At 64.1% G+C, this 47,224-nt stretch carries 39 protein-coding genes and 2 pseudogenes (1 of these 41 running past the window's edge); 14 read left to right on the top strand and 27 right to left on the bottom strand.

Annotation, left to right across the window (positions count from 1 at the left end; genetic code table 11):
• From G3N58_RS11720 to G3N58_RS11680, 9 genes and pseudogenes are all read right to left on the bottom strand, one after another.
• A pseudogene (locus G3N58_RS11720) lies at positions 1–451 on the bottom strand (hypothetical protein); the annotation flags it as partial.
• Positions 444–1,640, bottom strand: coding sequence for a sugar ABC transporter (locus G3N58_RS11715; protein ID WP_241017075.1), 1,197 nt, complete (start codon positions 1,638–1,640; stop codon positions 444–446). The pseudogene G3N58_RS11720 and the gene G3N58_RS11715, both read right to left, overlap by 8 nt.
• Positions 1,594–2,310 (bottom strand): ATPase, encoded by a 717-nt coding sequence (locus G3N58_RS11710; RefSeq protein ID WP_205999224.1) that lies wholly within the window; start codon positions 2,308–2,310, stop codon positions 1,594–1,596. Before G3N58_RS11710 ends, G3N58_RS11715 begins: the two co-directional genes overlap by 47 nt.
• Positions 2,311–2,317: 7 nt before the next feature.
• Positions 2,318–3,718, bottom strand: a complete 1,401-nt coding sequence (locus tag G3N58_RS11705) for a sugar ABC transporter permease (RefSeq protein WP_205999223.1) — start codon at positions 3,716–3,718, stop codon at positions 2,318–2,320.
• A 9-nt stretch (positions 3,719–3,727) separates the two neighbouring features.
• On the bottom strand, positions 3,728–4,783 hold the full coding sequence (locus G3N58_RS11700; RefSeq protein WP_167283083.1) for a polysaccharide biosynthesis/export family protein: 1,056 nt from the start codon (positions 4,781–4,783) through the stop codon (positions 3,728–3,730).
• An 80-nt stretch (positions 4,784–4,863) separates the two neighbouring features.
• Complete coding sequence (locus G3N58_RS11695) at positions 4,864–7,509, bottom strand: glycosyltransferase (protein ID WP_241017074.1); 2,646 nt, start codon at positions 7,507–7,509, stop codon at positions 4,864–4,866.
• 104 nt (positions 7,510–7,613) lie between these two features.
• Positions 7,614–10,097, bottom strand: a complete 2,484-nt coding sequence (locus G3N58_RS11690; RefSeq protein ID WP_167283086.1) for a tetratricopeptide repeat protein — start codon at positions 10,095–10,097, stop codon at positions 7,614–7,616.
• 32 nt (positions 10,098–10,129) lie between these two features.
• Entirely contained in the window at positions 10,130–11,392 is a 1,263-nt protein-coding gene (locus G3N58_RS11685) for a nucleotide sugar dehydrogenase (RefSeq protein WP_167043983.1), read from the bottom strand.
• 172 nt (positions 11,393–11,564) lie between these two features.
• Positions 11,565–12,803 carry an EAL domain-containing protein gene (locus tag G3N58_RS11680; protein ID WP_205999222.1) on the bottom strand — a complete coding sequence of 413 codons (1,239 nt, stop codon included), beginning with the start codon at positions 12,801–12,803 and terminating at the stop codon, positions 11,565–11,567.
• A gap of 263 nt (positions 12,804–13,066) precedes the next feature.
• Between G3N58_RS11680 and G3N58_RS11675 the strand changes: the two genes are divergently transcribed.
• A complete protein-coding gene (locus G3N58_RS11675; RefSeq protein WP_167283089.1) occupies positions 13,067–13,639 on the top strand; it encodes a recombinase family protein in 573 nt (190 codons plus the stop codon).
• A 104-nt stretch (positions 13,640–13,743) separates the two neighbouring features.
• Here the strand turns inward: G3N58_RS11675 and G3N58_RS11670 are convergent, their stop codons facing one another.
• Both G3N58_RS11670 and G3N58_RS11665 read right to left on the bottom strand, forming a co-directional pair.
• Entirely contained in the window at positions 13,744–14,319 is a 576-nt protein-coding gene (locus G3N58_RS11670; protein ID WP_167043818.1) for a recombinase family protein, read from the bottom strand.
• Between the two features lie 941 nt (positions 14,320–15,260).
• Positions 15,261–15,695 (bottom strand): VOC family protein, encoded by a 435-nt coding sequence (locus G3N58_RS11665; protein ID WP_167043815.1) that lies wholly within the window; start codon positions 15,693–15,695, stop codon positions 15,261–15,263.
• Between the two features lie 153 nt (positions 15,696–15,848).
• On the opposite strand from G3N58_RS11665, the gene G3N58_RS11660 reads away from it, so the two are divergent.
• From G3N58_RS11660 to G3N58_RS11650, 3 genes are all read left to right on the top strand, one after another.
• Positions 15,849–16,748, top strand: a complete 900-nt coding sequence (locus tag G3N58_RS11660) for a LysR family transcriptional regulator (protein ID WP_167043812.1) — start codon at positions 15,849–15,851, stop codon at positions 16,746–16,748.
• 185 nt (positions 16,749–16,933) lie between these two features.
• The gene (locus tag G3N58_RS11655; RefSeq protein WP_167043807.1) at positions 16,934–17,572 is read left to right on the top strand and encodes a LysE family translocator; all 639 of its coding nucleotides are present in this window, start codon (positions 16,934–16,936) and stop codon (positions 17,570–17,572) included.
• A gap of 98 nt (positions 17,573–17,670) precedes the next feature.
• Complete coding sequence (locus G3N58_RS11650; protein WP_240162733.1) at positions 17,671–18,075, top strand: hypothetical protein; 405 nt, start codon at positions 17,671–17,673, stop codon at positions 18,073–18,075.
• A 35-nt stretch (positions 18,076–18,110) separates the two neighbouring features.
• Here G3N58_RS11650 and G3N58_RS11645 read toward each other — a convergent pair whose 3' ends face one another.
• The 9 genes from G3N58_RS11645 to G3N58_RS11605 all read right to left on the bottom strand — a co-directional run bounded on the left by G3N58_RS11645 (position 18,111) and on the right by G3N58_RS11605 (position 30,896).
• Positions 18,111–19,148, bottom strand: coding sequence for an aminotransferase class I/II-fold pyridoxal phosphate-dependent enzyme (locus G3N58_RS11645; RefSeq protein ID WP_205999221.1), 1,038 nt, complete (start codon positions 19,146–19,148; stop codon positions 18,111–18,113).
• 224 nt (positions 19,149–19,372) lie between these two features.
• Entirely contained in the window at positions 19,373–21,088 is a 1,716-nt protein-coding gene (locus tag G3N58_RS11640; protein ID WP_205192986.1) for a SulP family inorganic anion transporter, read from the bottom strand.
• A gap of 474 nt (positions 21,089–21,562) precedes the next feature.
• Positions 21,563–22,600: a substrate-binding domain-containing protein gene (locus G3N58_RS11635; RefSeq protein WP_167043974.1), complete on the bottom strand. Its 1,038-nt coding sequence runs from the start codon at positions 22,598–22,600 to the stop codon at positions 21,563–21,565.
• Between the two features lie 576 nt (positions 22,601–23,176).
• The gene (locus tag G3N58_RS11630; RefSeq protein WP_167283096.1) at positions 23,177–23,587 is read right to left on the bottom strand and encodes a BON domain-containing protein; all 411 of its coding nucleotides are present in this window, start codon (positions 23,585–23,587) and stop codon (positions 23,177–23,179) included.
• A 195-nt stretch (positions 23,588–23,782) separates the two neighbouring features.
• Complete coding sequence (locus G3N58_RS11625; RefSeq protein ID WP_167283097.1) at positions 23,783–25,270, bottom strand: MFS transporter; 1,488 nt, start codon at positions 25,268–25,270, stop codon at positions 23,783–23,785.
• Between the two features lie 160 nt (positions 25,271–25,430).
• Positions 25,431–27,422, bottom strand: a complete 1,992-nt coding sequence (locus tag G3N58_RS11620; RefSeq protein WP_205999220.1) for an aconitase family protein — start codon at positions 27,420–27,422, stop codon at positions 25,431–25,433.
• Between the two features lie 106 nt (positions 27,423–27,528).
• Positions 27,529–28,896: a DUF308 domain-containing protein gene (locus G3N58_RS11615; RefSeq protein WP_205999226.1), complete on the bottom strand. Its 1,368-nt coding sequence runs from the start codon at positions 28,894–28,896 to the stop codon at positions 27,529–27,531.
• Between the two features lie 195 nt (positions 28,897–29,091).
• Complete coding sequence (locus G3N58_RS11610) at positions 29,092–30,054, bottom strand: LysR family transcriptional regulator (RefSeq protein WP_241017073.1); 963 nt, start codon at positions 30,052–30,054, stop codon at positions 29,092–29,094.
• Positions 30,055–30,143: 89 nt separating this feature from the next.
• The gene (locus G3N58_RS11605; protein ID WP_205999219.1) at positions 30,144–30,896 is read right to left on the bottom strand and encodes a 2OG-Fe(II) oxygenase; all 753 of its coding nucleotides are present in this window, start codon (positions 30,894–30,896) and stop codon (positions 30,144–30,146) included.
• Between the two features lie 180 nt (positions 30,897–31,076).
• Between G3N58_RS11605 and G3N58_RS11600 the strand changes: the two genes are divergently transcribed.
• A complete protein-coding gene (locus G3N58_RS11600) occupies positions 31,077–31,733 on the top strand; it encodes a DsbA family oxidoreductase (protein WP_205999218.1) in 657 nt (218 codons plus the stop codon).
• Here G3N58_RS11600 and G3N58_RS11595 read toward each other — a convergent pair.
• A complete protein-coding gene (locus G3N58_RS11595; protein ID WP_205999217.1) occupies positions 31,636–33,081 on the bottom strand; it encodes an MFS transporter in 1,446 nt (481 codons plus the stop codon). The genes G3N58_RS11600 and G3N58_RS11595 overlap by 98 nt on opposite strands.
• Positions 33,082–33,217: 136 nt before the next feature.
• Between G3N58_RS11595 and G3N58_RS11590 the strand changes: the two genes are divergently transcribed.
• Complete coding sequence (locus G3N58_RS11590) at positions 33,218–33,943, top strand: winged helix-turn-helix domain-containing protein (protein ID WP_205999216.1); 726 nt, start codon at positions 33,218–33,220, stop codon at positions 33,941–33,943.
• Positions 33,944–34,020: 77 nt separating this feature from the next.
• Here the strand turns inward: G3N58_RS11590 and G3N58_RS11585 are convergent, their stop codons facing one another.
• Complete coding sequence (locus tag G3N58_RS11585) at positions 34,021–34,341, bottom strand: pyrimidine/purine nucleoside phosphorylase (RefSeq protein ID WP_167043781.1); 321 nt, start codon at positions 34,339–34,341, stop codon at positions 34,021–34,023.
• Positions 34,342–35,107: 766 nt separating this feature from the next.
• Between G3N58_RS11585 and G3N58_RS11580 the strand changes: the two genes are divergently transcribed.
• Positions 35,108–35,899: an MHYT domain-containing protein gene (locus tag G3N58_RS11580; protein ID WP_167283111.1), complete on the top strand. Its 792-nt coding sequence runs from the start codon at positions 35,108–35,110 to the stop codon at positions 35,897–35,899.
• 24 nt (positions 35,900–35,923) lie between these two features.
• Here the strand turns inward: G3N58_RS11580 and G3N58_RS11575 are convergent, their stop codons facing one another.
• Together G3N58_RS11575 and G3N58_RS11570 are read right to left on the bottom strand one after the other, a co-directional pair.
• Complete coding sequence (locus G3N58_RS11575; protein ID WP_167043779.1) at positions 35,924–36,283, bottom strand: protocatechuate 3,4-dioxygenase; 360 nt, start codon at positions 36,281–36,283, stop codon at positions 35,924–35,926.
• Positions 36,280–37,125 carry a gallate dioxygenase gene (locus G3N58_RS11570; RefSeq protein ID WP_167283112.1) on the bottom strand — a complete coding sequence of 282 codons (846 nt, stop codon included), beginning with the start codon at positions 37,123–37,125 and terminating at the stop codon, positions 36,280–36,282. Before G3N58_RS11570 ends, G3N58_RS11575 begins: the two co-directional genes overlap by 4 nt.
• A gap of 404 nt (positions 37,126–37,529) precedes the next feature.
• On the opposite strand from G3N58_RS11570, the pseudogene G3N58_RS11565 reads away from it, so the two are divergent.
• Positions 37,530–37,679: pseudogene (locus G3N58_RS11565) on the top strand (GntR family transcriptional regulator); the annotation flags it as partial.
• Between the two features lie 16 nt (positions 37,680–37,695).
• Complete coding sequence (locus G3N58_RS11560) at positions 37,696–39,003, top strand: LysR family transcriptional regulator (RefSeq protein WP_167283116.1); 1,308 nt, start codon at positions 37,696–37,698, stop codon at positions 39,001–39,003.
• A gap of 11 nt (positions 39,004–39,014) precedes the next feature.
• Here the strand turns inward: G3N58_RS11560 and G3N58_RS11555 are convergent, their stop codons facing one another.
• On the bottom strand, positions 39,015–39,152 hold the full coding sequence (locus G3N58_RS11555) for a hypothetical protein (RefSeq protein ID WP_205999215.1): 138 nt from the start codon (positions 39,150–39,152) through the stop codon (positions 39,015–39,017).
• Between the two features lie 214 nt (positions 39,153–39,366).
• On the opposite strand from G3N58_RS11555, the gene G3N58_RS11550 reads away from it, so the two are divergent.
• Positions 39,367–39,954, top strand: coding sequence for a molybdopterin-dependent oxidoreductase (locus tag G3N58_RS11550; RefSeq protein WP_205999214.1), 588 nt, complete (start codon positions 39,367–39,369; stop codon positions 39,952–39,954).
• A 40-nt stretch (positions 39,955–39,994) separates the two neighbouring features.
• On the opposite strand, the gene G3N58_RS11545 is transcribed toward G3N58_RS11550, so the two are convergent.
• Both G3N58_RS11545 and G3N58_RS11540 read right to left on the bottom strand, forming a co-directional pair.
• Positions 39,995–42,145, bottom strand: coding sequence for a tetratricopeptide repeat protein (locus tag G3N58_RS11545; RefSeq protein WP_205999213.1), 2,151 nt, complete (start codon positions 42,143–42,145; stop codon positions 39,995–39,997).
• Complete coding sequence (locus G3N58_RS11540) at positions 42,142–42,342, bottom strand: hypothetical protein (protein WP_167043769.1); 201 nt, start codon at positions 42,340–42,342, stop codon at positions 42,142–42,144. Before G3N58_RS11540 ends, G3N58_RS11545 begins: the two co-directional genes overlap by 4 nt.
• On the opposite strand from G3N58_RS11540, the gene G3N58_RS11535 reads away from it, so the two are divergent.
• The 4 genes from G3N58_RS11535 to G3N58_RS11520 all read left to right on the top strand — a co-directional run.
• Entirely contained in the window at positions 42,341–42,748 is a 408-nt protein-coding gene (locus G3N58_RS11535) for a DUF2946 domain-containing protein (RefSeq protein WP_167043768.1), read from the top strand. The genes G3N58_RS11540 and G3N58_RS11535 overlap by 2 nt on opposite strands.
• An 82-nt stretch (positions 42,749–42,830) precedes the next feature.
• The gene (locus tag G3N58_RS11530; protein WP_205999212.1) at positions 42,831–45,302 is read left to right on the top strand and encodes a TonB-dependent receptor; all 2,472 of its coding nucleotides are present in this window, start codon (positions 42,831–42,833) and stop codon (positions 45,300–45,302) included.
• Positions 45,303–45,346: 44 nt separating this feature from the next.
• Entirely contained in the window at positions 45,347–46,888 is a 1,542-nt protein-coding gene (locus G3N58_RS11525; RefSeq protein WP_205999211.1) for a PepSY domain-containing protein, read from the top strand.
• Positions 46,889–46,979: 91 nt separating this feature from the next.
• On the top strand, positions 46,980–47,224 hold the beginning of the coding sequence (locus G3N58_RS11520) for a DeoR/GlpR family DNA-binding transcription regulator (protein WP_167043764.1). Its footprint extends 550 nt past the window's final position; only the first 245 of its 795 coding nucleotides appear in the window; it begins with the start codon at positions 46,980–46,982; its stop codon lies beyond the right edge, outside the window.

Below are 47,224 nucleotides of genomic sequence, written 5' to 3'. Positions count from 1 at the left end.
CGCTCCAGCGCTTGAGCCGCGCGAGCACGCTCGCGTAGCTGCGCCGGTCGTCGCCGCTCTCGGGATAGGCACGCACCAGCAGGTCGAACACCTGGGCCGCCTCGGCCAGCGCCCCGGACTTGACGAGCGGCGCGACCACGAGGCGGCGCACGTCGGCGCGGCCCTGGGCTTCGCGAATCCGCTGCGCGTCGAGGCCGCCGATTCCGGCCGCGAAGCCGCGCGAGCGGATCAGCGCGATCGCCTTCAGCAGGCCGGCATGAGCGTCGAGCTGGCCGCCGCCGCGCTCGATCTCGTCGAGCTGCGCCAGCCCCGGCTCCCACGCTTCCGTGCGGATCGCCCGCTTCGCGGCTTCGAGCGGCGCCAGCGTGCCGGCGCGTGCGGAACGCTCGCCGCGTTCATCGCGTTCATCGCGTTCGCCATGCCCGGCGCGTGTGGTCACCGGCTCAGCCATGCCTGAACTCCCGGTACAGCGCCTCGGCGGCACGCACGGCAAACGCGAAGACGAACCCCACGGCCAGCGCCTCGATCAGCAGCACGCCGGTGTTCGGGCTGCCGGGCCGCACTTCAGGCAACGGGCGCGCAATCACGCTGAGGTAGCGTTGCAGCCGCAGCGTGTCGGTAAAGGCCTGCTGATAGTTCTGCCGTGCCGAGGCGAGATTCTGGTCCGCGAAAGTCTGCGCGTTCAGCAGCGCCTGATAGGACTTCAGCCGGCTCGCGTCGGTGTTGCCCTTGCCGCTCATGCGCGCATGCACCTCGTCGAGCTGCTTGCGCAGCGCGCTCACCTGCATCTGCGCGGGCTTCAGCATCGGATGCTCGGGGTTGTTCAGCGCGCGGATCTTGTCGAGATTGATCTTCGCGGTGTTGAGTTCGGCCTCCAGCTGCGCGGAGAGATTCAGCAGCATGCCGGCTTCCGCCTCGGGGTCGATATTGCCGTTGCGCACGCGCCAGTCGGTCAGCGTGCCGCGCGCCCCGATCGCCTCCTTCTCCGCGCGCGTCACGGCCTCCTTGCTGACCTTGAGCGTATCGGTCACGCCCTTTTCGTCCATGTTGTTGACGAACTGCTGAGCCAGCCCGATCAGCGCGTCCGACAGCGTGCGCGCATCCTCGGGCGAGAAGGCGCTCACGCGCAGCACGTCGATCTGCTCGATCATGTTGTACGAGACGTCGACCGCGCCGAGATAGGCGCGGTACAGCGCGTCCTCGCCGGCCTCGGGCGACAGCCGGTTCAGCGGGTCGAGGCCGGTGTACACGAGATACCGGCGCAGCCCGATCCGGTTGTCGAGCTGGCGCATGGCGTCGCGCGAGCGGATGAAGTCGGCCACGGCCCAGCCGTCGACGAAGCCGCCCACCACGCTGCCGCCGCTGCCGCTCGACAGCAGGCCCGCGGTGCCCTGCGCGGCCGGCTGGGACGCGCTCGAACGCACCGAGAAGCGCGCTTCGGCGCGATAGCGCGGCGCGGCGAAGACGAGCGCGTAAAGCGCCGTCAGCACGACCGGCACGAGCACGAGGCCGAGTGTCACGAGCCGCTGGCGGCGGCGCTGCCGCAACGCCTGCTCGCGCACCCTGGCGCGCTGCGCGAGCGGCAGTTCCTCGCTAGACGCCGAACTGGTCTCCGACGCCGACGCCGATGTCGACCACATTGTCTCCGCCTGACTCGCTGCGGGATCTCCGGGGCGGGAACCGGCGGATGCATTCTCCGAGGTCGTCGTTGATCCGAAGGCCGTATTGCTCATAGACCAAACCTTTGGTGCAGTAATCCATCATTTGCTGATGACGGTAGGTTGATAGAAGCAGCGTGCGCCCGACCAGCCGTTCTTCGAACAGCGCGAGCCACAGGTTCGTGAAGCGGCAGTCCTCGAACGGAATTGCACCTTCGACGACATACACGTCGAAGTCCGGCGCGAGCGCGAGCGCAAAGGAAAATTCCTGACGCACATAGAGCGGCCAATGCTCCATCGGCCGCGCCAGATACTCGGGGCTCGTCAGCAGGTCCGACACCAGCTCGACGCAGGGCGTGGGCGCAAGCCCATAGAGCGCGCAGACGAACTCGATCATGCGCAGGCCGGTCGCCTTGCCGCGCACGAAGCCCTGCCGCCCGAGCGGCCACGACACGATCCCCTGGTGAGCGACGAAGCCCTCGCGCGGCGGCCGCAGCCCCGCGATCACGTCGACGATCGCGCGATGGAATTCCGGCCGCCGCGAGAGCAGCGCATAGCGCCCCTGCGGAATCAGCAGGTCGACCTGCTGCAGCAGCGGCTGCCGCGCACCGAAAATTCGCGGCACGTCCGTCACACCGTTCATCAGGATCATGGCGCGCTCACATCGGTTGAACATGGGTTCGCGCGAGCCGCTCCATGCCCGCGCCGAGCACGCCGAGAAAAACCAGCGCGGTGACGAAATACGCGAAGCTCGCGTCATGCGACGAATAGCTGTCGAAGTACGCCGATCTGAGCAGTTGCATCCCATGCGCGAACGGCGACCATAAGAAATACTTGCGGTATTGCTCCGGCAACTGCTCGGAGACGAAAAAGACCGACGAGAATACTTCCAGGCCGCGCTCGATCACGGGCGCAAAGCGCAAGAAGAAGTGCCAGCGGATAGCAATGCTGCCGAAGATCAGCCCCATCGAGACGCCCGCGCCGCCCATCATCACGACATAGGCGATCGCACCCGACCAGCGCACGGGCAGCGTAATGAGGCCCAGGCTGTGGCCGACGCCGATCAGCACGGCATACACGCCGAGATAGATGCCGATGAAGAGCCCGCCCTGCACCAGCGCCACCGCGAGCGGCGTGACCGACTCCAGGTTGATGAGCCCGCGCGCCGCGACATAGCTCGTGCTCGTGCGAAACACCGCCTGCCGGAACATGATCCACGTCGTCGCGCCCAGCAGCGAGAACGTCGGCACGTCCATGCCGAGCACGTAGTGCGTGCCCATCAGGAAGTACAGCGACGAGATCAGGCTCAGCAGCACGGCGGGACCGACCACGGACCACAGCAGCGCGATGCGGCTTTCGCTCTGCAGGATATGCAGTTGGAGCCGCAGCAGCGGCCCGATGCTCGCCAGCCGCGATTGCAGCGTGCCCGGCTGCGCGCCGTGCTGCCGCGCATGAATGCCGGCGATCCGCTCGCGCAGCAGCGCAACTTCGTGCGCCTCGTGCGGCTTCAGCGCGATCTCGAAGGCCACGTCCTCGCGCGACGCGAGACGACGTGCTTCGCGCGTCTCCTGCTGTTTGCGCTGCTGCCCGCGCCGGTTGAATCCGTCGACCAGGCGCGCGTCGTCGGCGTCGAGCGTGGCCGGTGCATAGCCTGCCGTCAACACGTCGATGCCCGCGCGAATATCGGTTTCCAGCAGACGCACGACCATGCGCAACTGGCGCCGGCGCAATTCCGCGCGCTCGGGCGGCATGCCGTCGCGCGCGAGTTCCGCCTCGAGTTCGCTCTCGAGCGCCGCGTAGATGCGCCGCCGCCCGGCCACGCTCTCGTGCGGAGCGCTGGCGAGCGCATCGAGTACGCCGCTCAGCACGCCGCCCGCGGAGTCCGCCGCGCGCAAGCCGTGCGCCGCGTGGGTCGCTGCGCTGTCTGCTGCGTTGTGCGCCGTGCTGGTCACCGCATCGGTGACGGTATTCGCCGCCGCCTCCGCATTGCCGGCCTCGTCGCCGGCATGCCGCGCCGTCCGGCGCTCGCGCCAGTTCTTGATGCGATCCTGGTTGCTCATGTCCGGCCTTCACTGCGACAGGCTGGACACGGAACGCGCGGTGCCGAGCGTCGCGCTGAAGGCGGAGAGAACCTTCTGAACCTGGGTGAACGGTGCGTCCGAGATATAGATCGCGTCGCCGTCGTGTACCGCGAACTTGCCGGCGAGCACCATCTGCTCGGGCTTCGTGAAATCGAACTGATAGACCACCGGCCGCGTGTCGGCGGTGCCGGCATCGTCCGGGCGGATGCGCAGCAGGAAGACCGCCTTCGGATTGGCGAGCGAATCGTTCAGGCCGCGCGAATCGCCGAGCGCGTCGAGCACCGTGTAATTGCGCTTGCTGAGCTTGAGCCGCGATTGCGCACCCGCCGCGCCGAGCACCGTCAGATTCTCGACGACGTCATGCACGACCACGGAGTCGCCGGCACGCAAGGCGATATCTTCCGCGCTGTTGCGATAGACGTCGGACAGCCGCACGGACACGCTCTCGCCATTGCGCCGCAGCGTCACCGCGAGCTGCTCGGGGTTCATCTGGTCGGGCGCGGCCTTGCTCAACAGTCCGCTCAGGCGCTGCATGCCCGGCCCGATCGGATACACGCCGGGCTTCTTGAGGTCGCCCTCGATCGCCACGGTCTGCCCGCGCCGTTCCGTGCGCCGCACGTTGACATCGAGCCCGACCGTCACGCGGCTCAGGCGCCGCTCGATCGCGTCGCGCAGCCCGGCCGGCGTCAGGCCTTGCGCATGCACACGGCCCACTTGCGGAACGTAGATCGTGCCGGCTTCGTCGATGACCATCTCGCCGAGGTCCGTCATGCCGCCGGTGCCGCTCAGGCCGCTCGCGCCACCCGAGCCGTTGCCGAACACGCCCACGCCGTCCTGCCCCCACAGCGAAATGTCGACGCCGTCGCCTGGCGCGAGTTTTTCGTAATCGACCGGCTGCGCCTGCTGGAATGCGTCCGGAAAGCTCGCGCTGCCCGCCGCGCGCGAGGCGAGCGCGAGCGCCGGCGTCACGCCGACCAGTTCGATGTCGTTGTGATCGCGCGAAGCCTGCACTTCGCTGAGCAGCGGCCCGCTGCGCGGGATCACGCATCCCTGCAAAACGCCGCAGAGACAGAAAGCCAGAGCCATGACCAGACGGTCAGGAAAACCAACAAGCCCGTACCGCATCAATTCATCACCAGATTGTCGAGTTGTTCCACCTGCAAGGGGCTTTCCTCCACCGGCGCGGCGCGCCGGCACAGGCTCATGAACGTGGCGAGCATCGCCTCCACCGAAAAGAGTTCGGCGGCCCGCTGCCGCGCCCGCTCCCGCACGGTGGCATCCGCCTGCGCGCTGAGCACGAGGTGTTCGATCTTCTCGCACGCATCGTTCAGGTCGGGGTTCTCCGCGCAGCCGAGCAGATGCCCGGTCACGCCGTCGATAAAGCACTCGCCCGCGCCGCCGGCCGGCGTCGACACCACGCAGATGCCGAGCAGTTGCGCTTCGATCAGCACGTTCGGCAAACCTTCGTGGCGCGACAGCATCACCTTGACGTCCATCTTCGAATACCAGAACCCCACGTGCGACGAGAGTCCGACGAGCAGCAGGCGGCCCGCGATGCCGAGCTCGGTGGCGAGCGCCTGCGCCTCGTCGCTGAAACGGCCATCGCCGACGATAACGAAGCGCGCCAGCGGACGCCGCTTCAGATAGCGGTGCGCGAGCTTGATCCACAACAGCGGCCGCTTGTCCGGTTCGAGGCGGAACACGCCGCCGATCGTTTCGCTCGCGTCCGCCGTGCGCTCGACGAACGCCGTCCACTTCTGCTCGTCCTGCTCCGAGGCAAGCGCGTTCATTTCGGGCACGCCGTTATAGAGGATGCGAAACCGTTCGAGCGGTAGCCCGAGCCACTGGGCGTACTCGCGCGCGCCGGTCATGCTGTTGCTGACGAAGTGAATGCCCGGCACCTCGGCGATGGCGCGATAGAACGCTGCGTACTCCGGACGATTGCGTTCCTGGCGGATATTCGGCGGCAGTCCGCGAAACACGAGGTGGATCGTCGGCACGCCGGCCAGCAGCGCGGCCAGCGCGCCGAACAGACAGGTGCCGTCCTGCCAGAGGCTCACAACGTCGAACCTGCGTTCGCGCAGATACGGCGCGAGACGCGTGACGCCGTAGTGCACCTGGGGCGGCAGATTGCCGAGCAGGCGCAGCAGGTCCGCGTCGTGAATGTCCTGATGCGCAGCCGACACGGCCGGCATCGCGTTGATTTCGGAGACCTTGACATCGGCCTCGCGCAGCATGCCCAGAAAGAAGTCGAGACGCTGCGGCCGGTCGACGCGCGCCGGGTCCGAGTGCTGCTTGACCAGCACTTCGATCGCGCTGACGTCGTGGCCTGTGGCGTGGTCCGCAGCGCTGTCGCGTGCACCGGCGGCCTCGGCCACGAGACGCCGCAAATGCACGGCGAGCCGCGTCAGTTGCCGTTCCGCGCCGCCGGGCCCGAGGCTGCCCGTGACGAGCGCGACCGAGGCGGGCTTTCCGCGCGGCGGCGGCGCTACGTCGCGATGGCGAAAACGCAGGATGGCCTGACGCATCGCGACGATCTTGATGTCCTGTCCGGCCAGATCGGCGGCGGATTCGAAGCGGCGGTAGAACGTGTAGTCGTCGACGATCTTCGCGACGAGCTGGCCGCCCTTGCTGTCGGGCGAGAGTTCGTGCGCGACGGGCTCGATGACCTCGATCGCATCGGCCACCATGCTGCGCTTGACGAGGCGCTTCGCGAACGCCACCCGCAGATGGCGCCGGTCGTGTTCCGCGATGAGGCGCCGGAAGATCGCATCCGACGCATCGTGTGCCTTGATGTCGGCGAGAAATTCGGCGCGGGCCAGCGCCTTGCGCGTGTCCTGCGCCTGCTCGGGAAAATGGCGATCCGCGACCGCCATGGCCTCGTCGAAGCGGCGCTCCTTCAGAAGACGCGTCGCGTAGTGCCGCGCCACCATCAGATCGTCGGGGCAGTCGCGCAGCAGATCGGCCCATTGTTCGAGCAGGCCGGTGCTGAGCCCGGTCCGCTCCCGCATCTGCAGCAGCACGATACGCACGGTCCGGTCGTCGGGGGCCTGCGCGGCCAGCCGCTCCGCCTCGCCCAGGTGCTTGCGCGCGTTCTGCAACGTCGTACAGGCCGCGAGCAGGCGTGTGAGTTCTTCGTGCAGCGAAGGCAGGTCCTGCGGTTGTGCATTTGCTTCTGCGTTTGCTTCTGCATTTGCTTCGGACTGCGGTTGTTGCTGTTGCGGCGGTGGTACGGCGGCGTCGGGCGTGGCCGGGGTGTTCGGCGTGGCCGCCTTGGGCCGCGCTACCGCTTTGGGCTTCGCTGCCTTGGGTTGTGCTGCGACCTCGGGCTTTGCCGCTGCCTCGTCGTGTGCTGTAGCCTGAGGCTCTGCTGCTGCCTCGGGTTGTACCTCAGCCGTGTGCTCTCCCACCACCGCGGGTTGTGCTGCGACCCTGGGCTTTGCCGCTGCCTCGGGTTGTACCTCAGCCGTGTGCTCCCCTACTACCTCCAGTTGTGCCGAAGCCTTCTTGATCTCTGCTGCCGCGCTCGGTTCCACCACGGCCTTCGGCTTCGCCACCGCCCTGGATTTCGCCACAGCCTTGGGCTTCGCCGCCGTGCCGGATTTCGCCTCGGCCGCGGGCCTTGCGGCCGCACGCGGCTTTGCCGGCGAAGCGGTCTGCCGGCCGGCCTCGTGCGCCGTGCCCGCGTCGCCTGCCGGTCGGCCTCGTTTGGGCCGAGCCTGCACGGCGAGCGTGCTCTCGTTCGCTGCTGTTTTTCCTGCTTTAGCCATTACCGGAACCCAGCCATTTATTCCTGGAAATACCTCAACCCCATTCGCGACCGCTCGCCATGCGCCGGGACCCGCGTCCCGGCGCATGGCGCATCAGCGGCCCGTCAGGCGGCCTTCTTGCGCTTGGCGCGATCGATGAATATCCGGCACTTCTGGATATTTCCGTCGATCAGTTCCGGCGATGCGGAGCGCGAGCGCAACGCCTGCCAGTACTTGAGCGCCTGCTCGAAACGATGCGTGCGCATGGCGCCCGTCGCCGCCGCCTTCAAGCCGACCGGGTCTTCGGGCGCGAGGCGCAGGATCGTCTCGCCCAGCGTGAGCCGGTCGGCGTCGTGCGCGGCATCGAGCGACTTCACCTTCACGTGCAGCCCCGCGAGCACGCGCTTCTTCTCCTGCGAGACTTCCTTGTTGTCCGGATCGAGCTGCTGCAGACGTTCGAGGAGTGCCCAGGCGCGTTCGTAATCGCCCGCGCGATGCGCTTCCCGTGCAAGCCGGATAACGCGGCTGCGCAGGCCGAGAATCTGGCGCTTCGCCTCGATGCGCGCGGCAGGATCGCTCGACGCCGAGTTCAGCACCCGCGCATAGGCATCGATCGCCTCGCCGTAGTAGCCGCTGCGCACCGCCATGCGAGCCAGCTTGATCCACGTGCTCTCGGTGATATCGTCGAGCCCGGACGCATCGCGCAGATAGACCAACGCGGTGTCGATGTCGTCGAGCGCTTCGGCCACGCGAATGCGGAAGCTCGCCAGCTCGGGGAATGTCGTGAGCGTCTGACTCGCGATCGCGAGCACGCCGGCCGCGCGTTCGTAATCGCGAGCGATCAGCGCCGCGCGCACGTCCTGACGCATCTGGCGTTCGAGCTGCCGTCTCGCGCGAATCAGCGCATTGCTGTTCGCATTGAGCTGCGCGTGCGCCTGAAGCCGGTCCGCCGCCTTCAGCATGTCGCCCGAGGCGAGCGCCGCGTTGCCCTCGTCAAGCCAGGCCGCCGCAGCGCGCGCGATCCATTCGGCCGTCTCCTTGCGGTTGCTGCGCGTGAGCCCCTGGGTCGCGGCAAGCAGCGCGGCCGGCGTCGCGCAGCCGCGCTCGATCGTGCGTTGCGCGAGGGCCAGGATCTCGGCCTCGTCCATCTCCACGGGCTCGCGCGCCAGTTCCAGCAGCGCCGCGCGATCCGGCGCCGTCAGCGCACGCTCCCAGAGCGCCACGAAGCTCGGCGCGTGAGCCGGCAGCGCGTCGCGCACTTCGCCTGCCCACTGCACGACGCCCTCGGCATCGCCCGAGGTTTCGAGCAGACGCAGCACGGCCGTCGCGGCGGCGGCTGCGTCGGCGCTATCGGTCGACAGACGGAACAGGCGCTTCCAGTTAGCCAGCGCCGTGGCCGTATCGCCGAGCTTGCCGGCCGATTCCGCGCAGATGCGCAGGATCGCGGGCGCTTCGTGCTCGTCGGCGAGCAGCGCCGCGGCGAGCCGGGCAGCCTGCTCGTAGCGCCCGGTCTCGAAGTAGCACTGGGTGAGCAGCAGGTTGGTCTTTTCGTCGAATTCCGGCTCCGCGCCGAACGATTCGAACTGCGCGGCCGCGCCCTCGAAGTCGCCCAGGTCGTATTGCACTCGGCCCAACAACAGACGGTGCTGACGGCTGCTTTCGCCATGGCGCAGAATCCCGCGCAGCCGCTGCGACACTTCGAGCACGCGCCCGGCGTTCCAGGCGGCTTCGAGACTTTCCGCGGTGTCCTCGTGCTGGACCGCATCGGTCTTCGGCGGCGCCTGAACGTCCGACGTATCGACGCGCGGCACGACGAACTCCGTGTACCAGGCCTCGCACAGCTGGTCCGAGAACAGATCGGTGTAGTGTGTCAGATCGAGCCCGCCGTTTTCCATTGCGTTGGCCTGGCCCAGCTTGCGCATCAGCGGAGTCGGGTCGTAGCACGGCACGTTCATGCGTTTCGCGATCGCGCGCACGGTGTTAATCAGCTCGCGCCGCTGCTCGACGGGCATGTTGTCGGGCGTATCGGCATTGACGTGCGTGACGAAGGCCAGATGGTCCTTGCCGACCATCGTCGCGATCTGCTCCATTTCCGCCGAAATTTCGGCATCCTTCAGGTCGTGCCGCTGAATGCGCGCGAGCAGATCGCGATCCTGCGCCGACAGACGCTGGAACGCGAAATCCTGGTCGAGCCATGCGCGCCGCTCGGCCATCCGGCTCGGCACGGCCATCGACCAGAACTGGCGGGTGCGTTTCTTGTCGGCGAAGAAATCGCCGAAATGCCGCACCATGTAGTTCATCTGGATCGGATGGCCGTCGACGCTCAGCAGCTTGCGCGAAGAAATCTCGACCAGATAAAGATCGGCGCCGGGCGACGGCTTCCCTTCGAAGCTCCCGGACGAACCGGGCCGAAACGTCAGCGTGCGCACGTCGGCCGGAATGTCCTTCTGGCCGAACATGAACTGCAATTGCTGAAGCGCTTCGGAACTCGTATGGACGAATCCGTAGTTGCGGGCCAGCACCGGACGGATCGGATAACGGCCCGCGCCCCGGCGCAGCGGCGTGTGAATACGGCAGGTACCAACAGGCGCTATGTTGAAAAGAGTCATGATGATCGTTCAGATATCGTCTGTACTGCCGCTCAAAGCGCCCAGTAGGTCAGCTTGTTTTTCATGATCCGCTCGCCGTCGAGAGACGACTTCAGATCGCAGACGATCCCGCCGTCGGCAATCATCCCGGGCAGATCGCTCTCGATCGTATCGACGATCTCGCGGTGCGGCACGGCGAACACGAGCACGTCCAGCGCGTTGAGTTCCTCGCGCGACGAGAGCTTGATGCCGTACTCTTCGTGCACCTGCTCCGCATCGGCCATCGGGTCGTAGACGATCGGCGACATGCCGTAGCGCGTGAGCGCTTCGTAAAGATCGACGACCTTCGAGTTGCGGATGTCGGGCACGTTCTCCTTGAACGTGATGCCGAGAATGCCGACGCGGGTCGACGCCTTGAGACGATGGCGGCTCGCGATCACCTGAACGAGACGGCCGGCGACGTAGTCGGCCATGCCGTCGTTGATGCGGCGCCCCGCCAGGATCACTTCGGGGTGGTAGCCGAGTTCCTGCGCCTTCGAGGTCAGATAGTACGGATCGACGCCGATGCAATGACCGCCGACGAGGCCCGGCGTAAAGCGCAGGAAGTTCCACTTGGTGCCCGCGGCTTCCAGCACCTCGGACGAACGGATGCCGACCAGATCGCAGATCTTCGAGACTTCGTTCATGAGCGCGATATTGATGTCGCGCTGCGTGTTCTCGATGACCTTGGCCGCTTCGGCCACCTTGATCGACGACGCGCGGAACACGCCCGCATCGATGATTTTTTCGTAGACGGCGGCGATCTCGTCGAGCGCCTGCTGGTCCTGGCCCGAGACGATCTTGACGATCTTTTCGAGCGGATGCTCGCGGTCGCCCGGGTTGATCCGCTCGGGGCTGTAGCCGAGCTTGAAGTCGATGCCGCAGCGCAGGCCCGAACTCTTTTCGAGTGCCGGCCCGCAGATGTCCTCGGTCGCGCCCGGATGGACGGTCGATTCGAACACCACGATGCTGCCCGGTTGCAGAACCGGACCGATCAGCCGGCACGCGCTTTCCAGCAGCGAAAAGTCGGGGCTGCATTTTTCGTCGACGGGCGTCGGCACCGCGACCACGAAGAAGTTGGTCCCCGCCAGGTCCTCGACCTTGTCGGTAAAGCGCATCGTCGAGTCGCGCAGCACGTGCGGCTCGATTTCGCCGGTCCAGTCCTCGCCGTCGCGCAGGTTTTCGACCCGCCGCGCGTCGACATCGAATCCGGTCACTTCAAAGTGGCGTGCGAGCGCCACTGCCACGGGCAGACCGACATAGCCCAAGCCACACACCGCAATCTTCGTCGTCACACAATTCCCCTTATTAAACGTCGCGTATCGCCGGCCCGCGAACCCCTATACGGTTCGCGGACACGAACGCTTCGACCCAGACAAAATGAGCCCGGGGACCAGCCGCAAGGCCGGACCCGGGATGAACGATTCCCGGCCAAACCGGAACCTCGGTTTAGTTAGGACAATTGATATTCAAAATTTCAGGAACCTGATCCTTGAAACACGGCCCCTGGATATGCGTCGCCCCGACGAACTCCGCAATCTCCACGTCCGCTGCATCCTCGGCGCCGGTAATCACGACGTCGGCGCCGGTGCCGCGCGCCAAGGCAACGAGGTTGCGCAGAAAGTCGGCGGCCCAGTCGCTCACCCGCGCCTCGCGCAGGCAGCCCGCGCCGATCTTGACGATGTCGGCGCCGAGCGACGCCAGCGCCTCGACACTGCTGCTGCCGCCGCCCACGTTATCGAGCGCGACCTGGCAGCCCAGCGCCTGAAGCCTGCGCACGAATGCGCCGACGGTCACGAGATCGGTCGCCGGCGGCACATCCGACAGCTCGATGACGAGCCGCTGCGCGACGGCTCGCTGCTCGCTTAGCTGCGCAATGATGAGCGTCCACCAGGCATCGAGCGAAGCGCTGTGCGACGTCACGTTGCAGCCAAACGAGAGACCCGGGTTCGCGTGCAACGCGCACAGGGTCGCCTCGACGGCCCAGCGATCCAGCCTGCGCACGAGGCCGAGCCGCGCGAGCGGCGCCACCATCCCGGCAACCTGCTGGCGAACGCCGTGGCACGTCCAGAAAGGCACCACCTTGTAGTACCGCACGATCCCCGCGCTGCCCAGATGGCGGACCGATTCCGCATCGAAGACCAGACGGTCGAGATGCTTCGCCGAAAACAGATTCTCGGCCGCCTTCATGTCGACGAGAAAACGCTCGCGCCAGTGCTCTTCCTCGCGGCCCGGCCGAGCGGCATGCGCACCGGCGCCGGGAGCCGCGGCATCGAATGCGCCTTCCGCCTGCTCGACGACCGACAGGGATAGCGTGACGAATACCGCGTCGCCGGCGATCTTGACCGGTTGGTCGGCGAGATCGCAAAGAATGCGGTCGAGCAGCAAGCCGATCTGCGCCAGGTCCGACGCAGCCGGCGGCAGACCGCCAAGCGGCGAATCGAAGACGAACAGGATCACGTCACCGCTCAGCACCGCAATGCCCGATACCGAACGGCACAGCTCGCGTGCCCGCTCGAGAACGACATGCCGTACCGCAAGTGCGGGCCGCGAACCCCATGCGCGCTCGATCTCGCGCAGGTTCGTCAGCGACGCGGCAATGCACAGCGTTCCCGCCCGGCCGGACTGCTCAGGCAAATCGGCCAGTGGCCGAACCGGCTGCGAGAACAAAGGCTGCCCGGACATCATGCCGCCGCGCCTTTATTACAGGCGACGCCATAACGGGGAGAAAAGGACAAAAGGGGTCCTTTGTGTCACGATCCAGCATAGTCGATCGCCGCTAAAAAACCATCGGGTTAATCATGAACTTGCTGCGTGAATTTACGAGGAATTTGCCAGGACGAAAGGGACCCGTTATGTCCAGCCTTTGTCGTCATTAGTCAGCAGAAAATGCTGATCAGGTAATTCGTATTCACAAGTAAAAAACAAACTAAATCTCGGAGTAAAGTGTCATGAAAATCGGGTATGCACGCGTATCGACGGATGAGCAGAATCTGGATCTACAGACTCGTGCTTTGAAGGCGGCGGGTTGCCAAATGCTTTTTGAAGATCAGGGTGTTTCGGGCGCCAGCTTTTTGCGCCCCGGACTCAGTTCGATGCTGGAACAATTGCGTGCGGGAGATATTCTCGTCGTATGGAGACTGGACAGGCTCGGCCGGTCGCTGCGGCGGCTCCTGGAACTGATCGAAAGCCTCAGTGCCAGGGGAATACAGTTTCAGTCACTCACGGAAGCCATCGACACGACGTCGTGCAGCGGCATGCTGATCTTTCACATGCTCGCCGCGCTCGCCCAGTTCGAGCGCTCGCTGATCGGCGAGCGCACGCGCGCCGGCATGCGCGCGGCGCGCGACCGGGGCTCCCGGCTGGGCCGGCGTCCGGTTCTGACGCCGGAGCAGAAGACCGAGGCGATTGAGCTGCTCGAGAGTTGCTCCATCAGCGACGTCGCGGCGAAATTCAACGTTCATCCGCGCACGATCCGCCGCGCGCGGCAGCAGTCGGAGCAAACCGCGCGCCTCCTGAAGTAGAACCTGGCAGGCTAGAACTGCCCGGTATCGGAACGAGATATGCGCAAACGAGGCCCGCGCGGGGGGGCGCGCCTCGCCACGGACCCGGCGCCGGGCTGCCCGGGTCAGCAAACGGTCTTCTCGACACTGAGTCCGTGGCGGCGCAGGCTGCGCAGCAACGTCTTGGGATGAATCTCGAACTTCTGGGCAACGAACAGGGTTGAGTGCTCGGACAGCAGTTGATGCGCCTGGACACACTCGGCCTCGGTCATCGCGTGACGCCTGCCGACATGCTGGCCACGCGCCTTGGCCGCGCGCATGCCGGCGCGCGTGCGCTCGCCGATCAGCGAGCGCTCGAACTGGGCGAGCGCCGCCATGATATGAAACAGCAAGGTGCCGCCGGCGGACGTCGTATCGATGCACTCCGTGATCGACACGAACTGGATCTTCCTCTTCCCCAAGGTTTCGACAAGCTCGATCAGCTTCTTGATCGAACGGCCGAGCCGGTCCAGCCTCCAGACCACGAGGGTATCGCCCGCCTTGAGCACATCCAGCACCTCGTCGAGCCCGGGCCGGGAAAAGGTGCTGCCGGACACGCCATGATCGGTGAATACTTTTACGCATCCCACCGCCCGCAGCGCCTCGAGTTGCAAATCGAGATTTTGGTCATCAGTAGAAACCCTCGCGTAGCCGATTTTCATTCTCTCTACTTATCTACTTATCCAGCAAATCCGACGTCTCCACGGACGGCTTATTCAGATCTATTCATCACCATTCAAAGGACATGCGCGCCGGTTCATCCCACATATCGAGACGATCGGTCATTTTTTCGAACGAACCTTGGACACAGCCGGACCTCGCCCGGAATCAGGCACAAGGAAACCCGGAGCTTCGCCTGGGGACGCGAGGTGCGGCCACGCTGCGCGTGGCGTACGGTGCCGGCGAAAAGGATGGCCGGCACGTCTGTTTTACCCGAAATGCCAGCTCGTCGGCTTGAGCCGCAAAAATCGAAATAGAGGAAAGCGATTTACTCGATTACTTCCCTGCACGCAATAATGGCGATATTTTTTGCGATTCGACTCAAATACGCAAATCATCGCCTGGAACGAATACATCCATTAGCGCCATTTCACGTCATCCACGCAATCGGACAGATCATTCATTTCCGGAATTCAGAATGAAGATTAGGTCCGTTTTATCTCAAAATTTAAATATATACTTAACATACCATTAATTAATATTTTCAATTCTTTAAAATAGCTTTATTAGTGTAACGAAATATTACTTTCTCATTATTTCCTCTACGTAGCAATTCCCCCTATCTGGTTAATCTGGCGGAAAAATAACGTCTTGTGGCGTTTCCGTACAGGCAATAGGGAAGTTACGCTTGGATACAATTACGCCTCAGGCTTATCGAGTGCGTAATTCCAAAATCCATTCGGATTGCGCACATTCCGCCGCAAACCGACGCCGCCGCACGATATGCGGCAGCACCGCCGCGTGAGGCTCTTCCCGTTCGTTCTCGCCTGCACGAAACGTCGCGAAACAGTACGAAACGTCGCGCGAAAAGCCCTCCGCCACAAACGAAAACGCCGGCCCGAAGGCCGGCGTTCCTGCGTCAACGCAACCGGTTACCCGGCGCCTACCGCGCGAACAGCGACGACATGTCGGCGAACGCCTTGAATTCGAGTGCATTGCCCGACGGGTCGAGGAAGAACATCGTGGCCTGCTCGCCGACCTCGCCCTTGAAGCGCACGTGCGGCTCGATGATGAATTCGATGCCGGCCTTCTGCAGCTTGTCCGCGGCGGCCTGCCACTGCTCCATCGACAGCACCGCGCCGAAATGCCGCACCGGCACCGCGTCGCCGTCGACCGCGCTCGTGTGGCGATGGCCGATTTCGTCCGGCGCGAGGTGGGCGACGATCTGGTGGCCGTAGAAATTGAAATCGACCCATGCGTCCGAACTGCGTCCTTCCGGACAACCGAGCAGTTCGCCGTAAAACTCGCGCGCGGCGGCGAGGCTATGCACAGGAAACGCCAGATGGAACGGCGGCAAGACGGTTTCGGCAACGCTCATGATGGAAAACTCGCTGGCTTGAAGTGAAGTGGGGTTGAGGTACGGCTCGCGTCCCGCGCGAGCCCGTCACGCGAGGCCAAGTTTAACCATGAATAAAAATGCTGAGAAACGATATATATTTGACCTGACCAACACGAAAATCGATCAATCGACATGCTGAGCGAACTGAAGACCTTCATCGCCGTGAGCCAGTACGGCACGTTTTCCGGCGCGGGCGCGCGCATCGGCCTCACGCAATCGGCCGTGAGCGCGCAGATGCAGCGGCTCGAACAGGAACTGGGCTTCCCGCTGTTCGACCGCACCGGCCGCTCCGCGACGCTCAACGAGGCCGGCCGCGAAACGCTCGCGCTCGCCGGAGACATCATGACGCTCTACGCGCGGCTCGCCGAACGCGGCGCGGGCGCGGCGGAAAGCGGCATGCTGCGGGTCGGCGCGATCGCGTCCGCGCAGGTGTCGCTGCTCGCCGACGCGCTCGCGCGCTTTCGCGACGACCGCCCCGGCTGGCGCATTCGCGTGGTGCCCGGCGTATCGCTCGGCCTGCTCGGCCAGGTGGATTCCGGCGAACTCGATCTGGCCGTCATCATCAAGCCGCCGTTCGCGCTGCCCTCGGAACTCGAATGGCGCACGCTCGTCGCCGAGCGGTTCGTGCTGCTCGTGCCGAAAAAGCTCGCGCGCGGCGCACGCTCGTGGCGCGAGCTGCTACGCAGCGAGCCGTTTATCCGCTACGACCGCGCCTCGTTCGGCGGGCGGCTCGTCGACCGTTTTCTGCGTCGCGCGCGTCTGACCGTGCGCGACGCGATCGAACTCGACGAATTGCAGGCGATCGTGCAACTGGTCGCGCGCGGCATGGGCGTCGCGCTGATTCCCGATACGGCCGGGCTCGGCAAATGGCCCGCGAGCGTCGTCGCGCTCGAACTCGGCGATCAGACGTTCCAGCGCGAGATCGGTCTCGTGCAGCGTCCGCGGCATAGCCGGCAAGCGGTAGCGGATGCGCTGGCGGAGTGTATTGCCGAAGCGGCGGGGGCGGCGGGAGCGGCCGGGACGCGTGGCTGAGCGGCCGCACAATACGCACAAATACGCACGGCCAGCACGGCCGCCGTGCATCGCGCACGCGGCGCGCCGATTGTCCTGCCATGCGAGCGGGCAACTGTATCTGTGAGTTTCGTGCAGCGGCGCGCAGAATCGTTGCCGACACCGAATCAGGTGAAGTACCCCATCCGCCCTCGTCTCCCGCCGCCATGATCGCCAGCCCCCTGCTCACCGCCGATGTCCTGATCGCCTACAGCGCCTATTTCGTCGGCACCGCGAGCCCCGGGCCGAGCAATCTCGCGATCATGTCGCTCGCCATGAGCACGGGCCGCCGCGCCGCGCTGACGTTCGCGCTCGGTGTGATATCGGGCTCGTTCTCGTGGGCGTTGCTCGCGTCGCTCGGCTTGTCGGCGGTGCTGGCCGCTTACTCGCAATGCCTCGTCGCGATCCGGATCGCGGGCGGACTGTATCTGCTGTGGCTCGGCTTCAAATCGGCGCGCTCGGCGCTCGGCGCGGGCAAACCGCTCGCGGGCGGCGCGCGGGCCGACGAGCCGCTCGGGCGACTCTATCTGCGCGGTCTGCTGCTGCATCTCACGAATCCGAAAGCGGTGCTCGTGTGGCTCTCGATCGTCTCGCTCGCGATGTCGCCGGTACACGGCGCGGCGCACGTGCTGCCGGTCGTGCTCGGCTGCATGGCGATCGGCACGACGGTGTTCGCGAGCTACGCGGTGCTGTTTTCCACGGCGTCGGCACGGCGCATCTACCTGGCGATCCGGCGCTGGCTCGACGGCTCGCTCGCGATCATGTTCGGCATCGCGGGGCTTAAGCTGCTGACGTCGAAAAACTAGCCCACGCTTCGGCGTGCGCCGCCGCTCTGCGATACTGGCGCCATTGCGATACGAAGGGCACGCAGCATGGCCCACGACAAGGCACGCGGACAGGCACGATGAACGGCAACCACAAAGACAGTGGTAAAGGCAAAGGCAGCGGCGGCGGCAACGAAACCAGCCCCGCGACCGCACGCTCGCCGCTGCAAAAGCGGCTCTATGCGAGCGGCGCGGCGATCCTGCTCGCCGGCCTGATCGCGGCAGCGTTCATTCATGCGAGCGCGCCGCCGCCCGATAGCGCGGTCGCGATGTACAGCGCCGTCGATCCACGTTACCAGATCGAATTGCAGCAGATCGGCGGCAATGCGGCGGTGCTGATGGCGCAGTTGCATCAATGGTTCGACAGCCTGTGGCACGGCGCGAGGCTCGCCTATACGGTCGCGGGGCTCGGCATCGCGCTCGCGGGCCTGTGCTTTTTCATCGGCTATTTTTTCGCGGACGACGCCGGCGCACCACCGCGGTAGATGCCGCGCCGCGCCCGGCATCCAAGGATCAGCGCTCAGCTCGACGCCAGCCGGCTCAGGAACGCATCGACCTGACGCTCTTCGGTAGCCCACGACGTGACGATCCGCACCACCGAATGACCGTCATGCGCCGCGCCCCACACGTAGAACGCGAAGTCGCGCTTCAAGGCGGCAATGACCGGATCGGGCAGGATCGCGAATATCTGGTTCGTCACCGTTTCCGCCTGGAGCGCGTGACCGTTCGCCACGATCCCCGAGGCGAGTTTCTTCGCCATCGCATTCGCGTGCCGCGCGTTGGCGAAGAACAGATCGTGGTTGCCGAACAGTTCCTGAAACTGGATGCCCAAGACCCGGCCCTTCGCGAGCATGGCGCCCCGCTGCTTGACGTGGAACGCGAAGTCTTCTTTCAAGGCCGGATTGCATACGACGATCGCTTCGCCAAGCAGCGTGCCGACCTTGGTCCCGCCGATCCAGAAGATGTCGGCGAGCGCGGCGATATCGGCCAGCGTCGCGTCGTTGCGGTCCGAGGCCAGCGCCGCCGCGAGGCGCGCGCCATCGAGAAACAGCAGGAGGCCGCGCTGTTTCGCGAGGGCCGAGATTGCCCGCAATTCCGCCAGCGTGTAGAGCGTGCCCGTTTCGGTCGCGTTCGACAGATAGATCATGCGCGGCTTCGCCATGTGCGGGAAATGCGCATTGCCGGCGAGCGCGGCCTCGATATGCTCCGGCGTGAGCTTCCCGTCGACGCCGGGAACCGTGATGAGCTTGTGGCCCGTCGCCTCGATCGCGCCGGCCTCCCGCCCGACGATATGCCCCGAGTTCGCCGCGATGACGGCTTCGTGCGGACGCAGGCAGGCGGCAATCGACACGAGGTTCGCCAGCGTGCCGCTCGCGACGTAGTGGATCGCGCCGTCGAAGCCGTCGCCGAGGCGAGCCTTGATGCGTGCGGTGGCTTCGGCACAGTACGCATCCTCGCCGTATGCGGCCTGCTGGACGTAGTTCGATTCGCTCAGCGCGCGCAGTATGTCGGGATGCGCGCCTTCGCTGTAGTCGTCGAGAAAACTGAAAGTAGTCATTCGGTGCGTCTGCATTGAGTGGGGGCCGCCCGCAATGGGTACGCGGCCGGAATGGGCTTACCGGGTGCGCCGCCGGCGGTATGAAGGCTTGGCCGCCGGTGGCGCGGTGAGGCGGCCATTATCGCAGCTTCGTCTTCAGGCACGGCTTCGCGCCCATGCGCCCGGCGAGGTCCGTGGCACGACATCCGCTTCATTGCGCTTCATGAACGAGCCCCAGGCATCCGTCAAGGCGCGCCCTTTATCTGCTCATGCGGATTTACCACGCCGGCCATCAGCAGCGCCTCGTGCAAGGTGCCGAAAATGCAGCGCTCCTCGACGATCGGCGTGATCCCATGCCGGTCCATGTCGGCACGCAGATAGCGGTTCACGCGCGCGAAGATCACGTCGATGCCGCTGCGCTTGAGCGACGCACACAACTCGCCCACCGAACGCGCTGCCGAATAGTCGAGATCGGTGATCGCGCTCGCATCGACGACGAACCAGCGCACCGCGCTCGGCGCATGCCCGATCAGGCCGCTGACGTCCTCGACGAAAAAGTGGTCGTTCGCGTAGAACAGATCGGCGCCGAAGCGATAGACGATCAGGCCCGGCGCGGTCTCGCTGCCGGGCACAGCCGGCACCGGCACCCATAGCCCGTCGCCGTTGGGCGCGAGCATCATCGTGTGCGGACGGTAGCTATGGCGCACGTGACGCAGCAGCGACAAGGCGACCGCGACCAGAATGCCGTGCTCGACGCCGATCAGCACGACGGCCGCCGCCGTGAACACCGCGAGCGCGAATTCGCCGGGACTCTCGCGGCGAATCGCGGACAGCGCCGACAGATTGACGAGCCCGACCGCGATCGTAAACACGATGCTCGCGAGAATGCAGTGCGGCAGATATTGCAGATAGCGGCTGAAAAACAGCAGCACCACCACGACCACGGCCGCGAAGACGAGCTGCGCGAACTGGCTGCGCGTGCCCGCGCGATCGGCCATCGCGGTCTGCGTCGGACTGCCGTTGACGACGAACGCGCCCGAGAACGCCGCCACCGCATTGGCGGCCGCGATGCCGAGCAGGTCGGCGTTGGTGTCGACGGTTTCGTGATAACGCTCGGCGAACACGCGGCTCGCGGCGGCGCTCTGCGCGACGATCATCACGAAGCAGGACGCCGCCACCGGCAGCAGATCGAGCATCTGCTGCCACGTCACCGACGGCACGCGCAGCGGCGGCAAGCCGCCCGCCACGGGTCCGAGAATCGAGATGCCGTGCGCCGCGAAACCGAATACGTCGCTCGCCGCAATGCCCGCCACGACCGCGATCAACGGCACCGGCAGACGCGGCCAGAAGCGTTTGCAGAACAGGATCGTGGCGGCCACGAGCAGCGAAATCGCCAGCGTCGCGGGATGAATCTGCGCGGCTTCGCGCACGACCAGCAGCAACTGGTCGACGCTGCTCGCGGCATGTCCCGGCACGCCGAGCATGTCGCCGAGCATCGCAATGCCGACCTGCACGCCGACCCCGGCGAGAAAGCCGACCAGCACGGTACGCGAGAGGAAATCGGCGAGAAAGCCGAGCTTGAAGATGCGCGCGATGAGCAACAGCGCCGCGGTCAGCAAGGCGACCATCGCCGCAAGCGCCGCGTATTCCGCGCTCGAAGCGGGCGCCATGGTCGAGAGGCGGCTCGCGAAAATGGTTGCGGTGGCGGAATCGGCGGCAACGACGAGATGCCGCGAGGCGCCGAAAAACGCAAACGCGAGGAGCGGCAGGAAAGCGGTGTAAAGCCCGGCGACGGCCGGCATGCCGGCGATGCGCGCATAGCCGAGCACCTGCGGAATATCCATCGACGCAAGCTGCACGCCGGCCAGCGCATCGCGCGCCGCCGCGGCGCGGCTCAACGGAAGAACGCCCTTCAGTACGCTCACGCGCACCGTCATTATTTTTTGCAGAAATTCTTGCATACGCGATACTGCCCCTAAACAAAGCTTATCGCGCATCGTGCCCTGAACCGGCACGCAAAGACAAGACCTGACGAATGATCGAGCAGGTGGCCGGGAAGCCGGAAACAGGAAAGCAGAACGAAAGAAAGCCAGCTTCCGCCGCTAGCGAAGCTGACGACAACCTAACCAGGAACGAAGCGCTTCACGGTTCTTCACGGCTCGCGCGCGAACCGAACCGGCCCGAAGATTTAACGTTTGAATTGCCCTGTCTGCGGGTCCACATGGCGTGCAAAACCGAACAACGCAGCGATGCAGAAAGGACAGGCGATCAGAAAGACGGCCAACATCACGGTCACCCCGTAACAACTTGTTACCGGAGAGTTTAAGGGTTTTGTCCGCGAATTAAATGAGGGAAAACCGCAAAGCACTGTTGCGCACTATTACAACGGTCTTAAAGGGAGTGATCGCGAGACCCGCTGAAAACACCGGGTCTCGTCACGAGGTCTTCCTCGAATCCGGCGCGGGCCCCACCGACGCACGCATCGTCACGCTGACCGGAAACTCGCGGAAAATTTCCCAGGTGGTGCGATAGCACGCGTTGATGAGCCAGCGCACCGCGTTGCGCGTCAACTCGGCGGTCGGAATATGCACCGACGTGAGCCCCGGCGCTGCATAGGGGGCCGAGTAATCGTCGTCGTAGCCGATCACGGAGATATCGTTCGGCACCGAAATGCCCGCCTCGTAAAAACGCGCGAGCACGCTCACCGCCATCGTGTCGTTTGCGCAGAACAGGCCCGTCACGCGCCGCTTCGTATCGAGCAGCTTCTGCGCGGCCGCATAACCGCCTTCGGGCGAGAAGTCCGATTCGATCAGCGTGACGTCCTCGCGCGCAATGCCGGCGCGCGCGAGTTCGGCGAAAAAGCCGTCGATCCGCATCACGTTGTCCGACGCGCTAGCCGGCCCGGCAATCACGCCGATCTCGCGATGGCCGAAATCGAGTAGCGTGCGCGCCGCGAGTTCGCCGCCGCGCCGGTGGTCCGCGCAGAACGACGCATCCGGCAACTGCTCGAACGCGCGATTGAGGAACACCATCTTCGGGTGCATCCGATGCAGCATGATGAGGTCTTCGTCATGCAGGTCGTGGCTGATCACGACCACGCCGTCGCAATCGCGGCCGATCAGAAAGCGCACCGCCTCGATCGCCTGCTCGCGCGGCGATCCCTCGCCGCAACCAGTCGCGACCACTACGTGGCGATGCACCGCGCGCAGTTCGGTATCGGTCTGCTTCAGGATCGTGCCGTAGTAGGAACCGAAAAACGTCGGCACGAAAATACCGATGATGCCGAGCTGCCGCGTCGCCATCGCCCGGCCGATCGACGACGGGCGGAAGTTCAGCGTCTCGATGGCCGCTTTCACGCGCGCGGCGGCTTCGGCTGAAACCGGTCCTTTGCCGGAAATGGCTCGTGAGGCGGTCGACATGCCCACGCCGGCCAGTTCCGCGACATCCTTGAGTGTAGCCACGCGGTTCTCCATCAAGCCTTGTTTCGACGAGCCGCCATGCGCGTTCGCGATGCGGCGTGAGAGAGGCGCGCCGCCCGCTTCGTCGAACAGCGGGACAGGCACGGCGTCGAACGAAAACGCCACGGTATCGACTACCGCTAGCGGCGTTCTGGTCTGATCGATCGACGCGATCTGCTCGCCATGATAGGCGGGCAGAATGACGCGATGATTGCTCCGTGGCTCCATTGGTGAAATTTTTGTGCGCTCGGTGCTCATGGCCGGATATAGCGCATAGGGATCGCCGAGCGGCACAGGCGCGCTCGAGACCATCGTACGCACGAACACGATGGCCAGCGGCATCGGCCGCAATCGGGGTTTGTCGGGAGTTTGACTGGCGCGCGTCGGGAAGACACGCGAGACATGGGTAGCAAAAAGATGAGCGATGCGCGAAGACACCGCCTGTGTGTCAGGTAACGGCGCATTCCGCGCCGTTGGCAGTGAGCGTATTTCGTATTGCCGTGGCCGGACGCCGCTGCCCGAAAGAACAGTACGCGTCGTGTTGCGGCAGAACGCACTACCGCAACACGACATCCACAACCCGCGACGAACCTATCCAGCCAATGACGCGTGACCTTGCCCGATGGCCGCCATATTCTTCTTGCGCTCCGTCAACCGGTTCGACACGCCGGTGACTCCGCGCACCGAGCGTGCCGCGTTGCCCGCGCGCGAGATCTGCCAGCTTTCGGGCACGGTCCCCGTGAGCGTGACGACACCGCGACGCGCCCTGATGCGAATCCCCGAATCGTCGAGATCCGGTACGCGCCTGAGGGCGCGGCGCACGTCGAGAATGATCGCGTCGTCCGACCTGCGCCCGGGCGGCGAGGCCGAGACCGTCATCATGTGCGCGGCCTCGCCGGCCGGCGCGCTCATGACCTCACCGGCATTCGCATAGCTCGCGCAACTTGCGATGAGCGCGACCAGCGCCGCGCCGATCATACTGCTCGTCCCGTTCGTGTTCATGCGGCTCCTCTCAGGTGCTTTCAGGTTGGCGGCGCAAGAACACACGCATCGCGCCGGCATGTTGTTTCAAAGTGCTTCGCACATCTTACGCAACTTCGTCGATGTGCAAATACACGTTTTGGTGAACAACCGTGACCGGCGGCAGCGCTGAAGCAAGCGGAAAAAACCGCGTGGAATGGCCGGGTTCGGCCGACGCTACTTCGAGATCTTCTCCAGTTCGAGCCCATTCGTACGCGGTCCCATCAAACCGATCGCGAGCATCACGATCAGCATCGCCCCAGCGATGAACACGAACACGCCCGTCGTGCCGAAGTAGCGCAACACCGCCGCGATCAGAAAGGCCGTGAAAATCGCGGAAAAACGGCTCCACGAATATACGAAGCCCACCGCGCGCGCCCGGATGCTGGTCGGAAACAGCTCCGACTGATACGCATGATAGCTGTACGAAATGATGTTGCCCGCGAGCGTCAGGCACACGCCGAGGCTCACGAGCAGCACCGCGCCCGATGCCTGGCTGAACCACAAGCCGCACACGATGTTCACGCCGGCCATCACGACGATCACGGTCTTGCGCTCGAAACGGTCGCCGATAAAGAGGCCGATCACGGGCCCGAGCGGCGCCGCCAGCGCGATCACGCTCGAATACATGAGACTCGTCGTGATCGTGATGCCCTGCTTGATCAGCAAGGTCGGCACCCAGTTTGCGAAGCCGTAGAAGCCGACCGTCTGGAAGATGTTGAAGATCGTCATCATCAGCGTGCGGCTGCGATACGGCGGCACCCACATATCGCGGAAGCTGCCGCGCGGCGCGACCGGCACCGGCGGCGCGGGCGGCGGCAACTCGCGGCCGTATTCGCGGCGCACGGCCGCTTCGAGCGCGCTCATCACGCGCTCCGCCTCGGCGAGGCGTCCCTGCTGCGCGAGCCAGCGCGGACTTTCCGGCAAGGCGCGGCGAATCCACCAGACGAACAGCGCGCCGTGCGCACCGATCAGCGCGACCCAGCGCCAGCCGTCGAGACCGAACAGCGTGCGCGGCACCAGCAGGAACGAGAGAAACGCGACCACCGGCACGGCCGTGAAGCCGACCGCCTGCTCGCAGGCGAATGCGCGGCCGCGAATCTGCTTGGGTACGAGTTCGGAGATGTATGTGCCGATCGTCACGAGTTCGACGCCGATGCCCACACCGGCCACGAAGCGCCAGAAATTGAGGCCCGTCGCGGTGTCCTGGAACGCCATCACGACATTGGCCACCGTGTACCACAGCAGCGAATACGTGAACACGGCGCGGCGCCCGAAGCGATCCGCGAGAAAACCGCATGCGATCGTGCCGATAAACAGCCCGCTGAACAGCGCCGCGATAAAGCTCGCGACGCCGGTCGAGCCGAACAGGCCATGCGTGGTCGCGCTCAGGATTCCACTTTTGACGAGACCCGGCGCGACATAGCCGGAATACAGCAGATCGTAAAGCTCGAAGAAGAAGCCGAGGCTCAGCAGCACCACGAGCTTCCAGATCGAGCGCGTGGCGGGCAGCCGGTCGAGGCGCGCGGAAATGCTGCCGGCGTCGAGCGGCGCGGCATGGTTTGCGTCGTCCGCCTGAGGCGCGATGCGCTCGGCGGCGCTGCCGGCATGCGCCGCGTTGCCGTCGCTGCGCGCGACGGACCCCGCTTGATCGGGGGATGTCATGTTGTATGTCTCCAGGTGTTGCGACTGTCATGACGGCCGCCTGTCCGGCAAGACAACGGGGCTTGCCTAGACCGCGTTGGGACCGCTTCGCTGCCGGCCCTGCGTTCTGTCGCGCGTCGCACGCACCTCGATACGGCCTAGCCGGAGCCCGGCCTGCATTCTAGCCGTGCGCGCGCTTCAATTGTTCGAAGCTCGTGATTTTTCCGGCCAACGCGCTGGCCGCAACCGTGTAGGGGCTCGCCAGCCACACCTCGCCCGGCCCCGAACGGCCCGGGAAATTGCGGTTGATCGCGCTGATCGTCACGTCGCCCGCATGCGCCGATTGTCCCGGCCCGCAGTTCGCGCACGAGCCGCAACCGGGCATCACGAGCGTCACGCCCGCGCGTTCGAACACCGGCAGATAGCCCTGTTCCTCGCAATACGCGCGTACCGCCATCGTGCCGAATTGCAGATAGAGCCGCGTGCCCTCAGGCACGCGCATGCCGTGCTGCACACCCCAACGTAGCACGTCGTGATAGAAATCGAAGTCCTCGCGCTTGCCCGCGGTACACGAACCGCCGTACGCGATATCGATTGCGACGTCTTCGCCCAGTTGCCGCGCGGGCACGCCATTGCCGGGGTCGCCGGGACGCGCGAGCATCGGCTCGATGCGGCTCGCGTCGATGCGGATCGTGTCGCGATAGGTCGCGCCCGCGTCGCTTTTCATCCAGCTTTCCAGTACGAAATCGATGCCGCGGCGTTCCTTCAGGAACGCGACCGTGCGCTCGTCCGGCTCGACGATGCCGGTAAAGCCGCCCAGTTCCGCGACCATATTGGTCAGCGTCGCGCGTTCGTCGATCGACATCGCGCGCACGGCCGCGCCGCCGTATTCGAACACGAGGCCGATCGCGCCGCCCGAGCGGATCGCGTCCCTATGCAGCAGATGCAGCACGACGTCCTTGGCGGTCACGCCATCGCGCAAATGGCCGTCGATCTCGATGCGCAGCGTTTCCGGCACCTTGCAGCGCACGTAGCCCGTCACCCAGCTATTGGCGATTTCCGTCGCCCCCGCGCCGAACGCGAGGCAACCGAGCGCGCCCGAATGCGGCGTGTGCGAATCGGTACCGCACGCGACCTGCCCCGGCAACGCGTATTGCTCGGCCATCAGCGCATGACAGATGCCCTCGGAGCCGGGCGCGCCATCGAACCTGTCATCAAGCGAGCCGTGCGAGCGCACCGGATAGTCTCGCGAGAACGAGGTGTGCCCTGCCATCAGATTCGCGACGCCAGGCAACAGGCCATCGCGCACGTGCGGAATGCTTTGCGGCGCGAGCACGAGGTGATCCTGGAACGCGATGATGTGATCGGGCGCGTGGAGCGGCGCGGGCTTACCGAACGCACGATGCATCAGATGCGCGCACATGCCGGTGAAGTAGTCGTGGCTGAAGCGCCAGTCGGCCGCGATGAATACGCCGTCGCCACGCCGCGCGCTGGCCGTGCCCGGATGCAGATGACGGTCGATGATTTTCTCGGCCAGCGTCTTCGGTTCGGCGCTTGTCTCTTCGCTTTCCTCATCGTTTGCCGCCCCGCTCGCGGCGCTGCTGCCGCGCTGGCCCGGCGCGGGCCAGTCCGCGAATCTGCTGTATGCGAGCAGGCCGCCGCTGCGAATGATCTGCTGCGTGAGCGCGTCGCGTCCCTTGAGAAATTCGTCGATCGCAATCGACTCGCCCGCGAGCAGCCGGTCGAGCACCGAGAAATCGGTCGTGGTCAGAATACCGATGTTGTCGCAATTCTGCTGATAGATGCGCTCGAAGCTCTCCGCGACGATAAGCCGGATACCCGCCGACAACTCCGCGAGCGGACTCGACTCGCGCGACGACCCCTTGCCGTAGCGCTTGCCCGTCACGGTAACCTGGAAGCCGCCGTCCTTCACCGCGTTGCGGCCGATCGGCAGACGCTCGCCCGCCTTGAAGCCGACGTAGGGGTATTGGCCGAGGCGCTCGTCGTACGTGAGCATGACGGTGACGGGCGTGATCTCGTCGGTGGAGACGTTGTCGCGCAACGGGCCGGCGCTCGCGCGCGTGAAATTCCGGCCGGCAAGCTGCGCATCGATCACCGACGGATTTTGCGACAGGTACAACACGCGGCCGTCCAGACGAATCGTATCGTTCATGAATGCATTCTCCTTGCGCTCACTATACGGCGCGCAAGGTCGATGCCGAAGTGCCGGTGTAGCAACGCTGCCGTCTCGTTTCGCGAGGGCTCGGCGGCGTGCCGCCTCAGCGGGACGTATCCTGCTCGCGCCATGCCCTTTTCTGATCGAATAGCTTGCCGACCGCGATCCGGGTAGCCTTCCACCACGCAAACGGACGCGGGTCGGCGAGCATGCTCAGCGCCCGGGCGTAATCGAGCGTCAGACCTGGCGTCCAGGCCATCGTGACCGCACGTTTGCGGATCTGCGCCGCCACCCAGAGTTCCGGCGTGACGAGTACGCGAAGGAACGCGCCCCAGCCCGTGCGATCGCCGCGCAACCGGCCCACTGCCCCGTCCAGTGCCGCTTCGAGCGCGTACGAAACGCTGCTCGAACAATTCCGGTGGGTGAGGTTGTAATTGGTATCGCGCCGGTAGCTTTCCCAAAACGTTTGAAGTTTAGCCGCATCGTAATTTCGAATCCGCACGCGAACGGTCGAAGGACACCATGCCTTCGATTCGGTCGCATAGTCGGGCTGAAACAGGCCGGGGACGTCGTTCTCAGCGCTGGCCCGCAGGATACGGCCGAACTCGTCAGGTGAACGATCGATTTCGACACCGGGGTAGAGACTGATGTAGATACCTTCGGGCGATTCGAGTGCCGCGTGGCCGGTCGAGATCACGCCATTGGCGTCGACCGCGGCGATATAGCGGTCAATCACCGGATGACGCTGCGCCGGCGCCCGCGATGATCCTGAGGGGGTCCAGACATGAACCGTCAGGGCGCGCTCCTCATCCTCGGGCGGCCCATCCCACTCGGTGCGATCGAAAACGCGGCTGTCCGCGTTCGCATCGACATCGGGCAGTAGCGCGGAGCGCTGCGAACGACGCAGTGCGGGATTGCTGGCAAGGCGCCGCACACGGAATGCCAGCGAGATCATGTTCAATCCGCCGAAGAACAGGAACAGGCTCAAGGCATACGGCAAAGTGCCAACGTAATGAGTCGGATAGGGCTGGTAGAAGAAAACGGCAATGAGAATTTCAACCACGCCCCACGAAAATGCGATCTTCCAGCGGCGATAGCGGACAACCCAGCCCGCTATGCATTGCAGAAGTCCATCGACGAGAAAGAGCGTGCCGAAGATCATCGACAGAATGAAATTTCCGTGATGATGCCCGGCAAAGATCAGTCCGGCCGCTCCTACGACGGCAAAGCCCTTGACGTACCGTAGCGCTCGCTGTCCGCCCACGCCGGTCCAGGCGACCGCGAGCGTTGCGAGCCCTTCCGCCAGAAACAGCCACGCGAAAAAGATAATCGGAAACTGGTGCACACCGAGAATCACGTCGATAAAGATGGCCAGGCCCGCAATGATCCAGATCGACCCGATCAGGAAAATCATGCGGGCACGTCTGCGCAGATACGCCACACCAAGAAGGAGTAGTACCAGCCTCACCATAGCTATTCCGTGTTCCTTTTCGATACAAGGTTCAACGCAAGCGTATAGCGCAGTCACGTTGGCCGACACTATTGTAGTGAACATAAAGGAATACGACTTTCGAAATATTCACTCAATATTCCAAAATGAATAGACATGGCTATCGGTCTGTCAGTGGATCGCCATATGCGAATCGCACGTCAAAACCCATCATTTTCATAGCGACGATTTAGACGAGGTCTCCCCCGTGCCACCACTGCGCCGACGGCCGCCTGACCAGGCCTGATCGCCGAGAAACGCGACCAATGCCGCCGCGCTCGCACTCAATTGCTCGCGTGCCCTGAAGATCATGATGAGATGGCGCTCGGCCCACGCATTGCTTAATGCCAGCAGCCGCACGTCGAGCGTATTCACGTAGAGCAGGCCGACCGGCTCCGGCACGATCGCAATGCCGAGACCCGCGTGGACCATCCGGCACAGCGCGTCGAGACTGCTCACGCGAATCCGCACGTCGAGTTGCCGGCTCGCATTCGCCGCCTGCTGCGTCAGCAGACGTGTCAACGCGCTTTCGCTGCGCAGGCCGACGAAGCTGTCGTGCAGCAGATCGTCGAACGCCACGCGCGACGCGCTCGCAAGCCGATGAGCGCCGGGCACCAGCACCGCGAGCCGATCCTGCCGATACGGCGCCTGCTCGAACGCTTCGCTGCCCGCGACCGGATTACAGATGCCGAAGTCCGCGCCGTGTTCGTCGACAATACGCAGGACGTCCGCGCTGTTTTCCTCTTCGAGTTCGATCGACACGTCGGGAAACGCGCGGCCGAATGCGGCAACGTCTTCGGGCAAAAACTGCACGATCGACGAAAGATTCGCCACCACGCGCACGCGCCCTTTCGCACCCGATGAAAAGCGCGACAACTCGGCGCTCATCTGTTCGATATTGCCGATGATCGCCAGCGCGTAGCGCAGCACGGTCTCGCCGACCGGCGTCACGGTAATGCCGCGTGACTGCCGTTGAATGACCGGCAGACCGATCACGGCCTCGATCTCCGCAATGCGCCTGCTCACCGCCGACGACGCGATGAATTCGCGCTCTGCCGCGCGCGCGATGTTGCGCTCCTGGCAGACGGCGACGAACAGGCGCAGCGAAGTGAGGTCGAGTTTCTTGAGCAGGTTTTCCATGGGACGTGGCGCGGCTTTCGAGTGCCGCGAAGAAACGCTGGAATCGTGGCCCTTATCGTCTCATGGAGTGCGTCGTCGCGCCATGGCCGTCATAGCGCGTCGTGAAAGATGATGCCTACCGTGTGCCGGTGTCCCGAACGCAGACGGCTCACACCATGACGCAAATTCACGCGATACGGGCCGCGCGCGCCTTGCACGGGCCGGCTGTTGACGGTGAACACCACTGCATCGCCCTGGGCGAGCGGCACGACTTCGGCACGCGACTGCATGCGCGGACGCTGCTCCGTCATCACGAACTCCCCGCCGGTAAAGTCGCGCCCCGGTTCCGACAAGAGGATCGCAACCTGCAGCGGAAACACGTGTTCGCCGTATAGGTCCTGATGCAGGCAGTTGTAATCGCCCTCGCCGTATTGCAGGATCAGCGGCGTCGGACGCACCTGGCCCGCGTCATGGCAACGTCGAATGAAATCGGCGTGCTGCGGCGAATAACGCACGTCGATACCCATCGCCTGGTTCCAGCGGTTCGCGACCGGCACGAGATGCGGATAGATCGCGCCGCGCAATTCGCCGATGATGTGCGGCAGCGGATAGGCGAAGTACTTGTATTCGCCGCGGCCAAAACCATGACGGCCCATCACGATACGGCTGCGATAAAGACCGTCGCGCGAATAAAGCGCCGCGAGCGCATCGCACTCGTGCGCCGTGACGAGTTGCGGCACGGCCGCGCAGCCGTATTGATCGAGGTCCAGCTCGATCCGGCGCCAGTCGAGTGTGTCGACGCGCCGGTCGATGGTGGGCGCGGATGCGGTGGCGAGGAGCGCCGTGGGGTGTGAAGTCGTCATCGAGGTGGCGTGAAGGGAATCGATAACGTCAGTGTACGAGTACGACTGCACGAAAACACTCCGGGTCTTGCGCTCATATTCGGCGACCCTGCACGCGCCGACGATTCACGCTACGCTGTCGGAATTCGCCGCGCCCGCATTCCGCGAACTTCACGGCACTTCTTCCCTTCAAGGACCGCAATGAAACAGCAGTTCACCATCGATTTCGTCTCCGATATCGCCTGCCCGTGGTGTGCGATCGGCCTGTCGTCGCTGCAGCTTGCGCTCGCGCGTCTGCACGATCGCGTCGACGCGCGAATCGCCGTGCATCCGTTCGAACTGAATCCGCAGATGGGACCTGACGGCGAAGACATCGTCGAATATCTCGGCAAAAAATATGGGCGCACGCCCGCGCAGATCGCCGAAACGCAGGCGATGATCCGCGAACGCGGCGCGAGCGTCGGCTTCGATTTCGGTCCGCGCACGCGCACTTACAACACGTTCGATGCGCACCGTCTGCTGCATTGGGCCGGCATCCGGGGCGAGCAGTTGCCGCTCAAGCTCGCGCTGCTGCGCGCCTATCATGCCGACGGCAAGAACCCCGGCAATCATGACGTGCTGATCGAAGCGGCGCGGTCGGTGGGACTCGATGCCGAAGAAGCGCGCGAAGTTCTGACGAGCGGCGCGTATGCCGACGAGGTGCGCGAAGAAGAGAAGAACAATCAGCAGATGGGCATTCAATCGGTACCATCGATCATCTTCAACGGTCGCTATCTGGTGACGGGCGGGCAGCCGGTGGAGCAGTTCGTGCAGGTGATCGAGGAGATCGTCGCGAAGGGCGAGGCGTCATTGAGCTGACGGCATACGCTGAAAACCAGACGATCCCGGCTGCCATCGACAACGCAGCCGACAGCAACAGGCCGCCGCGCATGCCGTCGGCAATCGAATGCTGTAGCGCGAGCATGCTCCCCGAAATGGCGACGCCGAGCACCGCGCCCGTTTGACGCGCGGCATTGAGCACCGCCGCCGCGATACCGGAGCGATCGATCTCGACCGATGCCATGAGGGTCGCCGTGGTGGCGGGGGTAATCAGGCTCGCGGCAAGACCGATCGCGGGCAAGGCGAACGCGAATGGCGCATCGGAAAAGCAGGAGACGATCGCCCACAAACCGGTAAAGCCGAGCGCCGCGAGCATGCACGCACCGGCCACGAGACGCCTCGGTCCCAGCCAGGCCACGGCGCGTTTCGACACGAGGCTGCCGATCGGCACGACGATCGTGAGCGGCAGGAAGGCCAGCCCCGTCCGCATCGGCGAGTAGTCGAGCTGATGCTGGAAGTACAGGCTGAGGTCGAATATCAGGCCATAGAACGTAAAAGCCGAAACCACGGAAACGAAAATCGCGCAGGAAAAGCCCGCATGGCGAAACAGGCCGAAAGGCAAAACCGGCTGCGCACTCTTCATTTCAATTGCGACGAACATGCAGCCCGCGAGCAGTGTTGCCGCGATGCCCACGACAATGGGCGGCGCGGACCATCCCTCTGCGGGCAAACGGATGACCGTGATGTTGAGCAGCGCTAGCGTCGCGATTGCGGCGATCTGCCCGGCGATATCGAAACGATGCGCGGCACCGCCCGGCTCTCTCGCCGGCATCGCCACCCTGAACGCCAACGCGATGCCGGCAAGGCACACGGGAACGTTCAGCAAAAAAATGCTGCGCCAGCCGACCAGTCCGATCACCACACCGCCGATCAGTGGCCCTGCCGCCATCGCGAGGCCCCCGAGTCCGGCCCATACGCCGAATGCGGCCGCGCGCTCGCGAGGATGCGGGCACGCGCGATTGATGAGTGCAAGCGAAGCGGGCACCAGCAGTGCTGCCCCGACACCTTGCACAATGCGCGCGCCGATCAGCATTGCAAGGCCGGACGCCGCGCCGCACAACGCCGAAGCCACGGTAAAAATCGCGAGACCGGCAATATACACGTTGCGCTCGCCGAGCCGGTCGCCGAGCGTGCCGCCCGACAACAGCAGACTCGCGAAGGTCAGCGTATAAGCATTGACGACCCATTGCAGCCCGCTCATGCCGGTCGCAAGACTCGCCGATATCGGCGCCAATGCGACGTTCACGATCGACGTATCGAGGATCACGACGACATAGCTGAGGCTCGTTGCAAGCAGCACGGTCCGTTGCCGTATTCGAGCGTTCATCGGGCGAGTCCCCCTTGAAAACATGGCTGGTATCGCTTCAGTATCGGGGATCGAGGGGCCGCGATGCTTCGATGCGCGTCGAAGTATCCGGGCACGAGTTTGGGCTACGCTATCGGTCAATGCTCAGGAGACGAAGATGGACGTTCAACCGAAAATCGCGGCGACGGCGTTCCTGATCGCCGATGCGGCCCGCGCGGCCATGCTGATGACACTGGCCGATGGCCGCGCGCTGCCCGCCGGCGAGCTGGCCTACGCGGCCGGCGTCACGGCGCAAACCGCGAGCAGCCACCTCGCCAGGCTGCTGGACGGTGGCCTCATCACGGTCGAAAAAGAGGGACGCCACCGCTACTATCGACTCGCGGATACGCAGGTGGCGTCGCTACTCGAAAACCTCGCGGCAATCGGCGCCACAGCACCGGCGCGCCGCAAACCGCGTGGCCGCGATGCGCGGCAATTGCGTTTCGCGCGATGCTGTTACGACCATCTTGCCGGTCAGGTCGGCGTGGCGATCACGCAGCAGTTGATGCAGCGCGATCTTCTCGCGCCCGGCGAAGACAAGCGTTTGGAAGTTACGCAAGCCGGCGCGCGGTGGTTCGGTGAACTCGGTATCGACGTCGCAGCACTGCGACCGGGCAAGCACGGCATCGCACGCCAATGCCTCGACTGGACCGAGCGGCAACACCATCTCGCCAGCCCGCTCGGCGTCAGGTTCATGTCGATGCTGTGCGAGAACGGCTGGTTGCGGCGCGCGTCTTCATCGCGGGCGGTGCAGGTTACACCGCTGGGCCGGACGGCGCTGTATGAGAAATTGGGCGTAACAGTGGATGACCTGGGCGAAGATACGGACGATCAGAGGAAGTAAGTTTGCGTGGCATGCGGCTGCGGGCTGCCGGCGCGAGGTGCATGCGGCATCCCCCACCGCATGCGCCCTACCCGCTCTTACAGATAGCTGCAAACGTAGTCGAGCGTTTCGATCACCTCGATATCGAAACGGCTCTTGCCCGGCACCGAAAACGATTCGCCCTCGCCATAGGCCTTCCATTCGTCGCTGCCGTCGAGGCGAATACGGCATTTGCCCGCTTGCACTTCCATGAGTTCCGGCGCGTCGGTGCCGAAGTTCAGCATGCAGGGCAGGATCACGCCGAGCGTCTTGCGCGTGCCGTCGGCAAACAGAACCGTGTGCGAAACGCACTTGCCGTCGAAATAGACGTTGGCTCGTTTGACAACGGAAACCTGATCGAATTGTGTTGCAGCCGTCATGGCGGTCTTCCTCTGGATCATCGTGAATGGATGCGCGGCCTCCGGGCGGCCAGCGCGCGCGGCATCCGTGCAGGCCGCTCGCGCGGCGTTCGAATGCGGGCGCGAGTCCGCCATCATACATGGCTATTCACGGCGATTGGCAGCGTTCGGCGGCGGTAATCGCCGGTGTACCTGGCAACCGGACAAGTGTCGTCAAACGACATTGCCGCAAGAAAGGCTGCGATCTTCGAGGTCGAATGTCCGGCGCGCTATTCGGAAGTCGAGATTGCCGGACTGCGCGGACATGGCGGAGTAAGGGTGTCCGCATAGGTCATCAGCGAAATGCGCGCACCGCTCGCGACTATATCGCACGTCCTGTCTTGTCTCATTGCGTGCCCCGGCAGGCAGAAAGAACATTGATCCCCTGCTGGCGTTATACCGTAGCAGGACGTGAAAAGCATCCCCGGGGTTTCTCCCGATCCGCTCTTTCCCACGGCGACACAGCTTATTATGCACGCATGAGAATTTAACAATTCACTCGGTATTGATTGAAGAAAATCCTGTCTGCGTATCCAATCCTTAATTAAAATTTCTCAAATCTGTATTACACTCGACCGGACTTTTTTTCCATAGTGCGGCTTGTATCGGGGTATAGCCGGAAAGAAGCGTGGAAAGAACATAACCGCACAGGCCAATGCGGTTTGCAGGGTCGGATTTTTCATGGGTGAAAAATCCCAGCGAGGTTGCCAATAATCGCTATACGCGCTATCACAAAAGCCATCGACTTATGCAAAGCACCTATAACCTGTGGCTCGTCGCCATTTCCTTACTCATTGCGACGCTCGCCTCTTACACCGCACTCGATCTCGCCGATCGCATTTCGCTGCTCGCCTATGCGAGAAGACGCCAGATATGGCTCGCCGGCGGCGCGTTGGCAATGGGTGCCGGAATCTGGTCGATGCATTTCATCGGCATGCTTTCTTTCTCGCTCAGCATTCCGATTGGCTACGATTTCAGAATAACGATCTACTCGTTCGCCATCGCGGTACTAGTGTCGTGGTTCGCATTGCAGACCGTCACGCGCAAACGCCTCGGCATATTCCGCCTGTTCGCGGGCGGTGTGCTCATGGGTTTAGGCATCGCCAGCATGCATTACGTCGGCATGGCCGCGATGTTGATGTCTCCCGCGATTCACTACCACCCCGTTCTTTTCATCGCGTCGATCGCGATTGCGATTGCCGCGTCCACAGTAGCGCTCTGGAGCGCCTATACGCTGCGCACCGCGGAGCGGCGGCACGTAACGGCCAAACGCATCGGCACGGCACTGGTCATGGGCGTGGCGATTGCCGGCATGCACTACACCGGCATGGCCGCGGCGGATTTCGCCGCCGGCTCGATCTGCGGCGCGGCGGGCGGCGTCAGGCCCGAATGGCTCGTAACCGCGGTCACACTGGCGGCAATCGTGATCCTCGCCGTCACGCTGATAGTTTTTCACCTCGACGCGCGCGCCAAGTTTCTCGACGATTCGGTTGCGCAACTCGACGATCACGTCGAACGCATTCGAGGCACGACGCGCTAATGAGCGGTTGCCGCCATGCAGCGTTTAAACCGCTTCCGGCACCCGGCGCGTTTTCAGGAATGCTTCGAGTGTTTCGCCGCGCATGCTCGCGTACATGCCGAGGTTCGTGATCTTCACGACACGCGCGAACTTCTCCAGCACGAAGAAGCACACACCATAGCGAATCAGGCCGATCCAGTCCGTGTTGTCGACGAGCGCGCGCTCTTGCGGCGTCAGAGCCGCCGCATCGTAAGCGGCCGCGCGGTTTTCGAGCCACAGCGCACGCGCGGGCGCCTCGCGCATCTGCCAGAAGAAACGGTTCAGACGCATCGCCTTCATGCTCTGGCGAATGTCGAACGGATACGTGCCGGTCAATGCCTCGACACCGATCAGTTGCGGATTCATTGCCCCACCTCTTCTTCATAAATCGTCACGGCCATTGCGGTACTGGTGGCAAGATAGTAGTTGCGATGCAGTTCGCGGACCTTCGAACCGAGCGCGCCGCGCATCGCGAGCCACATGATCGTCTCGACGCTTTCCGCGCCGCCAAGACGCACGTAGTCGACGTGCTTCATCGCGGCAAGACGCTCGGGATCGCTGACGATCAGGTCGAGAAATTCCATGTCCCATTCGGTGTTGTTAAAGCCGCTGCGCTCGCCGTGTACCTGGTGAGACAGGCCGCCCGTGCCGACCACCACGACCTTGAGGTCCTGCTTGAACGATTCGATCGCGCGACGCAGCGCCTGGCCGAGCCGGTAGCAACGATTCGCGGTCGGCAACGGATATTGCAGCACGTTCACTTCGAACGGCACCAGCGAGAGCGGCCAGCCGCCTTGATGCGGCAACATCAGCGAGAGCGGCGAATTGCAGCCATGATCGAGCGGGCGGTCCTGGAAGATCGTCAGATCGAATTCGTCGTTGACCATCTGCTCGGCGATATGAATCGCGAGATCGGGATGGCCCGCGATATCCGGCAAGGGACGCTTGCCCGCGCCTTCATCCGCGAATTCGTGATTGGCCGACACGCCCAGTGCGAAAGTCGGATAGCAGTCGAAGAAGAAGCTGTTGGCGTGATCGTTGTAGAACATCACCATCACGTCGGGCTTGCGCTCGTCGAGCCATTGCGCCACCGGCTCATAACCTTTGAAAAGCGGCGCCCACGCCGGGTCGTTCTGCTTGCCCTTGTCGTACGCCAGGCCGATTGTCGGCACGTGCGACGTGCCGATGCCACCAATGATCCTTGCCATATTCGCTCTCTTCCGTCACTTCGTGCCGCGTGTCGATCGGATAGGTCGCCGTCTGTATCGCCCGTCTGCACCGCAATACCCAACGCGACCGTCTTGGGATACAAAGATAGGAATTGTGCCGCGAGACAGGAAGTACGGGTAAACCTCATTCTGCGCCGGAATCATGGCCCGAAACCGTGCAAATGCGTGCCGGGCAAACCGGCGGACATCGCCGCAAGCCGCGCCGCGCATGGCTTCGCCGGTATTCCAAGGCCACGCTGAGAACTTCGTATTTCTCCCTCATGGCGCCGCATGCGATAAATAAAACAGATGCTCGGGAAAAGAACTCGCAAAGCACTTTTTAAAGCTTGGTGCGGTGTGATACGCGTGGCTATACTTCGGAGCTTCCGACGAGTCAGACACCCATGAACGAGACGACCCAGCCAGCGATTGTCCAGACGTTACGCGGGAAGATATTCCCGGGCGAAGCATCGCCGGGTCGGCGTCTCGCGGAAGCACGGCTCGCGCAGCGGCTCGGTATATCGCGCACGCCGCTGCATCATGTGCGGACGATCTGATGACGGGCGCGGCATGACGAACGACAACGCATCGACGGAACACGGCCCCGCTTCGGCCAAAGCGCCGTTGCCGGCGGGCGGCAAAGACCTGCTCAATCTCGCGCAGTTGCGCGCCTTCAGACTCGTCGCCGAAATGGGCAGCGCAACGCGCGCGGCGGCCGCGTTGTTTCGCGCTCAGTCCGCGGTCACGCGTTCCGTGCAGGAACTCGAATCGGCACTCGGCGAACCGCTTTTCGATCGCGGCCCATCGGGCATGCTGCCGACGCCGGTCGGCCGCGCGGTGCTGCATCGCTGCGAGCGCATCTTCGCCGAACTGGAAGAACTCGCGCAATGGTGTGCCGCGCGTCAGACGCGCCGCCGGCCCGTTGCGGAAGGCGCGCTGCCCGCTTATCTGCTCAACACGCGGCGCCTGCAACTGCTGGTGGCGCTCGCGCGGCACCGGCATATGCCGAGTGCCGCGAAAACGTTCGGCATCAGTCAACCCGCGGTAAGCACTGCGATTCGCGTGCTCGAAAGCGGCTCGGGTCTGAGTCTTTTTCATCGCAGCCCGCGCGGCATTCTGCTCACGACCGAAGGCGAAACGTTTCTGCTGCACGTGCGGCGCGCACTGAACGAATTGCGCCACGTGCCCGACGATATCGCCGCGTTGCACGGCAAGATTCAGGGTGCGGTGACGGTCGGTGCGTTGCCGCTCGGACGCACGCTGATTCTTCCCAAGGCGATTGCGCGCATGTCCTCGGAAAATCCGGGCGTGCGCGTCGTGACCGACGAAAGCTCGTACGAGACATTGGTGGCCGGTCTGCGCGCGGGCGACATCGACTTTATTCTCGGCGCGCTGCGCGACAACGATGCGACGAGCGGCCTGAAAAACGAGCGGTTGATGTCGGACGACATGGTGATACTGGTGCGGCGAGATCATCCGCTCACCCAGGCGCGCAACCTGACCATCATGGACTTGCGCGACGCGCAGTGGATTCTGCCGCGCAGCAACGCACCCGCGCGCGCATTGTTCGAAACGCAATTCAAGCGCCTGAAAGTCAAGCCGCCGCTACCGACAGTCGAGACCGCCGACTTTGCGGTAATTCGCGGGCTACTGCTCGGCACCGACATGGCCGCGGCACTCTCGGCGCAGCAACTGCATCACGAGATTCAATCAGGACAACTCGTGGCACTCGACGTGCCGCTGTACAACACGCGGCGCAATATCGGCCTGACGCTGCGCGCGGCGGGTACGCCCTCGCCGGCCGCGCGTGCGTTGATCGATGCAATCCGCCTGTCGGTGGTCGACGTGACGCGCACGGTCAGTATCGGTGCGAACTAGCGGTGCGATTTTCAGCCCCTGGACTCTCGCCCCCTGTCCGGCAGGCTATCGAAAAACGCGCGCCAATCGAACAGAGTCGGCAACGTTCCGTATTCGATATCATCCGCTTCTCCGAAGCCGATGAATGCAACGTACTTGAGTTCGTTCATTGCCCCCTTTGTCTCCCAGGTTGCTTTCCAGGCCACGCAAAGTTCTCTCAATGTTTTTGTAAGCCAGAAATCATTGTGGAAGTAAAAAGCAAATGGCAAACTCAGTAAAAATAAAGCACAACCGCATCACGCAAGGCGGCAATTCCCCGACAATATAGGGCACGCCGGCCTCGCCTGGCCAGGCCGTGCCTCAACGACGCCCGGAGAAAATACAATGAATAAACGCGAATTCCTGACCCGCACAGCAGTACTAGGCGCGGCAGCCACGCCCGCATTCGGCGCACAGCGCGAATACAGCGCTCGCTGCGCCCCCTCGCCAGTTATCCTGACGATATCCGGTTCGATCAAACGCAGCAATCGCGGCGCACTCGACCCGTCATTCGATCAGTTGCTGGCCAAGCATCAGATCAGGTTTCCGGAAGCCTATGGCATCGATCTGCCTTTGCTCGCCAGCATGAAGCAAGTGACGATTCGCCCCACCATCGAATACGATTCGCATCAGCATACGTTTAGCGGCCCATTGCTCACCGAGGTACTCGCTCACGTCGGCGCGCCCGATGCCGGCAGCACGCAAATCGTGATGCACGCGGTCGACGGTTACGCCGTGATGACGACACTCGACACGGTGCGTGCGTATCGCTTCATTCTCGCGACGCAGATGGACGGCAAGCCGCTGCCGCTCGGTGGCCTAGGACCGCTATGGGCGATCTTCGACGCGGACCATCTTCCCGAACTGGCCACCAAACCGCTCAAGGACCGCTTCGAGTTGTCGCCGTGGGGGCTTTTTATCACATCCAGGTGACGCAGGCATAAAGACGGCTTACGGTGCCGCCTGACGGAAATCAGCGCGCTTCCTCGCGAAGCGCGGCACCGAATCGTTCGACACACGCCTGCCGCACGCGCTCGACCGATACCGCCCAATCCTCTCCGGGCGCCCGGCGAAACAGACGCAACGATTGGGGATACCACGGCGAATCGTCGCGCTCGTGCATCCAGCGCCAGTCGACATCGCGTTCCGGCAGCATCACCCAGCACGGCTTGCCGAGCGAGGCGGCCAGATGCGCGATCGACGTATCGACGCAAATCACGAGATCGAGCTGCGCGACGATCGCCGCGCTGTCCGCGAAATCCTTCACGTCAGCGCCAAGGTCGAGCAGCGGTTGAGCCGCGGGTGGATGGCGCGCTTCGTCTTCTCCCTGCCCTTTCTGCAGACTCACGAAACGCAGGCCCGGTACGCTCCAGAGCGGCGCGAGCGTGGCGAGCGACGGAATCGAGCGATTCGCGTCATTATGATGCTTCGCGTTGCCTTTCCAGACGAGACCGATCCTGGGCCCCGGCGGCAGTGCGTCCAATGCGGAACGCCATGACTCGACGAGCGCTGGATCGGTCCTGAATCGTAGCGGCGCGGGAATCGTCTCGACAGTCGTGCGGAAATGCAGCGGCGCGCTCAGAAGACTGGTCCAGCAGTCGTAGCCCGATATTTGCGCGAGTGCGCTGCTGTGATCGAACACGGCATCGATACCATCGACATCCGCCATCAGCCGATGCAGCGCCGGCACGCACGCAAACGCGATATGCGCGGCCCCTTGCGCTTTCAGCAACGAAAAATAGCGGCTGAATTGCAGCACGTCGCCAAGACCGTCCTCCTGCCAAACCAGCACCGACTTGCCCGCCAGCGTGTCGCCCGTCCATTGCGGACACCTGAGCATCTCGCGCGTCTTGCGGTGAATGAAACCGGGCTGCTCATAACGGTCCTCGTAGAGTGGCCAGGCTTCGTCGAAGCGGCCCATGCCGAGCAGCACCACGGCAAGACCGAAACGCGCTTCGCTATAACAGGCCTGCAAGGCCAGCGCCGCGCGATACTCGCTCTCGGCCTCGGAGAACCGTCTCAGCTGCGCGAGTGCAGCCGCGAGATTCGCATGCGCCGGCGCCAGTTGCGGAGATAGAGCGAGCGCGCGCCGGAATACCTCGATTGCCTCGGCGAAACGTTCCCGCACGCGCAGCACGCAACCGAGGTTGTTATGCGCATGCACGAGGTCCGGTTGCCAGCGAATCGCGTCACGATAGGCCTGTTCGGCCTGCCCGAAACGCTCCTGCCTGAACAGCGCAATGCCGAGGTTGTAATGCGCCTCCGCATAGTTCTCGCGATGAGCAATCGCTGCGCGATAAGCCTCTTCCGCTGCAGGTACTCGCTCGAGGTCGACCAGTACCGAGCCGAGATTCAGATGCGCCTCCGCGTAATCGGGCCGGATAGCGAGTGCAAGCCGGCAAGCCAGCTCGGCCTCCGCGAGCCGTTGCGTTGCCTTCAGCACGCCCCCCAGGTTGTTGAGCGCTTCCGGATACTGCGGCCTGAGCGTCAGCGCCTCGCGATACGCCGCGTCCGCCTCCGCGAGACGCCCGAGTTCCAGCAGCACGTTGCCGAGGTTGTTGTGCAATTCCGCATGACCGCGCAGTCCGCACAGCGCATGCCGATAAGCCACTTCGGCTTCATGCGGGCGGCGCAGTTCGCTCAGCACGATACCGAGGCCGTAATGTGCTTCGGCGTGATCGGGGCGAATCGTCAATGCCTTGCGATACGACGCCTGCGCTTCGTCCCTGTAGCCGAGCCCGTGCAGCACGCTGCCCAGTTGACAATGCGCATCCGCGTCGAGCGGACACCGCGCCACTAGTTGCAGATACATCGCTTTCGCGGCGGAGAGGCGGCCGAGCGATCGGAGCAGCGCGCCGAGACTCGCATACACGGCGACGTAATCGGGCTTCAGATGCAAACATTGGCGCCAGTAGTTCTCCGCGTCCGCGACCTGGCCCGACATGAACGAACACGCGCCGGCAATGTTCAGCACATCGGCACGCCGATCGTTCGGCAAGCTCGCATCGTCGAGCAGCGGCAAGACGAGCCGCGAGGCGTCGGCGTACTGTTCGGCCGAGCACGACGAAGCGGCGCGCTGGATGATGTCGGCGAGGGAAGGGGCAAGCGTCGGCATGGACGTCATGAGTCGTGGCGATAAATATTGCGCTGTTTCCGCGGGATGTCGGCAATGCGATCCGACAGATTAAGTGATTCGCCACTGTTCCAGCGCGTCGAAATGAATGGCCTTTTGCCGTCTAATCCGCTGCTATACCTGTCATCACGAAAGAAAAGATCGCGCGGCGATGATAGAATCGGCGCGGTCTTTTTCCCGATCATCATGACTTCACGCTCCCGTCACCGCATGACCGCATGGCTTGGCCTCGTCGCCATGTGGCTTGTCGTGTTCGCGCCGCTCGTGAGTCAATTGGTCGCATCGGGCCGCGCGGACGAGCCTGTTGCCGCGCTCTGTTCCGCGCTGCATCCGTCCGGCGCGAGCGATGCGGGCAATGCGCTCGTGGCTCAAACGAGTCCCGCGCCCGTGCATTTGAGCCACGACGATGCATTCGGCGCCTGCGGCTACTGTCATCTGCTCGAACATCACGTGGCGATGCCGACGGTTGCCGTCGCCGAACTTCCGGCCGCCCTGCCGCTTGCCGGCACCGCGCCGCCCACGCTGTCCATCCGCTTCATACCGCTTGGCGCGTTCCCGTCGGGACGCCCACGAGCCCCGCCTGTCGTTTCCTGATCGCTGCCGGTTCTGATCGCGCGTTCGTCGCCTACGCCGACGACGCCCGCGCTCGCCTGTTCAATGCACCGAGGAAACGTTCATGTTCGACTTCGCCCTGCGAAGGCTGCCCCTTTGCGTCCGCCGCGACGCGGGCTTTGCTTCTTCCGCTTATCGCGCGGTTCATCGCGCCGCTTGCCGGTCCGCTCGCGGGGCGAGTCATGGGCCAGCTTGTTGGCCTGCTTATTCGTCCGCTTGTTGGTCCACTTGTCGGTCCGCTTATTGGCCGCTCCTCGCTTCGGCACTCGTGCCGGCCCTCGTCGCCTCGCCCGCGCAAGCGGACGACGCCAAACCGGACGCGACGCTGCCCACGGTCAGCGTCAGCGCCAGTACGAGCGCCGCACCGCGCGCCGTCGATCCCAATCTGCCCGCTTCCGTCGAAACCGTCACGCGCAATCAGTTCGCCAACTGGAACGTCGCCAATACCGAAGACGTGCTCAAGTACATGCCGAATCTGGCCGTGCGCAAGCGCTTTATCGGCGACCTGAATTCGATCATCGCGGTGCGCGGCACGAGCAATACGCAAAGTGCGCGCGGCCTCGTCTATGCAGACGGTTTGATGCTGAGCAATCTGCTCGGCAATAGTTATTCGTTTCCGCCGCGCTGGTCGATGGTGTTTCCCGACGAGATCCAGCAGGTCGACGTGATCTACGGGCCGTTTTCCGCGCTCTATCCGGGCAATTCGCTGGGCGCGACCGTGCTCATCAGCACGCGCATGCCGAAGCAGTTCGAGGCCGATGCGGACGTCAAGGCGTTTACGCAGCACTTCAGCCTGTACGGCGTCAACCAGAATTTCAACGGCACGGAAGCGAGCGCGTCGATCGGCGACCGCATCGGCAAGTTCTCGTATCTGCTCGGCGTGAATCATCTCGAGAACACGAGCCAGCCGCTGCAATTCGCGACGCTCGCGCAATCGGGCACACCCGCGAAAGCGGGCGATACGCCCGTCACCGGCGCGTACTTCTACAACAACCAGACCAATACGCCGACGGCCGTACTCGGCGTCAACGGCGAGGGCATCGAGCACACGGTGCAGGACCAGTTCAAGCTGAAGATGCAGTACGACTTCACGCCGACGCTGCAAGGCGGCTTCACGCTCGGCTACTGGCATCAGACCTACGACAGCCAGACCTCGACCTTCCTGCGCGACGCGAACGGTAATCCTGTGTACAGCGGCAACGTGTCGATCAACGGCTATCACTACACGATTCCCGCGGCCGCCTTTGCACCGAGTCTCGGTCACAGCGAAAACTGGCTATACGGTCTGTCGCTGAAAACCCGCAACGCAGCCGGCTGGAATGGCGAAGCGATCGCCTCGTATTACGACATCGGCAATAGCGTGGCGCGCACGGCGAATGCCGGCGGCCCCGGCAATGGTCCCGGCAATGGTCCCGGCACGGTACTGTTCGGCGACGGCACGGGCTGGAAAACACTCGATCTGCGCGGCACGTACACACCGTTCACGAACGAGGCGGGACTCGGCAATCACGCGCTGAGTTTCGGCTATCACTACGACAACTACTTTCTCGACAACCAGAGCTACAACACGCTGAACTGGCGCGACGGCAACGCGGCGTCATTCGCCAACGCCTTCACGGGCAAAACGCAGACGCAGGCGCTCTACGCGCAGGACGCATGGCGTTTTCTGCCGCGCTGGAAGCTCGTCTACGGCGTGCGCTATGAAGACTGGCAAGCCTACGACGGCACGCAATCGCTGCCGGGCCAGACCGTTTCGTACGGCGAGGCGAGCCAGCGCCACTTCTCGCCGAAAGCGTCGCTGTCGTTCGACCTCAGCGACGATCTGACCTTGCGCGCCTCGATTGGCCGCGCGTACCGTTTCCCGACGGTCAGCGAACTGTTCCAGGGGCAAATCAACGGCTTCGCGATCGTCAACAACAATCCGAATCTCCAGCCCGAGGACGATCTTTCCAAAGAACTGAGTGCCGAATGGGCGCACTGGAATGGCCTATTCCGCTTCTCGCTGTTTCAGGACGACGTGAAGAACACGATCTTCAGTCAGACCGACACCACCGTGATTCCCAACGTGACGAACTTCCAGAACATCGGCAAGGTGCGCTCGCGCGGCGTCGAAACGAGCTATTCCGGCGAGGACGTGCTGGTGCACGGCCTCGATCTGCTCGCCAGCGTCGCCTATACGCAGTCGAAGATCATCGCCAATGCGCAGAACCCGGCTACCGTCGGCAAGTACTTTTATCGCATTCCGTTATGGCGCGCGGATATTGCCGCGACCTATCACTTCGATGCCCGCGCGGCGCTTACGCTCGCCGCGCGCTATTCGGGACGCCAGTACAACACGCTCACGAATACCGACACGAATCCCGACGTATTCGGCGGCACCAGCACGTACACAGTCGCGGATGCGAAGTTCACCTTCAAGCCGACCCGGCTCAGCGAAATCGGTGTGGGCGTCGACAACATCTTCGATGCGCGCTACTTCGTCTATCACCCGTATCCGGGCCGCACGTTCTATGTGGAAGCGAAGCTGCGCCTGTAGGCGGCACGCGAACCGATCGATCCAACTTATCCGACGAGGATTTCATGTCCACAACTCATGCCGCTGAACACGAGCGCGTTGCCCGCGATTCGACCGCGGACCCGAGCGCCGGTGCGAACACCGGTTCCACGTATTCGGGGTACCGAACGCTATGGCGCTGGCACTTTTACGCCGGCCTCTTCGTGATGCCCTTTCTGCTCGTGCTGGCCGTCACCGGCACGCTGTATTGCTTCCAGCCGCAGATCGAGCCGCTGCTGTATCGGCACCGCCTGATCGTCGCACCGCAAGCGGTGCCGAGGCTGCCCCCCAACGTACTGTTGGCGAAAGCGCGCGCGGCCATGCCGGCCGATGCCGTCGCGACGACCTCGGTTATCACAAGCGACGCGCAACGCAGCGCCGAATTCGTTTTCCGTCTCGCGGACCGCACGCAACAGAGCGTCTATCTGAATCCGTATAACGGCGAGGCATTGGGCACACTGAGCGTCGAGCGCCGTTTCATGCAGGTCGATCGCATGCTGCATCGCAAGCTGCTACTCGGCAAACCCGGCGAATTGCTGATGGAACTGGTCGCATGCTGGACGCTCGTGATGATCGGCACCGGCGTCGCGCTCTGGTGGCCGCGCGCCGGAACCACCGTGCGCGCCGCACTGGCACCGCGCCTGTCGCTGTCAGGGCGCCCGCTCTGGAAAAGCATCCACGCGACACTCGGCATCTGGCTCGCGCTCGGCGCGCTCGCCTTCGTGCTGACGGGCCTGCCGTGGACCGGCTCGTGGGGCAAGCAGTTCAAGGCGCTCGCGACTGCCGCGCAGCTCGGCGCGCCGCCGGGCGCATGGAAAGGTCTGGCGCTGCGCTCCGCATTGCCGGGTACGCACGCAGACCACGCAGAGGCAAAGGATGCGCACGGCGCCCATGAAGCCCACGCCCGCATGGACTCGATGCCCGGTATGGTCATGGACGACCTGCCGCTGCCGCTCAAACCGTGGGCCGCCGGCAATGCACCCGTGCCCTCGTCCCGCGATGCAGCAACCGATGCAAGCGCCGAAGCGCCACAGCCCCTTTCGCTCGGCCATATCGCCGCGTTCGCCACCTCTCTCGGCATCACCGACGGCTACAGCATCGTGCTGCCGAATTCCGCCACCGGCGTCTATACCATTTCCTATTTCCCAGGGAATCCGAAAGACGAACGCACGCTATATATCGACCAATATAGTGGCGCGGTGCTGAAAGACATCCGCTACGGCGACTATGGCGCCATCGCGAAGGCCGTGTCGTACGGTACGTCGTTGCATATGGGCCGCTATTTCGGCGTGGCAAACCAGTTGCTCTGCGCGGCCCTTTCGCTCGGCCTCGCCGCGCTCGCGGTGACGGGCTGCGTGATGTGGTGGAAACGGCGGCCGCTGCGTGTGTCCGGCACGCTCGGCGCGCCGTCGCGCGAACGCGCCGCGCCGCCGATGCGCGGCTGGAAAGCCGGCCTCATTCTGCTCGGCGTCGTCTTTCCGCTGATGGGCGCGACGCTCGTCGCGGTATGGCTGCTCGACTGGCTATTCTTCGGCCGCAGTGCGCGCGGCCAGCAACGCATCGCCTGAGCCCGCGACGGCTCCGCTTGCATCGACTGCACGTTTACGATAAATTTTGCTCGTTTATGATCGATTCAAGCCCATCGAGCAAGGAGACGCCATGCAGCGAACGCGAGAGGAAGCCATCAACGGACTCCTGCCCGAGCAGCGCGAAGCGCTGATTCTCGAACGCCTGCGCACGCACGGTCGCGTGCTGGCGGCGGAACTCGCCGCCGAGTTACAGACCTCGGAGCACACGGTGCGCCGCCATCTGCGCGATCTCGCCGACCAGGGGCACTGCAAGCGCGTATACGGCGGCGCCCTGCTGATCTCGCCCGCCGACAAACCAGCCGCGCTCCGCATGCA

The sequence above is a fragment of the Paraburkholderia sp. Ac-20342 genome (assembly GCF_017104985.1).
Lineage (GTDB): Bacteria > Pseudomonadota > Gammaproteobacteria > Burkholderiales > Burkholderiaceae > Paraburkholderia.
This window is presented reverse-complemented; position numbering and strand designations above follow the sequence as displayed.

Excerpts from the sequence above, each read along its gene's own strand:
- G3N58_RS11715 (WP_241017075.1), bottom strand. The coding sequence starts at position 1,640 with ATGTGGTCGACATCGGCGTCGGCGTCGGAGACCAGTTCGGCGTCTAGC.
- G3N58_RS11710 (WP_205999224.1), bottom strand. The coding sequence starts at position 2,310 with ATGATCCTGATGAACGGTGTGACGGACGTGCCGCGAATTTTCGGTGCG.
- G3N58_RS11705 (WP_205999223.1), bottom strand. The coding sequence starts at position 3,718 with ATGAGCAACCAGGATCGCATCAAGAACTGGCGCGAGCGCCGGACGGCG.
- G3N58_RS11695 (WP_241017074.1), bottom strand. The coding sequence starts at position 7,509 with ATGGCTAAAGCAGGAAAAACAGCAGCGAACGAGAGCACGCTCGCCGTG.
- G3N58_RS11690 (WP_167283086.1), bottom strand. The coding sequence starts at position 10,097 with ATGACTCTTTTCAACATAGCGCCTGTTGGTACCTGCCGTATTCACACG.
- G3N58_RS11680 (WP_205999222.1), bottom strand. The coding sequence starts at position 12,803 with ATGATGTCCGGGCAGCCTTTGTTCTCGCAGCCGGTTCGGCCACTGGCC.
- G3N58_RS11675 (WP_167283089.1), top strand. The coding sequence starts at position 13,067 with ATGAAAATCGGGTATGCACGCGTATCGACGGATGAGCAGAATCTGGAT.
- G3N58_RS11670 (WP_167043818.1), bottom strand. The coding sequence starts at position 14,319 with ATGAAAATCGGCTACGCGAGGGTTTCTACTGATGACCAAAATCTCGAT.
- G3N58_RS11665 (WP_167043815.1), bottom strand. The coding sequence starts at position 15,695 with ATGAGCGTTGCCGAAACCGTCTTGCCGCCGTTCCATCTGGCGTTTCCT.
- G3N58_RS11660 (WP_167043812.1), top strand. The coding sequence starts at position 15,849 with ATGCTGAGCGAACTGAAGACCTTCATCGCCGTGAGCCAGTACGGCACG.
- G3N58_RS11655 (WP_167043807.1), top strand. The coding sequence starts at position 16,934 with ATGATCGCCAGCCCCCTGCTCACCGCCGATGTCCTGATCGCCTACAGC.
- G3N58_RS11650 (WP_240162733.1), top strand. The coding sequence starts at position 17,671 with ATGAACGGCAACCACAAAGACAGTGGTAAAGGCAAAGGCAGCGGCGGC.
- G3N58_RS11645 (WP_205999221.1), bottom strand. The coding sequence starts at position 19,148 with ATGACTACTTTCAGTTTTCTCGACGACTACAGCGAAGGCGCGCATCCC.
- G3N58_RS11640 (WP_205192986.1), bottom strand. The coding sequence starts at position 21,088 with ATGCAAGAATTTCTGCAAAAAATAATGACGGTGCGCGTGAGCGTACTG.
- G3N58_RS11635 (WP_167043974.1), bottom strand. The coding sequence starts at position 22,600 with ATGGAGAACCGCGTGGCTACACTCAAGGATGTCGCGGAACTGGCCGGC.
- G3N58_RS11630 (WP_167283096.1), bottom strand. The coding sequence starts at position 23,587 with ATGAACACGAACGGGACGAGCAGTATGATCGGCGCGGCGCTGGTCGCG.
- G3N58_RS11625 (WP_167283097.1), bottom strand. The coding sequence starts at position 25,270 with ATGACATCCCCCGATCAAGCGGGGTCCGTCGCGCGCAGCGACGGCAAC.
- G3N58_RS11620 (WP_205999220.1), bottom strand. The coding sequence starts at position 27,422 with ATGAACGATACGATTCGTCTGGACGGCCGCGTGTTGTACCTGTCGCAA.
- G3N58_RS11615 (WP_205999226.1), bottom strand. The coding sequence starts at position 28,896 with ATGGTGAGGCTGGTACTACTCCTTCTTGGTGTGGCGTATCTGCGCAGA.
- G3N58_RS11610 (WP_241017073.1), bottom strand. The coding sequence starts at position 30,054 with ATGGAAAACCTGCTCAAGAAACTCGACCTCACTTCGCTGCGCCTGTTC.
- G3N58_RS11605 (WP_205999219.1), bottom strand. The coding sequence starts at position 30,896 with ATGACGACTTCACACCCCACGGCGCTCCTCGCCACCGCATCCGCGCCC.
- G3N58_RS11600 (WP_205999218.1), top strand. The coding sequence starts at position 31,077 with ATGAAACAGCAGTTCACCATCGATTTCGTCTCCGATATCGCCTGCCCG.
- G3N58_RS11595 (WP_205999217.1), bottom strand. The coding sequence starts at position 33,081 with ATGAACGCTCGAATACGGCAACGGACCGTGCTGCTTGCAACGAGCCTC.
- G3N58_RS11590 (WP_205999216.1), top strand. The coding sequence starts at position 33,218 with ATGGACGTTCAACCGAAAATCGCGGCGACGGCGTTCCTGATCGCCGAT.
- G3N58_RS11585 (WP_167043781.1), bottom strand. The coding sequence starts at position 34,341 with ATGACGGCTGCAACACAATTCGATCAGGTTTCCGTTGTCAAACGAGCC.
- G3N58_RS11580 (WP_167283111.1), top strand. The coding sequence starts at position 35,108 with ATGCAAAGCACCTATAACCTGTGGCTCGTCGCCATTTCCTTACTCATT.
- G3N58_RS11575 (WP_167043779.1), bottom strand. The coding sequence starts at position 36,283 with ATGAATCCGCAACTGATCGGTGTCGAGGCATTGACCGGCACGTATCCG.
- G3N58_RS11570 (WP_167283112.1), bottom strand. The coding sequence starts at position 37,125 with ATGGCAAGGATCATTGGTGGCATCGGCACGTCGCACGTGCCGACAATC.
- G3N58_RS11560 (WP_167283116.1), top strand. The coding sequence starts at position 37,696 with ATGACGAACGACAACGCATCGACGGAACACGGCCCCGCTTCGGCCAAA.
- G3N58_RS11555 (WP_205999215.1), bottom strand. The coding sequence starts at position 39,152 with ATGAACGAACTCAAGTACGTTGCATTCATCGGCTTCGGAGAAGCGGAT.
- G3N58_RS11550 (WP_205999214.1), top strand. The coding sequence starts at position 39,367 with ATGAATAAACGCGAATTCCTGACCCGCACAGCAGTACTAGGCGCGGCA.
- G3N58_RS11545 (WP_205999213.1), bottom strand. The coding sequence starts at position 42,145 with ATGACGTCCATGCCGACGCTTGCCCCTTCCCTCGCCGACATCATCCAG.
- G3N58_RS11535 (WP_167043768.1), top strand. The coding sequence starts at position 42,341 with ATGACTTCACGCTCCCGTCACCGCATGACCGCATGGCTTGGCCTCGTC.
- G3N58_RS11540 (WP_167043769.1), bottom strand. The coding sequence starts at position 42,342 with ATGATGATCGGGAAAAAGACCGCGCCGATTCTATCATCGCCGCGCGAT.
- G3N58_RS11530 (WP_205999212.1), top strand. The coding sequence starts at position 42,831 with ATGTTCGACTTCGCCCTGCGAAGGCTGCCCCTTTGCGTCCGCCGCGAC.
- G3N58_RS11525 (WP_205999211.1), top strand. The coding sequence starts at position 45,347 with ATGTCCACAACTCATGCCGCTGAACACGAGCGCGTTGCCCGCGATTCG.